Origin of the sequence: Rufibacter sp. LB8 (assembly GCF_014876185.1) — a bacterium.
GTDB lineage: Bacteria > Bacteroidota > Bacteroidia > Cytophagales > Hymenobacteraceae > Nibribacter.
The window spans coordinates 634,179-691,849 of record NZ_JADALJ010000001.1 but is presented as its reverse complement, the minus strand read 5'-3'; the positions used below and the strand labels follow the sequence as shown (position 1 = coordinate 691,849).

Sequence of the window (57,671 nt, the reverse complement as noted above, 5' to 3'; positions counted from 1 at the left end):
CTTTTTTCTATTTGGCCTGTGGGTTGTTGGCCCTGCTTGCGTCCTGTGATATTTTAGGCTCCAGCCCTTGTCTGAAAGGCTCAGGCGGCCAAAAAAAGGAAAGACGTGACCTGACCACTTTCACTTCGGTGGACATGCGCATACCGGGTACCGTCAACATCACCTCTGGCTCCCAGCAAGAAGTGAGCATTGAAACTTTCGGCAACATTCATCCAGAGATTAAAACCGAGGTAGTGGGAAGCACCTTGGTGATTCGGGCTGAGAACTGCCTGGAGTATTTCAATGAGGAAGCGACCATCAGCATCACCATGCCTGCCTTGGCCTCCGTGGACTTGAAAGGCTCAGGTGATATCAATGTAGACACAGAAGCCCTTACGCCAGCCTTACAAGTAAATGTATCGGGCAGCGGACGGCTCACCTTCCGGGGCACGGCGCAGAAGCTGCACGTCTCCCATTCCGGCTCCGGCGATGTCTTTTTGTGGGGCTATGCCAAAATTCTCACCAGTCAACATTCGGGCTCTGGCAAAATCAAAGGCTTTACGCTCCTGGCAGATTCGGTGAATTCCACCCTCACCGGTTCTGGCTTCCAGCAGCTTTGGGTGAATTCTTATTTAGAGGTGGATATCTCTGGTTCAGGGAATATATTATACAGGGGCACCCCCACTACCACGTTAAGCACTTACACTGGTTCCGGGAGGCTTATCAACAATAATTAACGCATTGACAATTACCTATATACATTATCTAACTCAATCCTTTACTCTACCAACTACATTTAAAATTCGCCCTATAAAATCTGGTTTAAGCTTCATTTGGAAAATAGAGGCCAAAAACGGAAAATCTTGCACAGCTACAGTCTCTCTAAGCCACCTTGGCTGTAGCCTACCTTAAGAAGACCTTTAGAATTTAATTTCCTTCTTATTCCTTAAATATTGATATTAGCGTAATAAATCAGCCTTGGCTCCAGGCAGAATTTCAAGTAAAATGGCTTTGCCACCGTTCATAAAAGCATTTCTTGTTGCCTTTCTTCTGGTGGCTGTTCAGGTCCGGGGCTTTTCTCAAGCGTACGCATCAGAACCAACGGTCTCCTTTACTTACCACCAACAACCGCTTCAGAAAATCCTGCTTGACCTGGAGAAGCGGTATTCCCTTAATTTCTCATACAGCAACAGCCAGCTTTCTCTAACTGCCTTGGTCACTTGCCGAGCACAGGATTTGCCACTTTCCAGGGCCTTGGAGGTTCTGAGCAAATGTGCCCGCCTTACCCACCAGAAAATCGGGGACCAGATTGTCTTGAAACCCGCGCCTCCCACTGAAGCCAGGCCTATCAGAATTCCTTACACCCAGACAATGCGCGGATTGGTGGTAGATGGGTCTTTGAGAACTCCTTTGGTGGGTGCCACCGTGCTATTGCTCTCTGAAGAGCCGGTGCGGGCAGTGAGCACCGGTCCAGACGGTTCCTTCATGTTCCAACATTTGGCCATAGGCAGGCATACCGTGCGGGTGACCTATTTGGGCTACCAAGACACGGAACTGAGCAACATTCTGGTGGTTTCTGGGAAGGAAGCGGTGGTGGCGGTAACCTTGGAGCAGACTTTTATTCAGGAGAACGAAGTGTTGGTAGTGTCAGAGCCAGATAAGTCGTTGCCCTTGAACATGTTGATTAGCTCCAGCGTGCACACCTTGCGCACTGAGGAGATCAACCGGTTTGCCGGTTCCAGGCAAGATCCCAGCCGCATGGCCGCCAATTATGCCGGGGTGTCCAGCGCCTCTGACCAACGAAATGACTTGATTGTGCGCGGAAATTCGCCTTTGGGGGTTTTGTGGCGGCTGGAAGGCGTGGAAATTCCCAACCCCAACCATTTCACCTTCGCGCCTAACACCGGCGGAGCCTTCAGCCTATTGAACAACAACCTTTTAGGCAATTCAGATTTTCTCACGGGCGCTTTCCCCGCGGAGTACGGAAACCGAATTGGTGCCGTCATGGACGTAAAACTCCGGAAAGGCAATAGCAAAAAGCTGGAGAACACGCTACAATTAGGCCTCAACGGCTTGGAAGCAGTCACCGAAGGACCTTTGGTGAAGAAATGGGGCGGCTCTTTCATTGGCAGCATGCGTTTGTTCACCTTTCAGCCATTCAAGAAAATTGGGGTAGACATTGGGTATGACGGCATTCCCCAATACCAGGATGCGGCTTTTAAGATTGAACTTCCCACACCCAAGGCCGGCAAATTCTCTGCCTGGGGTATTGGCGGCACCAGCAATATCACCCTGTTCCAACGAAACGAAGACACTCTTTCCTGGGGCAACCTCAAGTATGTACTGGAGCCTACGCTAGATAACCGGATGTACGCCTTCGGGTTTACCCATACGTTTACCGTGTCGCCTAAGACGGTCTCTGAGCTCATTGTCTCCACCTCGGGCAGCCAGGTACTGGCCAACACAGAAGCCCTCTACCGCGACAAAATCAAACGCCTGTATTATTACCTTCGCAACTATGAACAGCAGGTGATCACCAAATGGAACATCACACACAAATACAGCAACCGACTTTTATTTAAGGGAGGCGCCACCTGGCAGAAAATGTATTTCAACAACCAGGAAACCATGTTCAGGGACCCGCCAGGCGTTTATGAAACCAACCTGGACGCCCAGGGCAGCGCCGCCTTGTTCCAAGGGTTTGCACTGGGAAGGTTTTACCTCACCCCGCGGCTTGACATACAGGGAGGCTTGTATTACCAACAGTTCTCCATTGGTCTGCGGCATGCCCTGGAGCCCAGGGTTTCGGTGAATTATTACCTCACAGATGCGCAACGGCTTTACTTTTCGGCGGGCTTGCACAGCCAGACCCAGCCGCTGGTTTATTATGAATACCGCTTCCATTCTACGCAACTGCCAGAATACAACCAGCCCTACAACAAACTTGATTTCACCCGTAGCCGTCAATTGGTGGCCGGTTACAACTACAACATAAACGCCCAGTGGCGCGTGAAAGCCGAGGCCTATTACCAATACCACTACCAGGTACCCGTGAGTGAGCACGATGACGAAGAGGCTTTTTCCATGCTCAACCTGGGCACAGATTACAGCTTTGTCACCGTGGACAGCGTGGTCAACAAAGGCACCGGCCAGAACTATGGGCTTGAACTGACGGCGGAAAGGTTTCTGAAAAACGGTTTTTATGCCTTGACCAACTTGTCTTTGCTGAAATCTACCTACACCGGCGCAGATGGTAAAACCAGGCCTACCACCTTTAGTGTGGGGTTTATCTCCAACTTGTTGCTGGGGAAAGAAATTGAGTTGGACGAGGAACAACGGCATTTAATTTCCCTGGACCTGCGGTTGAATTACTCCGGCGGCAGGCGCATCATCCCTATTGACGAAGTCCGGACGCGGGCAGATGTAACGGGCAAGGTGTACTATGACAACCAGAACGCCTACCAGTCACAGCTCAAAAACTATTTCAGGACAGACATCAGGTTTTCTTACCAGTTGAACACCCGCAAGACCACGCACTGGATTTACGCCGCGGCAGACAATTTCCTGAACACGCGAAATGAGCTTTACTACGGTTGGGACCCAGATGAGAACCGAGCCAAAAAGTATTACCAATTGGGCATTTACCCGTATCTGGGCTACCGGATTCAGTTTTAAACTATTCTCCTTTCTAAATCATCACATAAACACAAATCCTGTTTTTGGGCTCATTTCTGAAAATGAGCCCGAAAACAGGATTTGCTTTTTTAGCTTCGGTCTGGTTTTGCCTCCATTTCCAAAACAGAGCCTAAAAACGGAAAAATCAGCTTACAGAACTGTCTGATGCTTACAATTTCTGCAGGTGTTTGAGCATGTATTCCCAGAGGTGTTCATACGGAATGATCTCAATTTCTGCATAAGCATCACCAGGTGGGTTAATGCGTTGCAGTTTCTGGTACAGATAATTTCCTTTTTTCTGGGTGGCGCCCGGGTCAAACCCTGAACTCACCATAATGGTGAGCAACTTGAAGAAAGCCCGGCTGCGCTCACTGAAACTATCTTTGAAGTGCTTGTGCGCGTATTTTTTGAGCGCCTCAATCCGGTATTCCAGGGCCTCTAAATCCTCCGCCTCTAAATAATACATCACCTGCAGAATAAGGATGGCCACGTTGAAACCTTCTTTGTCACGGCTGTAGCTAGGCAAGTTCTGCACCAGAGCCTGCCACTTGAACGGCTGCCCTGTCACCGGCGACACAAAATGCAGGTACGCCTCATACAACACCCACCGTTCCTGGCCCATTTTATTGATCTTCGTTAAAAACGGGTTTACCAGCACTTTGTGCAGCACTGAGTGCGCCACTTCATACTTGCGGGCATGCATGGCTAACAGGAAGTAGTTTTCCATGTACGCAAACCAGTTTTTGCCTTTAGGGTTGAAGGCACCTTCATTAGCACTGGCCAACGCCAGGCCCTGGTCCAGGTTTTTAGCCCGAAGATGCGCGTAAATCTGTATGTATTTGTTGTATCGTTGGTCAAACTGCTCCGTGTTGATCTGATACTCCGCCATGAGCCGTTCAGAATTGGAAGTCAGTTCCACAATCTGGTCGAAATTACCCTTTAGCTCCTGCGCCCAGTTAGACAGAATGTAAAAGTAATTGAAGGCACTGAAGGATTTAGCCTCGCGCCATAGCTGGCCCATTTCCTCTAAGATAGAATCCACTTTGTCCAGGTAGGCTTTTCTGGCGGTGATGGTATGGTTTAACTCCACCTTAGACTCCAGAAACAACTGCTCCACCAGCTGGTCAGCTGAGAAGGCTGAACCAAAATCTCTGCTCTGCTGGAGAAGCTTGAAAAAAAGCGCCCTCTCTCCCAAATGGGAATAGACATACAGCAATGAGCGCTGCGCAAGCGAGATGACATCATAAAAGCTGTATTTCTGTCCTGTGGAAATAACTTCGCGCAACAGGGGCGCAGCCAGGTCATAGGCGCCGGCATTCACCAGCACCCGTGATTGGTACAGTTTCGCGAAGCAGTCATTTTCAGCCAACTGGGCCACATTCTGCCGGGTGTCATGGTTCTCCAGGAAGAACAGTTGGTTCATGAGCCGCTTCCGTAGTCGGCTTTTCAGCATTTTAAAACCAGACTTTGCGGCATCTTTCTCATAAAGTAGCGCCAAAGCTTCCGCTTCTGAGGTTACTTCGCCTTTGCTAATTCCTTGGAAGAGAAGCCATTCTTTGTTTTCCTTTTTGGTTTTGAAATCCAGCAAGGAGGCATCTGCCACTCCTCCCCTCTGAATAATTTGGATTAACTTTATTAACTCTTCCATAAACTAGGCTACCTTTCGCTACTATTGTTTATTATTATAAAGCTCTTTTCAACAAGTCTTTCCTTTTATCGCAAACCTGAAAGCAAAGTAATTCATTTATTAAGAACTATCTGGTTACAATTTTTCATTTTTGTGATTTTTTTTATCAAAAATTTCCTGCATACATTCAATCCAAGTTCAGTATCATATATATTTTCATATTTTCACTTAAATAAACCATAGTTAATTTTTCCTATTACATTTCCTTTGGCATGAACTTACGGGTAGGCATCTTTGTATAAACAATAAAGAAATTAAAGCCATGGTAGAATTAATCCTCGCTCTCCTTTTGCAACTGGCCACTCTTAACGGTGGCACTAATGCTCAGAAAAATTCAGGTGCAGCTTCTAATAGCAGCATGCAAACCACAAACACAACTTCTACCACTACTGGTACAGGTGAAACCGTTGGTGATGGTACATCTACTGATGATGGTACAGGTACCGGCTCTGGTAGTGGTGAAACAGGTTACGGTGGCTCAGGCAACTGGGACACCAAAGACTAACAAAATCAATTGAGTAGCGGGAGACTCCCCCATTGACTGCTTCTTAATTTTTTGATTGTAGAGACAGGGCCAGTTAACTATGTGTTAGCTGGCCCTGTCTCTTTTTTGTCTGGGAAACCAACGCCATTTCACTCAAGTTTTGTAATATTGAGCGAAGCGCCCGCCTGATTTGCTCAACATGAACCGAATTCCCTTTCTGGCTTTATTCTCCCTGCTCTTATGGGCCATTTCCTGCTCTCCAAAGAAAGCTGATGATAGCATTAGAATACGGCTGGCTCAAGACCCTGAATCACTGCACCCCCTAAGCTACGGAAATCCTTACGCCCTGCAGGTGCTCAACCTTATGTACCAAAGCCTATTGTCGGTGGACCTGAAAGACCGGTCTATTCAACCGGCGTTGGCAGTTTCCCTCCCAACAGTGACCATACAGGGAGATTCTTCCTACTTTACTTATACACTAAGGCCGGAAGCCCGTTGGGACGATGGCCAACCGGTGACGGCGCAAGATGTTTCTTTTTCCATAAAGGTCATGCACAGCCCTATGGTGGAGAATGAGCGCTGGCGCGTACAGTATGCTTTTATAGAAGACATCAGATTTTCAAAAGACAATCCCCGGGAGTTCACCTTGGCTTGTGCCGGCTATTCCCCGGAAATGCGCCACCTTACCGGTGATTTCTTTATTTTACCTGCCCACAAACTAGACCCAGACAATATCTTGAAAGGTCATTCCCTGCGTTTGTTGAAGGCGGAACAAGATTCTCTTTCCAACACTCCCGCTATCAAAAAACTAGCCGGCCAGATTAACACCCAAATGTTGGCAAGAGACACCGCCTGGGTTAAAGGAAGCGGCCCCTATAGACTTATGGCCTGGAACACAGGGCAGCAGTTACGCCTGGAGAAAAAAAGCAACTGGTGGGGCGACAAGGCAAATAACCCATCATCGGCACTTATCAGCAAACCCCAAAAACTGGTTTACCAAATTATCACAGACAATGCGGCAGCCCTTCTGGCCCTTAAGGCCAACCAAATAGATGTAATGGACAATATTCCGTTGGTGCCGTTTCTTGAAATGCGCAAGGGAACAGATTACAAAGAGAACTTTGCCTTTTTTACCACCCCTACCTATGACGCCGTCTTTATGGGGGTGAATGGCAGCAAACCTATTTTACAAGACAAGAGAACCAGACAGGCGTTGGGGCACCTATTACCTGTGGCACAAATCATTAACACTTTGCATGGCGGGTACGCCTCCCCAACCGCAGGGTTTATTCCTCCTCAGGATTCGCTATTCTATAATTCCAACTTGAAGCCGCTTGCCTATGACATCATAGCGGTAAAACAGCTGCTACAAAGTGCCGGCTGGTTTAAAAGCCCGCAAGGGTGGCGCAAAAAAATAAATGGCCAACAGGCTTTTCTGCAATTGGAACTGCTGCACCGGGCGGGCAATTCAGACTTTGAGAACATGGCCTTGATGTTCCAGCAAAATGCGAAGCGCGTAGGCATTCCCATCATTCTCAAACCTATGGAAGGAAGCCAAATCTCAGAGCGCTTGCGTACCCGTGACTATGATCTTTATTTCAGGACACTCACCGGCAACCCGTTTTCTTATAACCTACTTTCTTTGTTGCATTCCCAAAGTGCCGCCAACGAAGGTGCCAACGTGACCCATTTTGGAACAAGTGAAAGTGACCAACTTCTAGAGCAGATAGCCAGAGAGGAAAACCTGAACACCAAAGCCATTTTGCTCAAAGCGCTTCAAAAAATCATGCGGGAAGAAGCCAACCTCATGTTCTTGTATTTCCCCAAAAACAAACTAGCCGTCTCTAAACGGATAGACTCTGTAGTAGTTTCCAGCCTGGAACCTGGGTATGATGTAACTCGGCTGGTCTTGAAAAAGTGACCGGCATGAAACCAAACAATGCCTGGGGTATATTCCTAAAAGCTCCCTTGACCCTTTGGGTGGCCGCCTCACTCATTTTTTTCTTAAGCCGACTTCTGCCTGCCACGTTCGCACCCAAAGGCATGGAAGAAGTTGACACCAACACCTTCGGCGGTGCCCGGGCAGAGGCTGTAGAGGATGCAAAGCAGTCTTTTATCCGGAAACAGGGACTACACCTTCCGCTTTTTTATGTCAGCCTAACTCATCAATCATTAGAAGATGACTTGCTACAGTCGGTGCCGGAACCAGACCGGTACTGGCTGAAAAAGGCGGCCTATTGGCACGGGACATCTAATGCCTTCACGTTTTATAGGCAATGGGAAAGCCACGTGCGGACAATGCCTTTAAAAGAAAAACAAAAACTTCTCACCACCCTTTCTTATTGGGCGAAAAGCCCCAACCAGGAACAACGAACCAAAGCATTACAAGAGGTGAATCATGCAATTACAAACTCAGGTTCAACCTTGAATAAGTCTTCTTTGCAATCTGCCTGGGCAATTTTAATCCAGCAGCAAGGTCCTTTGGGAAACTTTTTACCGGCCTTCCGTTGGCATGGCACGTCAAACCAATATCATTTGTGGGCCTCTCAAGTTTTGCGGGGAGACTTGGGGTTTTCTACCAGAGATTACCAACCCGTGGGACAGAAAATCGCCATGGCGCTTCCCGTTACACTTTTCATTGGGGTTGGTGGCTTTGTCTTGGCTACAGCCTTGTCCTTTTTGCTGGCAACAGTACTCTCCCTCTCTGCTAAGGCCATGTTGAAGGCAAGCCTTAGAAAATTCCTGTATCTGCTAGACAGCTTTCCAGCTTTCTTATTGGCTTTGGGTTTATTGGCTCTATTTCTCAAATGGGGCGGAAACTGGGATCCTATTTCCGCGGGCCAAACTCCAACCATAATTTCCTTCATGGAAAACCTATTTTCCAGTGCACTGGGGGCAGCCTTGGTCTGTACGCTGTTATTATTGGTTCCGTACCTCACGTTGCAGTTTCACCAGAGCCTGGAAGAAGAGAAAAACAAACTGTACTTCAGGACCGCCTTAGCCAAGGGACTTTCTGCCAGGCAATCACTGGTCAGGCATCTTTTACCAAACGCATTCCCACCCATGCTCACCTTGATGAGCGAAGTATTCTTAGCCCTCATAGCCGGAATTCTTGTGGTGGAGATTACTTTTTCGTTGCCTGGCTTGGGTAACCTGCTTACCCAATCTATACTCACGGCAGATTACCCTGTGGTCATTGGCCTCATTTTGCTTTTGCTGGTTATCCGGATGGTGGTGGTTTGGTTGGCAGAGGCTTGTATAATATTTCTGGACCCCAGAGCCAGGCAGATATGAGCAGTAGATCCATGCGCCTATCTTGGAAAGGACTTCCCATTGCCAGGAATTGGAACCTGACGCTGGCCCTGGCCCTGGCGTGGCTATTGGCTATAACCGTAGTGGCACTTACCTATCATTGGTGGCCCTTAGCATTTAAAAGCACTGACCTTCAACCTGCTTCTGCGTATGTAGCTCCATTCCAATCTGCGCACCTGTTGGGCACAGACCATCTGGGCCGAGATGTGTGGTATTACTCCATGCATGCCACCCAAACCGCCTGGCTTCTGGCATTCCCGCCGTTGTTAGTTTCTACATTGTTGGGCGTGACCCTTGGGTGTATGGCAGGTTGGTTTGGCAATTATAAACTCACCATTTCCTTAAAGACCATTATTGCCATGGCCTTACCGCTGCTCACCTGGTTTTTTTTGAAAGAGTTTTACCTTTGGCGCGTGTTTCCTTTATTTTCCTCTATTGGCTTTAAGCATACATTTTCCTGGATGCTTGCCGGTGGGTTACTGGTATTGGAGTGGGCAGTACTGTCATTTCTCTTTAAACCGGTTTCTTTCTTTAAAAGAAAAGTGACGGTCCCACTAGACAGCATTTTCAAAAGCCTGGTGGAAATATGGTCCACACTTCCCAAGCTGTTGCTTTTGTTGTTACTCTCAGCATTCACAGAGCCTTCATTGGAAAATTTGGCCTTTTGGATCGCCATCACCTACTGGGTTATTCCCGCCCGTCTGAGCAGAACCAAGGTGAGATTAGTGCAGAAGCAACCGTTTATAGAAGCCGCTTTGGCCACAGGCATGGGAACCTCCAGAATCTTGCTTTACCATATTTGGCCAACTTTGCGAGGGGCAGTGTTGACCAATTTTTGCTTTGCCGCCTCCGGCCTGTTAGGCATAGGCTCTACCTTGGCCTTTCTGGGAATTGGCATTCCACCGGAAATTCCTTCGTGGGGTAAAATGCTGTCTGCCGCCAGGTTCTCAGTGGATGCCTGGTGGCTTCTAATGGCCCCCGCACTTTTTCTGCTGCTAAGTATTTTCAGTTTACAAGCCTTGTGGTATCACCTTTCTTCCAAAAAAGAGCAGCAGTAGCGTTACGTTAACTTAAAAACATGCCTTTCCTTTTAGCTTAGTACCTTAACTATACAACTTAAGGCTACGCTTAATTAATAAATCACAGATTTATAATGGTTTTGTCCAAGTTACGTTTATCCTATTCTTTCCTTTTGTCAGCAAACAGTTCCCCCTATTATTGTATCATCAATCAAGCAGATATACAAGATGCTACCTGACCAACGCTTCCTAACGCCCCCGAGTAAGAAGCAACTGAGTGTGGTTCATTTAGATAGAAGCCGAAAAAGCTTTGACTCTACTACCAAATGCACACCCGTTGACTTGGATGACATGACCGCTTATTGGGTGGTGACCATGTCAGAAACCAAAGTGAGCCCTTCAGCTGAAGGCATTGTAGTGGAAGGTTATTTATTAGGCGCGTTTGAATTTGATTCATTGACCGGCCATCCAGGAATAAGATATTAATTATTTATAGTACCCTTGCGGGTCCCCCAACCGCCGGGTGTTTTTTAGTTTTTTTGTTGTTTGTCTGTTTGCCTGCCGGCTTGTCACCGGCAGGCTTCTTTTTGTGCCTACCCAAAGGTAATCTGCTTGGAATTCATTTTGGACTCCCTGCAATAATCAAGTTTTGCCTTTGTCAAAAAACAAAAGCCTCTAATACCCAGTTTCCTCTAGTAATATTGTTTTATATTCAGGAAATCATTCGTAAACAAGAGGTACTTTGCGTTTTCGGGCTCGTTTCCAGAAATGAGCCCGAAAACGGAAGTAATAATTGGAGCGCTAAACTTTAGGTGACTTACGAATGTGGTTTTTAAACCTCAACTCATAAACCTTGGAGGTTTTGTACCTACAAAGTTATCAAAACGAAACCGCGGAGAGACAAAGGTTATACAGAAACTTCCTAAAGTTGAAAATCATCTTTAGTAACCGCTTGTAAAACTCTAAATTCGGTTCTTTCCGATTAAAAAAACTCCCTTACTTCCTCCTAAACCCTATTACAGGTTTTAAAAACACTTCACGCTTAAGCGGGCAATGGAATGCATACCAAAATTCCTGCCTTTCAAAACATTACGGGCCTACTTGGTAACTAACCAATATGCCTTTTTCAAACTAATTCTTCTTTCTAATCCAGCCGGCTATTTTTACTGTTTAAAAACCTTAGAATGCCCTCTGCCTGGCATTTTCTATAGGGTAAATCCTTGTGTAACCTAAGTCACTGAACATTCTACACTGGTACCCTACCTTTGTACTATCCTCTACATTAAAAAACAAAGCACTATGAAAATACAGCAGTTTGAAGACAAAGGATTGGCGCATTATTCTTACGCCATTTTAAGCGAATGCCAAAAAGAAATCGTCTTGGTAGACCCAGCCCGCAACCCCCAGCAATATTATGACTACGCCCAGGAACACGGCGCCAAAATTGTGGGCGTGATTGAAACCCACCCGCACGCTGATTTTGTGAGCTCGCACCTGGAAATTCATCAAAAAACCGGGGCTACTATTTACGCGCATAGCCTGGTGGGCGCTGACTATCCGCACAATTCCTTTGACGAAGGCGCGGTGCTGGAGATTGGCAATATAAAACTGAAGTCCCTGCATACGCCCGGCCACTCGCCAGACAGCATTAGCATCGTGCTGGAGCACGAGGGCAAGGACAAAGCCGTCTTCACCGGAGATACCTTGTTCATTGGTGATGTGGGCCGTCCTGACTTGCGCGAGAATGCCGGCAACCTCACCGCCAAGCGCGAGGAGCTGGCCAAACAAATGTATCACAGCACCCGCGAGAAACTGATGAAACTAGCGGATGACGTAGTGGTTTATCCAGCACACGGTGCCGGCACGCTCTGCGGAAAAGGCCTGAGCGAGGCCAACAGCAGCACCATTGGCGACGAGAAGTTCAGCAACCAAGCCCTGCAGGAAATGACCGAAGACCAGTTTGTAGCCTACCTCACCGCCGACCAGCCCTTCATTCCCAAGTACTTCGGGTATGACGTGGGCTTGAACAAACAAGGCGCGCCCAACTACCAGGAAAGCGTGCAAGCCGTAAAGCGTCTGGAGAAGAACTTTACGCCCGAGGAAGGTGCGTTGGTCATTGACGCACGTCCACAGCAAGACTTTAAAAATGGCCATTTGGCAGGAGCATACAACATCCAGAACGGCGGTAAGTTTGAGACCTGGCTGGGAAGCATCGTGGATCCTAAGGAGACCTTCTACCTGGTAGCCCAGGATGACAAGACCCTGGACGAGTTGATTGACAAAGCCTCCCGGGTTGGCTATGAAATCAAGATCAAAGGCGCTTTTGTGCTGGAAGAGGAAGCTTCGGTTTCATCGCCTAAGATGGACGTGGACCAGTTCAAGGAAAATCAAGGGCAGTACACCATCGTGGACATCAGGAACGCCTCTGAGGTGAAGGACAAGAAATACTTTGCTAACGCCCTAAACATCCCATTGCCTGAACTAAGATACCGCGCCCAGGAAATCCCTACGGATAAACCAGTAGTTATTCACTGCGCCGGCGGGTACCGCTCGGCGGCCGGAAGCAGTATTGTAGAGGCAGAACTGCCTAAGGCCAAAGTGCTGGATTTAAGCGAGGCTATCAGCCAGTTCCAACCTTTGTAAGTCATTTTGATTTTAACTGTTAAAAAGCCGATGCCCTCTTCACAAAAGGGCATCGGCTTTTAATTTCACCCTTTGTCTAAAAGCTTTTAAGTTGCTAATAGACATTTACCGAAGAAGTATTCTATACTTGCAGGTCATCCGTTTTTAGCCTGTTTCATGAGAAATAAGCCAAAAACGGAGGATAGCAGTATACTACATGTAGTGCTAAATCAGGAGAACGTTACCCTTCAACCACCCACATCACTGATGCTAGACCAAGAAAAAATCAGCCTTATTCAAGAGAAGTTTCCGCAATTAGAACCGGCCTTGCTCCAAGAGATTGCCCAGGCGGGCGTCATCAAATACCTGGAGCCCGAGGACGAAGCCCTGCGTACCGGCCAGTTCCTGAAGTCCAACGTGTTGGTGCTGGACGGCCTGGTGAAAGTCTACCGCGAGGACGAGGAAGGCGACGAGTTCCTGATGTATTACCTGGAGGGCGGCAACGCCTGCGCCCTATCCATGATGTGCACCGCCCGCAACGAGCAGAGCCAGGTGATGGCCAAAGCCGTCACCCCCGCCGAGGTGCTCCTGATTCCGGCCCATGTCTCTGAGCTATGGCTGGCCAAATACCCTAGTTGGCACACGTTCATCATTGCCTCCTACCGCGCCCGCTTCGACGAACTCCTCCAGACCCTGGACAGCATCGTGTTCAAAAGCCTGGACGAACGCCTGGTCTTCTACCTGAAGCGCCACCAGAAAGTAATGGGAAACGAAGTGCGCCTGTCCCACCAGCAGATTGCCGAAGAGCTCAACAGCTCCCGCGAGGTCATTTCCCGGCTTCTTAAAAAACTGGAGCAGACGGGGGCCGTAATCCTGCACCGCAATTATTTAGAAATTATAAATCTAGACCTTTTTTAGGTGTGTGACTATAGTCACTGTACCCGGCTAGCCCCTACTTTACCTTTGTAGTACAAAATCAAAAAACACTACAAGAAATGGAAATACTAGGATACATAGCGGCCTTGCTCATTGGTCTCTCACTTGGATTAATTGGCGGTGGAGGCTCCATTTTGACTGTGCCGGCCTTGGTGTATTTACTGGGCCTCAACCCCGTCATTTCCACGGCCTACTCGCTCTTTATTGTGGGCTTAACCAGCCTGGTGGGCAGTTACCGCTTTTACAAACAAGGACTGGTGAGCATGAAAACGGCCCTAGTCTTCGGGTTGCCGTCCATCGTGGCCGTGTACGCCACCCGGCGCTACATAGTACCCGCCATCCCAGACAGCATCTTCACCGTGGGTGGGTTTGAAGTCACCAAGGTCATTTTGTTAATGCTTCTGTTTGCGGGCTTGATGGTGTTCGCCTCCATCAGCATGATCAGGCAGAATAGAAAAGTGAACGGGGACGTGACCGTGGACGAAAACGTGGACCATGACATTCTGGAGGAAAACGGCAAAACAGAGGCCCATCCAGAACCAAAGTTCAACTACGCCGGCATCTTAGCCGAGGGCGCCATTGTAGGTACCCTGACCGGTCTAGTGGGCGCGGGTGGCGGTTTCCTGATCATCCCGGCACTGGTGTTGTTCTCCAAGCTGGACATGAAGATGGCGGTTGGTACGTCCCTGCTCATCATCGCGGCCAAGTCCCTCTTCGGGTTCATGGGCGACGTGGCCAACTATGAGATTGACTGGGCCTTCCTGAGCGTCTTCTCCTCCCTTTCCATTGTGGGAATCTTCATCGGGTCCTACTTCTCTGCTAAGATTCACGCCAATAAACTGAAGACCTCTTTTGGTTGGTTTGTGCTGGTGATGGGCGTGTACATCATCGCCAAAGAACTCTTTTTCTAATTTATCTTAAGAAACTGGCCCTGTGTAACCTAAGTCACTGACCAGGCCTTTCTTACCCTGTACTTTTGTAGAGTAAAATTCAAAACGCAAAAACAAAACAACATGTTAGTAGAACAAATATATACCGGATGTCTGGCACAAGGTGCCTACTATGTTGAAAGCAACGGTGAAGCTGTCATCATTGACCCGCTTAGAGAAATCCAGCCGTACCTGGCCAAAGCCGAAAGCCGGAACGCTAAAATCAAGTACGTGCTGGAGACGCACTTTCACGCCGATTTTGTGAGCGGACACGTGGATCTGGCTAAGGCCACCGGCGCAGAGATCGTGTTCGGTCCCAACGCGGTGACCACCTATGACGCGTACATTGCCAAAGACGGCGAGGCGCTGAAAGTAGGCGACGTGACCATCAAAGTCCTGCACACGCCGGGCCATACCATGGAGTCTACCACTTATCTCTTGCAAGACGAGAACGGCAAAGACTACGCGCTGTTCAGCGGTGACACCCTGTTCATTGGCGACGTGGGACGCCCGGACTTGGCCGCTAAGTCTGACCTGACCCAGGACCAACTGGCCGGCCATCTGTTCGATTCGCTTAGAAACAAGATAATGCCCCTTTCTGATGACGTGTTGGTGTACCCGGCGCACGGGGCGGGCTCTTCCTGCGGTAAGAACATGAGCAAGGAAACCTTTGACACCCTGGGCCACCAGAAAGAGACCAACTACGCCCTGCGCTCAGACATGACCCGCGAGGAATTCATTAAAGAAGTGACTGATGGCCTTACCCCTCCGCCAAGCTACTTCCCGCTCAACGTGCAGATGAACAAGCAGGGCTATGACAACATAGCAGATGTTTTGGAGAAAGGCCTGCAGGCCCTGACCCCGGAGGCGTTTGAGTTAGTCGCCAACGATTCTGGCGCTTTGGTGCTGGACACCAGAAAGCCTGAGGACTTCGCCAAGGGCTTCATTCCTAACGCTATTAACATTGGCATTGACGGAAACTTCGCGCCATGGGTGGGTACGCTTATCCCGGACATTAAACAGCAGATTTTGCTGGTAACAGTAGAAGGCCGTGAGGAAGCGGTAGTGACCCGTCTGGCACGCGTAGGCTATGACTATACCATCGGGTATTTGCAAGGCGGTTTTAATGCCTGGCAAGCCGCGGGCAAAGAGACAGACACCATCACGTCTATTTCACCAACTGAGTTTGAACAGCGCTACCAGCAGGACAGCTCTATAAGAGTGATTGATGTGCGCAAGCCTAGCGAGTACCAGTCTGAGCATGTAGAGACGGCCAGCAACGCGCCTTTGGACTACCTAAATGATTACCTGGCGGAAATTCCGAAGGAAGAGCCAGGATACGTGCACTGCGCCGGTGGCTACCGCTCCATGATTGCGGTCTCCATTTTGAAAGCGCGGGGCTATGACAACTTAGTGAACGTGCAGGAAGGCTTCAAAGGCATCTCAGGGACCAGCGTTCCCAGAACCGCCTTCGTGTGTCCTTCTACCTTGAAATAAGAAAAGGCCAGCGCCTGGATGCCCCCAGATCTTGGGTGCTGGCTAAAATTTTCTACATTTTTTGCCAGCGTGACATAAGTCACTGAACCACTCCTACAAAAGCTAGACCTTTGTAGAGTAATTGAGAATCAGCTGAAAAGTGGCTGATAGTAACAGTCATAAAAACCGTTTTTGGGCTATTTTCTGTAAAACAGGCCAAAAACGACAAAGACAGACAAAACAAAAAATGGCCAGCCTGACCGCTGGCCCACCCCAACCCACAAAAGACTAATAGCCATGTTTAATTTATTTAAATCCACTCCTAAGAATTACCAAGACTTGGACGGGCAATCGTTTAAAACGGCCTATTCCAAAGCCGGCAAAGCCGAGCTGTTGGACTTTCGCACTCCCGGCGAGTTTGCCTCTGGTACCATTCCGGGCGCTAAAAACTTGGACGTGACGTCCTCTGAATTCAAAACGGCCATTGAAAAACTGGACAAGGACAAAGAATACTTTGTCTTCTGCCGGAGTGGTAACAGAAGCGGCTCTGCATGTCAGATGTTGGCAGAAAAAGGCCTTAAGGCTTATAACCTGCAGGGTGGCGTAGGTGCCTGGCCCAGGTAATTCAAAACAGTTTAACCATAGTAGCGAAACAGCTTTCTAGAAAGATTTATAATTATGTTAGAAACACTTAGTCAGCCTTGGCCTTGGTACGTGTCTGGGGCGGTGATTGCCCTGATCATGGTCATCATGCTCTTCTTCGGGAAGTCATTCGGTTTCTCGTCTAACCTACGGGTCATCTGCGCGGCCTGCGGGGCCGGTAAAAAGGTGCCGTTCTTTGACTTCAACTGGAAAAACCAGCTTTGGAACCTCCTCTTCCTGGTAGGTGCCATCCTGGGCGGTTGGATTTCTTCTACCTTCCTCTCCACTGGTGAAGCGGTGCAGATCTCTCAGGCCACCATTCAGGACCTTCAACAACTCGGCTTCTCCGCTCCGCAGGGGATGCAACCCGAGGAGCTGTTTGGGATGGATTCCCTCCTCAGCTTTAAGACCATTGCGCTCTTGCTAGGAGGCGGATTATTGATTGGGTTTGGGTCACGGTACGCCGGTGGTTGTACGTCTGGGCACGCCATCAGTGGCTTGTCCAACCTGCAATGGCCGTCGCTGGTGGCGGTGATCGGCTTCTTCATCGGGGGCCTTATCATGACGTTCCTGATGTTCCCGCTTATTTTCTAAAGAATTTTTCATCAAAGACATAAAGAAATAGCCCTATGAAAGGACTGAAATTTATATTGACGGGGATCCTCTTCGGGATTGTGATGAGCAAGTCCGAGGCTATCTCCTGGTACCGCATCCAAGAGATGTTCCGGTTCCTATCGTTCCACATGTACGGCATCATCGGGACGGCCGTGGTACTTGGCGTCATTGCCGTGTATCTGATTAAGAAATACAAGATGCGTGACTACCAGGGCAACCCCATCACCTTCACGCCTAAAGAAAAGTCCGTTCCAAGATACCTGTTTGGGGGTATTATCTTCGGGTTGGGTTGGGCGCTGGTAGGCGCCTGTCCGGGTCCGCTGTTCGTGAACCTGGGCTACGCTTACTGGCCTATCCTGATTGCCATCTTCGGGGGCGTGGCAGGAACGTATCTGTACGGCGTGGTGAAAGACCGACTACCTCACTAATCTCTTTTCCGTTTTTGGCCTGTTTTCTAGAAAATAAGCCAAAAACGGTTTAATTTACCATCCAATCTGACCCATCTATAACAATGAATGCCCTCCCTGAAATCAAACTTGGCTTAAAAGAAAACGGGCTACAGTTTTGGCTTTTAGTGTTGGTGAACGGTTTTGTGGGGGCCATGGTGGGCTTGGAGCGGTCGGTGATTCCAGAGTTCGCCGAGACGGTTTTCAATCTGAGCGGGCATACGGCCCTGCTGTCGTTTATTGTGGCCTTTGGGCTAGCCAAATCATTTGCCAACCTGATGATGGGACGCCTGGCCAAGCAATACAGCCGTAACCAATTGTTGACCTTCGGTTGGCTTTTTGCCTTGCCCGTGCCGTGGCTGTTGCTCTACGCCGAAAGTTGGAGCTGGGTCATTTTTGCCAATGTGCTCTTGGGCTTGAACCAAGGGTTGGCCTGGTCTTCTACCGTGGTCATGAAGATTGATTTGGTGGGTGAGAAGAACCGTGGTCTGGCCATGGGCATCAATGAGTTTGCCGGCTACCTGGCCGTGGGACTGGTGGCTTTTCTGGCGGGCTACATTGCCTCTGAATCTGGCCACGTGACCTACGCCTTCATTCCAGGCATCGGGTTTTCCATCATAGGCCTGTTACTCACCATTTTCCTAGTAAAAGACACCCAATCCCATGCCAGCACCGAAGCCAAGCAGACTACCATTCCGCTTCTATCTAACATCTGGAAAGACACTACTTGGCGCCATGGCAACCTGGGATCGGTGACTTTGAACGGCTTTGTCAATAACCTAAACGATGGTATTCTCTGGGGACTGCTCCCAGTGTTACTAGCCACAAAAGGCTATTCTCTGGCACAGACCGGACTGCTGGCGGGTATTTACCCGGTGGTCTGGGGATTAGGGCAATTGGTGACGGGCAAGCTAGGCGATGTATACTGTAAGAAGCAGTTGCTCACTTTGGGGATGATTTTTCAAGGAATGGCCATCGGCCTTTTACTTTTTGCAGGGGCTATTCCAGTGCTGATAACTGCCTTAGTGTTGTTAGGTGCAGGAACGGCGCTGGTATATCCTAATTTTCTTAGTGTGGTGGCAGAGAATACGCATCCCTCGCAGAGGCCGCAAAGCTTGGGCATCTTCCGGTTCTGGCGCGACTTCGGGTATGTGGCCGGCGCAGTGGCGGCGGGCGTGTTCAGTGACTTGTTTGAGTTGGATGCGGTATTGCTGGGAACGGCAGTGCTGACCGTTGGGGCCGGCGTTCTGTCTGAACTACGTATGTGCTGTACCAAGAAAGTGCTGTGGCCTAGCCAAACCTCTCTCAGCGTTCAATAAAAAGTAGAAAAACGAGTTTATATAGAATTACTATTGTACAGATAAAGAGAAAATGAAGAGTTACTTGCTTTTAGGCATCAGCGTTCTGCTACTGCTATTCACCCTTCCCCAACCGCACCAAGCGGTCAACCGGTGGGTGAGCCCAGACACATCTGTGCTCAAAAAAGTATGTGACACCCAGAAACACACGGCCAAGCGCACCTGTAAAAAGAAATGCCTGCGCCATCAAACCCACACCTCTCAAGAAAACAACACGGGTACCGTCTCTGATTGTCCTTCACCTATATATGCAATGATGGGCAACACCTTGGCAACGCCAGTCTTTTACTTTTTCCCAAGGGTGAAAGTGAAAGGCAACCTGCTAGCGGTGTCCTACCTTCCTCCGCCTTTGGAGCGGGAGCTCAACCCTCCCCGAGTTTCTTAATCTGCTGGTTTCGCGGTGGCCGTACCTGGTGGGCATATCATGTCTGCAGGAGGCTTTCACTGCGCTTTTTATTCCTTTCACAAAAGGAAAAGGGGCTTGGACTAACCATGCCCTTCGTACCTCATTTTAAGAACATCAACGCCATGGAAACTACTCCTTTGCAAAGAATATCATATCTGGTACTGCGCGTACTAGGAAGCCTTATTTTCATCGTGGCCGGCTTTAACCACCTATTCCAGACACCGGATGCGGTGGCTAAATTGCAGAAAGCACCATTCATGCACCTTTCGGCTGGCTTGGCCTCGCCTGAGACTCTTATCATATTGTCTGGCGTTGGCCTGCTCCTGGGCGGTTTATTTTTGCTTTTAGGGCTTCAGACCAAATGGACGGCATTGATGCTGGCCTTGATTTTGATTCCCATCACCCTCACCGTGCAGGTTAACAGCCCGGCGGGCAATGGTCCCTTGTTTAAGAACATTGCCTTGTTGGGAATGCTGTTTTTCTTTTTTGCCAACGGTACTCGCTATTACAGCCTGGATCAATTCTTCCAACCTAAACTTTCCCCTAATATGAACATATCTAAAGCAGGTAAACTGCTGGCCTTTTTTGCCATCGCCCTACTGCCATTTCTTTCTTCTTGCGCTACTGTTGAATCTGGCACTCAAGCATCCTCAAAAGCTGCAACTAAAAACTATGCGGTGCTCATCAGTCAGCCCAACCACGTGAAGGCCGCCGTGCACACTGCCCAGACCATTACGGCTACCAGTGATTATAAGCGAGATACTTTTGTGGTGATGGCCTGCGGAAAGTCTGTAGAAGCCTTTGTGAAAGGAAGTTACATGGCCTCTGAAGTTGAGAAAGGCAGAGCGGCGGGATTGCAGTACAAAGTCTGCGGCATGTCCCTGAAACAGTTCAACATTGACCCGGCCACGCTGGTAGAAGGCGTGACTATTATCCCCAACGGCCTCACATACATGTTTGACTTGCAATCCCAAGGCTATACCACGGTAGAGTTGTAACCTTTTTTGGTCTATTTTCCAGAAAACACCCTAAAATCGAATAGAATGAACAAAGATAAATTTTCCTTCAAGAGCATCCCAGGCTGGTTGTACACCTTGGCCATTTTTGGCGTGTTGTACGCCACCGGCCTGCACACCGAGGTCTTGGGCGGAGTGCAGCGCCTGATGCTAGCCACGGGCCTTAAGAACGCCGATGTGCCCACCGCCATTGAACCGCCTACGCCCGCTACGCTGACGGCCACCACAGAACCCATGGCAGGCGCTGGTTTCCAGATGACCGATTTGGAGGGCAAAGTAGTCGCGTTTGAGTCACTCAAGGGCAAGGTCATCTTTATGAACGTATGGGCCACCTGGTGCCCGCCGTGTATTGCTGAGATGCCCAACATCCAAAGCCTATATGAGAAGGTTGGTTCTGACAAGATCGCGTTTGTGATGCTGTCCGTGGACCAGAAGGGCATGGACAAGGTCAAGAAGTTCATTGACAAGAAGGGCTTCACGTTCCCGGTGTACATGCCGGCCAGCCAGATGCCCGAGGAGTTCCAGAGCCAGGCCATTCCTACCACGTATATCATCTCCCCGGAAGGCAAGATAGTGGCCCAGCAGAACGGCATGGCCGAGTATGACACGCCTGAGGTAATTGAGTTTCTGCAGAAGTTGGCTGGTAAGTAATTGTTACGCTCAAGCTTGTTTAAGTCGTTCAACAAGCTTGAGCTTTTCTATTACCCTCTAATAACACCAGAATCATTTATTAACTTTAAACTCACAATTATGAAATCGAAATTAGTCCTAATGGCTTTGCTAGCCATGTTTCTAGCTCCACTTTCTTCTGTTCAGGCAAAGGGCAAGTCTACTGCTAAAAAGACTGAAAAAACCAAGCAACACAAGATTGTGTATGACCTATCAGTGGCAGATACCGCCATGCACGCTGGCTTGATCAGGCAACAAAACAACATCAAACGGGGTTGGCCAGATTCTCAGGTGGAAGTGGTGGTACATGGCAAAGCCATCAACCTGCTTGTAGCCGCAAAGTCGACCCAAGCCGCCCAAATTAAAGAGCTACAGGCCAAAGGAGTAGTGTTTGTTGCCTGTGAGAATACCATGAAAAGAGCCCAAATTGATAAAAGCCAGCTGTTGCCCAATACCCCAACCGTGCCCATGGGCATTGGTGAAATCGTTACAAAGCAGGAAGAAGGTTGGAGCTATATTAAGTTTTAAGCGGATTGTTGCGGCAAGGCAGCCCTAGTTGGAGACTTGCCAGTTCCCAAGGATGAAAGGTGTTTCGTATTTGGCCTGTTTTCCTGAAATCAGGCCAAAAACGATTTACTTACAACAGCTTACTTCTTCCATGATTCTTGTCTGACCGAAGCTGATGCAATAATCTAGACTAAATAGTAAACTGCCAGCAGTGAGCTGGTTGCCACAATTACCCAAAGAATAATCCCTTGCAGAAACGGCCTGATGCTAATGGTTTTTAGTAGTGATAGACTAATGCCTGCACCCGTTAAGAACAAGCTGATGATCAATCCTTTCTTGGCCAGTATAGTCAGCCAGCCATATACCTCACTCAGTCCACTTAGGAAAGTGTTGAACAAGGATGCTACCAAGAAGAATAAAATGAACTTGGGGAAGCTAGCCTTGCCCTCAGACTTAAACAGAAAGCCTGTCACCAAAACCATGGGCAGTATCCATAGCACGCGCGTGAGTTTAAGCGTAGTGGCAATCTCAAGGGCCTTTTCGCCAAACTCTGTGGCCGCCCCTACCACCGAACTGGTGTCATGAATGGCAATGGCCGCCCAAACCCCAAACTGTTCCTGTGACAATTGCAGCTTATTTCCTATAAACGGAAATACAAGGAGCGCCAAGGCGTTCAAGATGAACACTATGCCCAAAGCCACCGAAATTTCTTTGTCTGACGCTTTGATGGCCGGCGCCACCGCCGCGATGGCACTCCCCCCGCAAATGGCCGTCCCCGCCGAGATAAGGTGGTTAAGCTTTTTCTCAACGCCTAGTAGCTTGGCTAGTAATAACCCAACTACCATGGTGGCTATTAGTGAGATGGCGGTATAGAAGAATCCTCTCACCCCGGTTTCAGCCACCTGATACAGGTTAATCCCAAAACCTAACCCTACCACCGAAGCCTGCAAAGCGTATTTCGTGAACTTGCTCAGCTTTGCCGGATATGGATTCCCGAAAATCAGCCCTACCACTATCCCTGAGAACAATGCTATTGGGGCACTAATAAGGTTTGTTGCTACAATCAGTACTAATATGAGCCAGAAAATGCCCAGTTGGATATATCTTTTGCTTGTAATTTCCACTAGTTATTTTGTTTGTATCCCTGCCGATTTGAGCGCGTCAAACCCTACAGTTGCGTTGTATAGATTGTTAAAATTGTTATTCATCATAACTGAAGTTGCTCTATCACTTCTATTTCCAGACTTGCAATAAACAAGGTAAGTGGCGGCAGTATCCAGTTTAGCTATTTCCTGCTCAAAATCGGGGGAGGTGTAGTCTATATTAACCGCACCGTCTAAATGTCCTTCCTGAAACTCACCTGGGGTGCGGACATCCAGCACAACAATGTCCTGATTGGAGTCAAGGACTTGCTTTACTTCTATAGCGTTGAGGTTTACGTTCGCACTACCTGTCTCCTGCTGGCAACTGCTAAATCCAAACAGTAGCAGAAAAGATATCACATTGATTAGATTGCTCATGGGTATAGTTCAATTTAAAGGTTTAAAAAATTTACTGCATGCAAGTACACTCTTTACCTCCTAAACCTATGTGACAAAAGTCACTGTGAGGTAGAAGCCATCTTACTTGTTTTGTAAAACTTTAGAATAGAAAAAATCATTCTTAAAACTATAACCATTATTTGAAACGCTACCTTCCCATATGGTCCTTGATGATGTTAATCTTACATCTTGCGGTGCTGACAATCATCAGCGTCGTACCAGGTGAGCGTGCGGGGGTATCAATAAAAAAGGTTTGTTTGAGAAAAGAAGCCCAGATGCGAGTAATGACAGCAGGTGATAAAAATGCCTTTGTAAAGCATCTTTTAAAACAAGCCCCTGACACAGAGAATGGACAAGAAGACGGGGTTATTGAATCCCAATGTTCCGTTCAACTGATTAGCACGGCACCCCCTGAAGAATTAGTGTTTGTACCCTTAGCACTAGACTTTCAAGAGTACAGATACAAGCAATCTGTTTATTTCTGCCTAAGCAAGTTTTTAGAACCTGACCCACCCCGGCTTGGCAACCCATTCACAGTTTAATAGACAGCACTCGTCTACGCAAACTGTGGTATGTGCCACGCACAATACCCTACCAGTTCTTGTAAGTACCCTACTTGCAGGTTTTGAGCTGAAAGACAGGGTGTATTTGTAAAATGCAACAGCCAAGATGCAGGTAAGCTTGTCATTTTCAGGCTTATCCTTCCTTCCTATTTAACTTTAATAACATGATGCTCAACATCAAAAGATTTATACTTTCTACTCTACCGGTCATTGGCTTAGTGGCTTTTAGCTCTTGCCAAGCATTAGAAAAGAATAAAACCAACAATGCCGATTCAAACGGCATTGAAACCATCACCATCCTACAGACGGCAGACATCCATGGGCAATTGATGCCCCACAAAGAGATGTTTGTAGAGAACGGAAAGTTTGTGTTTAAAGAACGTGGTGGCATGGCCCATATTCAGACGCTCTTTAAGCAGGTGAAAAAAGAAAACCCTGAAGGCACTGTAATTGTGGATGGTGGCGACCTGATCCAGGGCAGTGCCGTTGCCGCTATGTCTGAAGGAGATGCCATTGCCCCAGTGATCAAGGCCATGGACTATGACTTCCTGATTCCGGGGAACTGGGAGGTCATCTTTGGAAGCAAGAAAATGCGCAGTATCATGGAGTCCTATGGCAAGCCGGTAGTGTGCGCCAACATCTATGATGAGTCTACCTCCGCCATGGTGTACCCTCCTTACATCATCAAAGAAATGAAAGGTGTAAAACTAGGCTTCATCTCTTACAATGACCCAGAGGTGCCTATCCGCCAAAATCCAGTTTTCAGCAAAGGACTAATTTTCAAGGGCTTGGATGACAACCTTAAACCGCTTATCAAAGAGTTGAAAGAGGAAAAAGGCGTTGACATCTTGTTCCTGGTGACGCACCTGGGCATTTCCAAACAAATCTACCTAGCGGATCAGCCAGAAATTGAAGGCGTGGACTTTGTACTAGGCAACGATACGCATGAAAGAATCAGAAAACCCCTTAAGCGCAAGTATGCCCAGGTGGTGGAGCCGGGTGGTTTCGGATCTTTTGTTGGCCGCCTGGATCTACAGGTGAAAGACGGAAAAATAGTTGGCCAGACCTATGAATTGATCGATGTGGACCCAAAGAAATACCCGGCAGATCCTATTGTTCAGAAAATAGTAGACTAGCAAATAGCTCCCTACAAAAAACAGATGGACCGGGTTTTAGGCTATACTACGCAACCCTTGTACCGTTACCTGGTGGTGGAGAATGCTTTGGATAACATGATCACTGACGCGGTACGCTGGAAGACCGGTGCAGACATTGCCATTTCAAACGGCTTCCGTTTTGGCACCCCCATCGTGCCAGATGCCTCTGGTAAGGCGCCCATCACCTACAGCGACATCTGGAACATGCTACCCGTGAATGAAAATGTAAAAACAGGACAGGTAACCGGCCAGCAGATACATAACTGGATGGAACAGGAGCTACACAATGTATTTGCAGAGAAGCCACTGGAGCGTTTCGGGGGTTGGGTTATTAGATTCTCTGGAATGGAGCTCACCTTCAAAGCAAATGCACCAAAAGGAGAGCGTGTACAGTCTATCACAGTGGGCGGCAAACCCCTTGATTTGAAGCGTGAATACACCATGGCTGCCTGTCGCAGAACCGGTGAGCCAGACCATGTATTATGTCGCCTGCCCAATGCCAAAAATCCGAAGGTTCTGGATTATACCGTTCATGATGTCATGGAAGAATACTTGAAGAAAAACGTCACTGTATCACCTAAGATTGACGGAAGGGCCAAGGTTCTGGACCTGCCATCACCGGTGTTATCACAGTTGCCAAATGTGGACTATGTGTTTAGGTAAGCCAAAAAAGCGGGGAGTATTGATCCCCGCTTTTTTTTCACTCATGCTGCCAGTAAGTAAATTACTTGCGCAAGGCCCATTCATAACAAGTAACATATCATTAATAGATTACAATCATAATACATGCTCTCTTCCCCTTCCTTCCTTCCTTGAAAAAGAAGCACCTGATTCTGATGGCCTCTTACAGGAGTATCAATAAATTTTTCCACTTCTTCCCTTGCGTGACTTATGTCACAAAGCGTGTTAAGATGATTGGGTAATCCTTGGTGGCTTCTACCTATCCAAAAGTGCGCGCGCTCTGGGCAGAGCGAAAGCATTGAAAAGCGCGTGAACGATTGCTTTGAGCGCAGCTTGAATGGCAAACCGCTACAAACCGACTCTAAGGAAATGTAGGCCATTGTGGCCTACATCAAATGGGTAAGGAAAGACGTGAAAAAAGGAGACGATGTTAAAGGTTCTGGACTCCTTCCGTTGGATGCAATGGACCGGCCAGTCCTGAGCTGGGCAATACCGTGTACGTGCAAAAGTGCCAGACATGCCACGGCCCTGAGGGACAGGGCATGAAAACGCCCGATAGCCCTGAGTACCAGTATCCGCTCCTGTGGGGTAAAAACAGTTATAATGATGGGGCTGGGCTTTACCGGGTCTCTAACTTTGCGCGCTACGTGAAAGCAAACATGCCCTTAGGAGCCAGTCACCGCAAGCCGCAGTTAACTGATGATGAGGCATGGGACTTGGATGCTTACGTGAACAGTATGCCACGGCCAAAGAAAGACATACGCAAGGACTGGCCAGATATTTCTAAGAAGCACTTTGATCATCCGTTTGGTCCTTATAAAGACGGTTATAGTGAACACAAGTTCCACACCGACCACTGGAGAGCATTCGCCAATGTGCTGCCTGCCGACAGGCATACCGTCGGCAAAGCTTACACCAAGAACATTGAGGGCGTAAATACCTGCCTCAGGTCAAGGAAAAGAAGATTGGCCAGGAAAAAGACCTGCTTCTCCAAAAAGAAAGAATACCACTTAGCTGCCCTGAATATCATGTTCACCTACCGAAACAAACAGAAAAAGTAACCATCATACTTTTTTTACAACAGCCAAAATTTGTATACATGGATGGAAGTGAAATCAGATGAGGCAGGTTTCGAATACACTATCCGGTTGAACATATATACTTATGACAAGGAAGGTATCAGAGAGGATTTATATGTTTTCGAATTTATGTTTTGGGAAGAGCTTCACTTCACTGTGGAAAGTAAAATGAATGGTTATGAGGAGACGGATGGCTTGACTCTTTTTGAGAGCTTAAAAGGGAGGGCTGGTAGACACAGAGTGGGAAAAGCCCGTGGCTGCAAAATAATCCTTGACCCTATGGGCTTATTCTAGGTATTGCAATACAACACGACATCTCAAATGAGTATAATACCAATATTTCAAAATGACTTTTGAAAATTGTAATCAATTTGTAACTTGACAAATAAAAAATCCCTTAAATAGCTTATAATCAGCTATTTAAGGGATTCAGTGCGGAGAGGGAGGGATTCGAACCCTCGATACCGTTACCAGTATACACACTTTCCAGGCGTGCTCGTTCGACCACTCTGACACCTCTCCGGGTCTTAAAATGGGAATGCAAAGTAAGCCAGAAGCAGCGGCATTTGCAAGCGCGTTCCCATCATTTTTCGTTGGGCATCCGGAGCGTCATTTCGCCCCGTAAATCATGCGCCAAGAGGTGGGCAATTTCTTCCTTGTTCTTTTTCTGTGCCAGCACAAACATGAGTTTGGTCACCGCGGCCTCGGTACTGATGTCAGAACCACCCACCACGCCCATTTCTTTCAGGTACAGACTGGTTTCATATTGGCCTTGCCGCACTTCGCCTTCCTCGCACTGAGACACATTGAGAATTGTCATGCCCTTGTCAACGGCCTGTTCCAGCAATTTCAAAAACCACGGGTAGGTAGGAGCATTTCCAGACCCGAAGGTTTCCAACACCAGACCCTGCAGACCTTTAGCTTTCAAAATGGCTTCCACCACAGATTTATTGATCCCCGGGAAGAGTTTCAACACCGCTACCTGGCTTTCTAATTGCTGATACACCTGCAAGGGCTGCACAGGCGGCGGCAGAATAACAGAATGGTTGTATTCAATGTCAATGCCAGCCTTGGCCAACTGCGGATATTTACCGGAGTGGAACGCATTGAAATGGCGGCTTTCTACCTTGGTAGACCGGTTTCCGCGCAACAAAAGGGTATTGAAGAAAATGGAAACCTCTGGTACCAAGGGTTTGCCCATGCGGTAGGCAGAGGCAATTTCTAAAGCTGTGATGAGGTTACGACGAGCATCGGTGCGCATTCGGCCAATAGGTACCTGGGCACCCGTGAAAATAACTGGTTTGCCAAGATTCTCCAGCAGGAAACTAAGCGCTGAGGCGCTGTAGGCCATGGTGTCTGTGCCGTGCAGAATCACAAAGCCGTCATATTCCTGGTAATTCACCTGAATGATCTGCGCCAATTTGATCCAATGCTCCACCTCAATATTGGAAGAGTCAATGGGTGGATCCAAACTGAGTACGGTGAGCATTACTTTGAATTGCCGCATCTCAGGCACGCGGTGGATCACCTCAGAGAAGTCAAACGGCACCAGGTGCTCGTCTTGCTTCTCTGAGACCATGCCTATGGTACCGCCTGTGTAAATAAGCAAAATGGAAGCCTCTGGGTCTCGCGGGGCCGCCGTATTGATATTTACCTTTAAAAATTTCATAGGCTAGGCAAAGAGGTTTAAGGCAGTAGCGGTAGTGACGGCGGCCACTTCCTCTACCGGTATAGATTTTATTTCGGCAATACGCTGCGCCACCATGGGCAAATACGCGGGTTCATTGCGTTTGCCGCGCCAGGGCACCGGTGCAAGGTACGGACTGTCGGTTTCCAGGACCAGGTGGTGCAGGTCAATTTCTTCCAGCACCGGGGTTAACCCTCCGTTTTTAAAGGTGGCCACCCCTCCTATTCCTAAAAGAAACCCAGCGTCAATTACGGCCTGGGCCTCTGCCACCGTACCGGAAAAACAATGGAAAATCCCTTTCAGCTTACCGTCTTGTTGCGCTTGTATGATTTCCAAGGTCTCCCCGAAAGCATTGCGGGTGTGGAGAATGATGGGAATTTGCAGGATTTTCGCCCAGCCGCACTGAATTTTTAGCGCTTCTTTCTGGAGTTCTATCAAACTTTTGTCCCAGTACAGATCCAGGCCAGCTTCCCCTATGCCTTTGAAGGGTCTTTTGGCCAACCAGCTTTCCATGAGAGACAACACCTCCCGGAAATCTTCTTTCACGCTGCACGGGTGCAACCCCAGCATGGAGTGGCACCAGGCGTGTTTCTCCTCCAGGGCCAACATGGGCTCAATGGAAGCCGCGTCAATGTTGGGCATGTAAATCTGACTGATGCCGGCAGCCTTGGCCCGTTGCACCATCTCCTCACGGTCCTGGTCAAACTCAGGGGAGAAAATATGCGCGTGGGTGTCTATATAGGTCATGTGGAGAGCGACGGTTCTGTTTTCGGGCTCATTTCAGGAATGGAGCCCGAAAACGCAAAGATACAGGTTTACCAACATGCGTGGCTAATAATATCTGCCCTTCCACTTTATTTTAAAAGGCAGGAAAAAACCCAGAATCAAAATCAAGGACGTGAAAAGCAGGTACGGCTCCAGCAGCAGAATATCCCAGACAGACGTTTTCCAGTTCACCCGGCGGGCACAGATATAAACAAAACAGCTTTGCAGCAGGAGTTTCGCCAGGAAAATTGCGCCCATAAAAGCCAAAGAGGAATGCAAGAAGAAAGGCAGCCACACCGGGTAATAGGACGCATGCACTACAAACAGCAGCAGCATGTACCAGGGCAGTTTGACAGAACCGCGCATCCAACGGCGGCGCTGGTGCAACAGGGCGAAAAAGTTGGGTGCCGGCAAGGAGAGCGCGAGTGCCTCGGCTGCATATACGTGGCTGGTGCCAAACCCCTTCACTATAACTTCCCTGAACAGCTGCACATCCTCGGTCACAGAAAACGGAATGTTCTCAAATCCACCCGCCGCCTGGTAAGCCTCACGGGTAACCAGCATGTTATTGCCCATGGTGGAGACGGGCACACCCCTGTCTGCCACCACCTGCATGAGGCCCAGGTTGTACAGCCAGTCAAGTGCCTGCAGGCGGTCAAACAAGCGGTGACCTTTGGTAGTGGTGATGCCTGTGACTATGCCGGTATGGGGCTGCACCTGTTGCAATAAGGCAGTAACCCAGGTAGGCGGCACTTCAATATCAGCGTCGGTGATGAAAAAGAATTCTCCGGTGGCGTGGTGGGCCAGTTGCGCCAGTACATTGGCCTTGCCTTTGGTGCCCGGCAAATCATGGGTAACAGAAATGCAGGTCACGTAAGAATGATCTTTTTGCCAGGCTTTTACTTTTTGAGCCGTGGCATCCGTGGACCGGTCGTCGCCTACCAATACCTGGAGTTGGTCTTTGGGGTAGTTCAACCGGTCAATGGCGGCCAGACACGTTAGAATATGCTCCTCCTCGTTGCGCGCGGCAATGAGAATTGAAATCTTAGGGAAGGTTAATGGTGCCGGGGAAATCTGTTTTTTCCGGAAGGCCCACAACCAAAGCAAGGCCAGAAAAAGCGGGAAGTAGAGCGCGAAAAATCCAATGGAAAACAGCATGGCTCAGGCTACCGCTTGCAATGAGTAACCCAGTTTTTGGCAATGAGCCAGCAGCCGGGGCAAGACATAGCGCAGGTTCTTTTCGGCTTTGAGGCTGTCATGCAAGACCACAATGGCACCCGGTTTAATGGCGGCTAGCGTTTTTTGCAGGCAGATTTCCGGAGGTAACGTCGCGTCAAAATCATAGCTCAGCGCACTCCACAGCACAACCTGAAAATCTTTCTCCAGCATGCGCAGGTTCTTAAAGGTCAGTTGACCATGCGGAGGCCTGAACAATTTTTGGCTTCCAACCGTGGGAGAAATTTTATCAATGGCCACCTGACAGGCAAGCACTTCCTGTTGGTACGCTGCCATTGTGTTTTGCCAGGCTTTTACGTGGTGGTAGGTGTGGTTCCCCAACGTGTGGCCCTGGGCCACTACCTTTTGAGCGATGTGCGGGTATTTGTCCAGGTTTTCGCCCACGCAGAAGAAAGTGGCTTTGGCCTTAAACAGCTCCAATTGTTCTAATACGAATTCAGTGACCTCCGGAATGGGACCGTCATCAAAGGTAAGGAAGACCACTTTCCCGGTGACAGGCCTTTTCCACCAGATCTTTGGGAACACCCAGGGCAAGAAAAAGGGAGTCTGGTGAAAACGCACAGAAGAGTAGTTTGTAAGATTTTGAACGTTTAAACGAAGGGAACCGGCAGTGGTTTTCAAATTTCCGTTTTCGGGCTCATTTCCGGAAATGAGCCCGAAAACGGAAATAGTTGCCAGCACCTCATGTCACTGTGACCTTATTTAAACCGACAGGACAGCAGGGTGATGTCATCACTAAAACTGGTGCTGCTGTTGTAGCTGTTGATTTCCTGCAGCAACTGCGTATGGATGTTGCGCGAACTCACAAAGCGGCAGCACTGCAGAAACTTGATGGTGTTCTCCAGGCCAAACTCATCGTCTTCTTTGTTGAACACCTCGGTGAGGCCGTCTGTGTAAGAAAAGACAAAGGAATTGGGCGGCACCTGCACTTTGGTGACAGTTAAAAACGGCAGTTGGTCAAAAATACCCAGCATGGTGCAGCCATCTTCCAGCAGTTTGTAAGACGTGTTTTCATACAGCAGAATAGAGGCGTTGTGGCCCGCGTTCACGTAACTCATCTCGCGGGTTTTCCGGTTGTAAATGCCCAGAAAACAGGTGATGAATTTTTCCGCGATCGCGTTTCTATAGATAAGGTCGTTCAACTCACTCACAATGGTGTGCAGGTCATTGGTCTGCCGCAGAATGGTGCGCAGGCCCGCCTGAAAATTAGACATGAGCAAGGAGGCCGGCACGCCTTTGCCCGACACGTCTGCCACGCAAAACAGGAACTGGTCCTGGTCTATGGGAATGAAATCATAGTAATCGCCGCCAATGGAGGAGTGCGGAATATAGGTGGCATGAATGGCCACGTCAAGGTTGTTAGGCAAAGATTTGGGGAAGAGCATGTTCTGCACCTCGCGGGCAATCTCTATCTCCTTGCGCATAGCCTCCTGGGTTAAGCGGTGCCGCTCCAGCCGTCGGTTTTCCATGGCCACCAGAATGATGTTGCTCAAGGTCTGCACAAAACTAAGCGCGCCCAAAGTGGTGTAATAGGCATGCACGTTGCCAATCATGACAAAGGCCAGAATGCGGCCGTTGTGGATGATGGGAATGACCGTCTCAAAATCAAGCCAGCGTTTGTCAATGTTCAGGTCGGCCAGTGAGGTGATTTCGCGGAGCTCGGCTATTTCTTCGGGCAGGCCAATCTCCCGGAAGTTATGCTCCGTCCCGAAACACAGTTTGCACTCCCATTCCTCGTCAATGAGAAAAAGCGAGAGGGTTCTGATGTTCAGTTGGGCCAGAAGCGTGAAGTGGAAGATTTTGTACAGCGCTTCCTCCGGAAGGTTGTTGTTGATGGCTTTGGTAATCTCCAGCAGTGCCGCCAGTTCCAACTTCTTCAGGTTCAACTCTTGCTCAATGGTGGGGAACTTCAGGTCTGACATGTCTGCTGCCTATTTGATCTTTTCTTGAGTTGCCGAACGGTGAATGGGAATGCCAGCAACAAAGCAAATTAACTAAAAATTACGCGCCATCACGCATAAATAAGAAAACAGCCGAAATTTATGGGATTTATACGGATACCTCCTTCCTCAGGAATGGGCCCCAAATTATAGTCTCTGGAAGCGAAAACCATTTGTATTTACCGGGAATTATGGTTGAGCAGGCCGGCTTTGGTGGCCAGAAAAAAGTACCCCTGTTTTTCTGTTTCAAAGTGCACAGGATCAAAAGGCACCTCGGTGTCCTGGTCTGGGAAGAGGCATTTAATGTAATTGGCCCCAATGAGCGCAAGCAAAGCCACTTGCAAATCAGGTTCTGGCAGGCCCAGTTTTTCCTGCAGGTCTGGGTACGAAGTCACAAAATACAGTTCGTCTAAAATATCAAATTCGTGGTCTGTCACAGCCTTAGGTTATGGTTCGTCCTTTCCATTGGTACTTTCCTTTTAGTCCTAGCAGTGCCGTAAAAAGCAGGTAGGGCACATACACCACTTGCAGTAGACCTAATAAAAGAATCAACCGCCGCTGCTGGAAGAAACAAAGTACCGGAAACAAAAGAAAGGCATCTGCGGCTAACTTCAAAACCAGCGCCGCCCAGAAAATGCCCCAGTGGTCATTACCAAACAAGGCACTGAAAAACAAAACCCACAAAATTACATTGGCCGCTGCCACCACCAACGCCAAAAGTTTTGAGGCACCTGCCGGGTAGTGTTTCCATTTACTGGCCCATCGCACACGCTGCCGAACCAAAGTTCCTAACGTTGGCATAGGCGCCGTGCGCACCACCGCTGCCGTATCTTTCAGGAATGCCACCTTACCCGGAAAAGCGCGGTGTAGTTTGTGCATCAGAAATTCATCGTCCCCAGAAGCGATGTGCTCGTTGCCGGCAAAGCCGTTTACGGCAAAAAAGGCGCTTTTCTCATAGCCAAGGTTGGCACCGTTGCACATGGTGGGTTGCTGGAGTTGAATAGTGGCCGCACCCGTGCTAATCAAGGCGGCAAATTCCAACGCCTGCAGTTTCTCAAAAACTGTGTTGGCAGGTTGCAGCAGTACCGGGCCGGAAACAAACTTGGGTTGCTGCGTTTGAATAAGATTTTGGTACGCCATTAACCAATCTGGGGAAAGCCTGCAATCGCCGTCAGTGCAGAGAACCCAGGAACCTTTGGCCTGGGAAATGCCTATTTGCAGGGCGGCCTTTTTCCGGCTCATTTCTGGAAATGAGGCCAAAAACAGATGCGACAAATTTAAAGACGTTTGTTTTGCAAAGGCGGCAACTACTTCTGCGGTGTTATCTTCAGAATGGTCGTCAATTACAATCACTTCAAACTGGTTTTTCGGAAACCGTTGGGCTTCTAAGTCTTCCAGCAAGAGCACAATAGATTCGCTTTCATTCCTGACCGGGATAAGTATGGAGAAGAAGATAGGTGCAGCTTGCTTCTGGGGAATTGGCTCAGGTATTTTCCGCCAGGCCAAACCGGCCCTGAAAAGAAACCAGGCATACGGCACCAGGCAAACCAGAACCAGAAACCAGGCGAAAATCAACGGGCGCGGGATAGTTTGAGTGGCAAGACAAAAACCAACCCCAGCACGCTGGGCAGGGCAATGTTAATCGCCCACAAAGAAAGGCTGGCTCCTAACACCAGCAACGGATCTTGCCCCAGCAACCCAAAGAAATGAATAGCTGAGAGTTCGCGCATGCCAATATCGGCCAGGGCATTGATGGAAGGCGCCAGCGACTTCAGGAGAAACGTGGCCGACACGCCCCACACATATTGCTCCAGCGGCAAACTAATACCGAACGCCCAGAGCAGCGCCATGAACTGCACCAGAAACACCAGATACCGCCAGCCTGACACCGCCAGCACGTACCGCAGTTCCTGGGCATTGTACTGGCCAATGACTTCTACAAAATGCACCCAGCGGCGCAAATACGGGATTCGTTTTAAAAGCTCCACTGCCCAATGAAAACTAAACAACAGAGACAAGGCCCAACCATTCAATAAGATAAATGCCACCGCCACGGAAATGCCCACCGGCGAGGCCAAGGGCACATAAAACCGATACATAAAATACGCCAGGCCCGCCGAGCCCACCAACACCGTGGCATACAACTGGCACAAACGGCCCAGGAAAATAGCCCCCACGGCATCTGTACGGTTAGGCTGGCGCATGGTGAGAATACGCCCGGCATAGTCCCCTACCCTGTTGGGAGTCACAAAACCAAAGGTAAGGCCCACCAACACCGCTTTAAAAGCCTGCGCAAAAGAAACTTTTTCAATTTTCTGGGAGAGAAACTGCCATTTGAGCGCCTCCAGGCCCCAATTGACGGGCAACAGCAGCACCGCTAAACTAATACCAAGCCAACCGGAACTCCACACAGACCGCACGTTGTCTAAGGAGAGCGCTTGATGGGAATTGGCATCTAGCAAGGCGGCGCGCAGGTAATACAAGGTCAACCCGAGCACCGCCAGCTTGCCCAGCCACACCAAGGGGCGGCGGTATGACCAGATGTTCCCAGATAGTTTGTATTTTTGTATTTTATGATCCATTCAAACGCGGCCCTTCCGGCCAATAAATTAATTCTAGGGGTTGACCCCGGCACCAACGTGATGGGCTACGGCCTGATTGAGGTGACCGGCTCCAAAATACAGGTGTTGCAGTACGGGGTACTCCAGCTCAAAAGCTACGCCAACCACGCCATCAAGTTAAAGAAAATTTTTGACGCCACGCTTCGGCTCATCACAGAATACCTGCCAGATGAGATGGCCATTGAAGCCCCGTTCTTCGGCACTAACGTACAGTCAATGCTAAAGTTAGGCCGAGCGCAGGGCGTGGCCATCGCCGCCGCCTTGTCCCGTGACATTCCCTACGTGGAGTACGCGCCCAAGAAAATAAAGCAGTCGGTGACTGGTAACGGAAACGCGTCTAAAGAACAGGTGGCCGCCATGCTGCTGCAAATCCTGAAAATAAAGGAAGCGCCAAAATTTCTGGATGCCACCGATGCCCTTGCCGTAGCCCTCTGCCACCATTATTCACAGGGTGCCAACGAAAAAGCCGGTGGAAAATCCTGGAAAGCGTTCCTTACTGAAAACCCGGAAAGGCTTAAATAGACCTAAAAACCAAGTCTGTTAAGTCAAGCTTTCCTTTCGGCTCCACAAAAAACAATTTCCTGTTTTCGGGCCCATTTCTGAAAATGAGCCCGAAAACAGGAAAGAAACAATCAGCAATTAACAATAAGCAATTACAATGCTTGCCTGATCTTGGTGGCGATTTCTTCCATCACGCTTGGTTCCAGTTGGAGCTTTGGGTTGCTGAAATTCATGTCGGCCATTTGGTTGATGGGCACCAGGTGAATGTGCGCGTGCGGCACTTCCAGGCCAATCACGGCCACGCCCACGCGCTTGCAACCAGTGGCGGTTTTGATGGCCGCCGCTACTTTCTGCGAGAAAACGTGCAGGTCAGCCAACAGCGAAGGCTCTAGGTCAAAGATGTAATCTACCGGCTCTTTGGGAATGACCAGCGTGTGGCCGGGCACCAGCGGGTACACATCAAGAAAAGCCAGAAAACGCTTGTCTTCCAGAATTTTATACGCCGAAACTTCTCCCCTAACAATCTTAGAAAAAATAGTTTCCATAGGCCTTAGCGTGAAATGTCCAGAATCTCGAAACGGAGTTTGCCGGCGGGCACGGTGATTTCGGCCACATCTCCTACAGAAAGGCCTAACAGACCTTTGCCAATGGGTGACTTCACAGAGATTCTGCCAGAGGCCAGGTTGGCTTCTTCCTCGGCCACCAGCGTGTACACCATCTCCATGTTGTTGTTGAGGTTCTTGAGCTTCACTTTAGAGAGAATAAGCGCTTTAGACAAATCCAGGTTAGACTCGTCAATGAGGCGGGCGTTGCCCAACACTTCTTCCAGCTTAGATATTTTCAGTTCCAAATGGCCCTGGGCGTCTTTGGCGGCGTCATATTCAGCGTTCTCGCTCAGGTCACCTTTGTCACGGGCTTCGGCTAGTTGGTCAGCAACTTTGGCGCGGCCTTTGGTCTTGAGTTCGTGCAGTTCTTCCTTGAGCTTCTGTAATCCTTCTGGGGTGTAATAAGATACTGATGCCATATTCTTTATGGGTTAGTACAATGATTAAAAAAAGAAGAACGGCCTTCCGTTTGGAGACCGTTCTTATGCTAAGGTAGCACATTTTTCTGAACATCAAGCCCCGCAGGCACTAATTTTAGCAGCAAACCCCACCGCCTGCACCTTAACACCGCCTACCTGCGCATCTAATAAGTTACTACCAAACCCAACGTTCTGTTAGCAAGGTCATAAAATGGGCGGCATTTGTTTAGCGCATTTAAATTTTCAAGTATATTTGTTTGCTTTCTATGTCAGAATCTACCGAACCCTATATAAGACTAGCCGCCATTGACATTGGGTCTAACGCGGTAAGGTGCCAGATCTCCAACGTTTTCAGGTATGAGGACCACACCCTGTTCAAGCGGGTGGAGTACATACGCTACCCCATGCGCCTTGGCGAGGACGTGTTCGCCACCGGCATCATCTCCCAGGCCAAAGCCGAAAAGTTCATCAAGTTCCTGCACGCGCTCAAGCTCCTCATGGAAGTGCACGGCGTGCATGATTACATGATCTGCGCCACCTCGGCCATGCGGTCAGCGCACAACGCCCAGGAGATTTTACACGAAGTGCAGAAACGCCTGGGCCTCCACATTCAGGTCATTGACGGCACCACCGAAGCGGACCTCATTAACATGGTCATTAAGCAGCAGCTAGACGACAGGAATTACCTGCACATAGACGTGGGCGGCGGCAGCACTGAGTTCAACATCTTTGTGAACCGCTTAAAGGTGGCTTCCATCTCGTTTGAGCAAGGCTCCATTAGGCACATGCAGGGCGATGAATCTGAGGAAATCTGGAACACCATGCAAAAATGGGTGACCGAGAACGCCCGCCATTACCACGTGACCCGCGCCATTGGCACCGGCGGCAACATCAACAAGATTTATGACATGGCCAAGAAGGCGGCCGGCAAACCCATCTTCCGGAAGCAGATTGAGGAAGTGGTGGACCACATCTCCAGCATGTCTATGGAAGAGCGCGTGAAAGTGCTTTTACTGAACGCTGACCGCGCCGACGTGATTGTACCCGCCGCTGAAATCTACCTTTCTGCCATGAAATGGGCGCACGTTGAGAGTATGCTGGTGCCGCAGATTGGCCTCAAAGACGGCATTCTGCAATCACTCTATGAACGCCACCAAGGCGCCACCCAACACCACTTTAAGCTCGATTTCTAGTTTAGAGCCGGAAAACGGAAATCTGGTTTTGTAGAAATTCCCGTTTTCGGGCTCAATTCTGGAAATGAGCCCTAAAACAGAAAAGCCTAGCTTATTTAGTTAGGCGGTTGTGGTCTACAATGTATGATGGTTTCGGTAATAGAACACTAGCTTCATGGCATTGTAGTGGTTTCGCTCTTTTTTAGAGAAGCACGCTGTCTTTCTGACGATTCTTCGGTTCCTGGTCCTCAGCCATAGGTTCACTCCTTCAATATGCCTGGTGAAGGCTTTGCCGACAAGGTGCCTTTCCCTGGGCGGCACTTTGGTGAAAGCCGGCCAGTCATCGGTGCAGAAGCAGTCTATTTTAAGCTGTCCCAGCTGCCTATAGAGCCTGCTGACCGTGTGCTGGCTGCGGTTTCCCCAGCTCCAGGCCAGCACTTCGCCCGTTTCGGGCGCATAGGCATAGAAAAGCCACCTTTTGCGCCTTTTACGCTCTCCGACAAACGTCCATACCTCGTCTATCTGCACCGAGGCGTAGCTTTGCCGCCGGGGCCGGAACTCACAGGCCTCGGCTTGCTTGTTGAGCCACCGGAGCACCGTTTGCCGGTGTACGCCCGTCACTGTCGCTATATCCCGGATGCCGGAGTTGCGCACCAGCATAGCCAGCGCCAACCGCCTTGACTGGGGCCTGCAACCAGCTTTCGCGTATTCGAACTGAAACTGCTTGCCGCAGCCCCTGCACAGGAAATTCTGCCTGCCCGTGCGCTTAACGCCATTTTTCACTACTTTCACTCCGTGGCAGTAGGGGCAGTTTACCTGGATAGTTATCTCGCACATAACTTCCTGTAAACACCTCTGCTGCCATACTTATTCCAACATCATACATTGTAGACCACTACCTAGCAATGAATTATACACGTTGTTATGTGCATACTGGATTCAATAGTAATGCTTTTCAGAAAATCGTCCATGCCATAGTAATAAATATCCATTCCACAGTCCTTTGTTTCACCCCAAATTTGCATTGTAACAAAAAAACAAGAAAAAATGAAAACTACAGTTCCATTAAAATTAGTGCTCCTAGTTTTTTACTAGGATTTACAACTCAAACATTTTCAAAAACTAAAAACACAAACATTATGAACAGTACAAAAAATGAAACAATCGGATTATTAGTAATTATGAAAGCAAAGCCAGGAAAAGAGCAAGACGTTAAAAACTTTTTGCTTGGTGGATTAGCACTAGTCAATCAAGAACCCCAAACAGTATCTTGGTTTGCCTTTCAGATAGACAGTAAAACTTTTGGTATCTATGATACCTTTGAAGTAGAAGAAGGTAGGCAAGCTCATTTAACAGGCGAAGTTGCAAAGGCATTATTAGCAAAGGCAGGTGATTTGTTAGAAGATTTTGATCCTAGTACAGATATTCAACCAACAGATGTATTGGCATCTAATCATAAGTCCGGATTGCAAAACAATGGCTTACTTGTTATTATGAAATCTAAAGAAGCAAAGACAGCAGATGTCGAAAATTTTCTTAATGTTGGAAAACAATTAGTAAGTGATGAGCCAAAGACTTTATCTTGGTATGCTATAAAAATAGATGCAACTACTTATGCAATCTTTGATACCTTTGCAGATGATTCAGGTAGAGATGCTCATTTAACAGGTAAAGTTGCTGCAGCACTTATGGAAAATGCTCCTGTTCTTTTAGAAGGTTTCCAAGCAACTGCAATTCAAAAAATAGATATTATAGCTTCCAAATAATTTATATCTTTAGAAAGGAGTGTTTTACACTCCTTTCTTTTTATATGTAATATTAAATAAAGAAATATATTCTTATGGCTCAAATTATTATAGATAAACAAAATGGTGAATTAGCCTTTAGACTAGAAAGGTTTGAAAATCTTAATCAATTTGATCATTTACAAAGAAAAAATTATTATTCTATTATTTTACTTAACGCAAGCAACTATAAGTTAAGTGTAGACCTTTCTAATTATGAACTGCAAGGTTATCAAATGATTTGCTTGTCGCCTTATCAACCATTTATGATTTCTTCTGAAGAACGGTGTCAAGGCTGGTTATTAAATTTTCACCCTGACTTTTTTTGTACATATCGTCATCAAAATGAAATTGAAACAGAAGGCGTTCTTTTTAACAACTTTCATGGATTACCACATTTTCAAATTTCTGAAGAAGGGCTGTTTTTTAATCTCATAGACCAAATTTCTAAAGAGATGGATAGAGATTCTATTGCTCAACATGAAGTTCTTGTGGCTTTTTTAAAGGTATTTTTAATAGAAGCAGTGAGACAGAAAAAACAATTCGATAAAGAGATAGTTCCAAAATTTTCTGATGGTCAATCAGAAATCCTACAAAATTTAGTAGATTCTATTGAGAAAAATTATTGTGAATTACATTCTCCGAAAGATTATGCAGATGTTTTGTGTGTTAGTACAAAAACATTGGCAGGGATTGTAAAAAAATATTTACAGCAAACACCTAGCGATTTAATTTCTAATAGAATTGTTATAGCGGCTAAACGAGAGCTATATTTAACATCAAAACCTTTGAAACAGATTGCAGCTGGACTTGGTTATTATGATGAATTTTATTTTAGTCGATTTTTTACGAAAAAAGTAGGTGTTTCTCCAGATAATTACAGAAAGACAGTAGGTTTCGCCAAACTAGAAAGGCTATAATTATCAGGTGGTCTTAAGTTGCACATAACGGTCTCGTATAAACAACGTGCTAGGCCGTCGGCCGTAGCATGATGTTTATACAATGTTAGCGGCTGGCATTTTATAGTTTTGTAACAGAGCCATACAAATTAGACAATGCACCAATTTCTTGCATCCATCTAATTTCATTAAATCCACTATATGCTCCGTCCCCTGTATTGTTTTTAACATAAAACGCGATATAGCTTTTTTTATAATCATTAGTGAAATTAGAACCTCTTTGACCTTCTTTCCATGCGTTCTTAGTAGTGAATATTAGTATATTTGCCTTGTCTACATTATTGCCAGCAATCTGATTTATTAATATTAAAATATTTTCTTTTGTCGCGTCTTTTTTATCAATCAGAATATCCAATCCAATCGCATCGTTGTCGTTGTTAGGATTCCATTGCCGCAATACTTCATACGATATATTTAAATCCTCTTTAACAGTATTATTATACTCAGTATCTGTGTCTGTTATCTCCTCGCTGTCTTGAACTTTAGCTGCATTTTCAGTCACGTTCTCTATACTTATTTCTTCATCCTTATTAGGATTCGGACTGAATATGCCAAATCCGAAAAATGCTATTATAGCTCCAAGCCCATAAAACTTTAAAACAGCTTTTCTGCTTCTATTCTTTTTTAACCAAAAAAGTCCTTTATTCGGTGAAATAAGGCCAATAATTAAAAAAATAACAAATACTACGAAAAGAACCCCAAATAAATCTTCCATTATCTTTTAACCCTTAAAATCACTTTTTCTTTTTTTTGCTTGCCGCTAACTAGAGTATAAACTTAACCACCTGCACTTATTGGCACTATAATTACACTTAAACATACGCTTTATTGTCGTTTTATACCAATAACCGTAACTGCCCTGGCGAATCTACTATAGAGCCTTAAAGTTATTCTTTTCTATACCCGTTTTAGGGCTCATTTCCAGAAATGAGCCCCAAAACAGAAAAGCCCAGCAATTCTAGCCAGGCTTTTCTGTTTAACATATTTTTACCACTTAAAACAAGCTGGCGTCTTCTGCTTTGCCCAAGTCCACTTTGTAGAATTCTTGGTGCACGTTGAAGGGCTTTTCGTTCTCCTCCGGTTGGCGTTTGAGGTAGGTGCCGTCTTCACGCATAATGTAGGCGTTCTGGTTGTCCATGAGGTTGTAACGCAGAATGTTGATAGCCTGCTTTTTCAGGTCTTCGTTCACAATGTGGAACAGGGCCTCAATACGGCGCTCAAAGCTGCGCACCATGAAATCAGCGGAGCCGCCCAGCACCGTGGGGTTGCCATTGTTGTGGAAGTAGAACAGGCGCGCATGTTCCAGGTATTCGCCCACAATGGAACTGACCTGTACATTTTCACTCAGCCCCTCGCGGCCCGGCCGCAGACAGCAGATGCCGCGCACAATTAGTTTTATCTTCACGCCCGCCTGGGAGGCCTGGTAGAATTCGTCAATAACTTCCTTGTCTTCCAGGGAGTTAATCTTGATGACAATGCCGGCAGGCAGGCCATTTTCAGCGTTTTTGGTTTCTGTTCTAATGAGTTCAATGAGCTGCTGCCGCATGTCTTTGGGCGCGGTGATCAGGTATTCATAGTTCTCAGGGTAGGAATGGCCGGTGATCACGTTGAAGAACTCAGACACGTCGTGCCCATACACGTCATCGGTGGTAAGCAGGCTGATGTCGGTGTACTGGCGGCTGGTCTGCTCATTGTAGTTCCCGCTGCCCAAATGCACGTAGCGCGTCACTTTCTCACCTTCCTTTCTAATGATCATGAGCATTTTGGTGTGCGTCTTGTACTTACTTATGCCGTAGATCACAAAACAGCCTGCTTTCTCCAGGCGCTCACCTTCTTTGATGTTGCGTTCCTCGTCAAAGCGGGCTTTCACCTCAAAAAGGGCGCTCACGTGCTTGCCGTTTTCGGCAGCTTTCAAAAGCGCGGCGGTCACGCGGGAATTATCTGCTAACCGGTAAATGGTCTGCTTGATGCCCAGCACATACGGGTCTTCGGCGGCCTTCTCCAACAAATTCACCACGGGGTCAATGCTGTTGTACGGGTGGTGCAGCAGCACGTCATGCTCTTTGAGGTACTCAAACAGATTCTCTGAGGCGCTTTCGGGTAAACTGGCGGGCGTGACCGGGGCCGGGGACTTTTTGATTTTAGATGAGAACTGCGGATGCCGAATGATTTGCCACAAGGCCCGAAGGTCCAGCAGGTGCTCCATCTGGAACAGGTTGGCGTTGTCAATGGTCCAGCGCTCTTTGAGCACCTTCATCATGTAATTAGAGGGCGCCCGTTCAATCTCCACCCGCACCACGCGGCCTTTCTTGCGGGTTTTGAGCTTGAGCTTGACCTCCTGCACAAAGTCCTGATCCATGTCATCACTTTCCTCCAGCGTGAAATCACCGTTGCGCGTAATCCGGAACAGGTTCACCGACTCAATCTCCACATTGCGGAAGAGTTTGTCCATGTTGCTCCTGATAATTTCCTCCAGTGGCACAAAAACAACTTTGTTCTTGCGCTGAATCTCTAGAAAACGGGTAAGGTTGCTTGGCACCTGCACAAACGTGATGCGGCTTTGCTGCTTTACGTCTTCAGAGGTTTTGGTCACCACGCCAAAGATGAGCAGCTGGTTCATCATGAGCGGAAACCCATGGTAGCTGTCATACACCATGGGCGTAAGCAGCGGGTAAATGGTGTTCTTGAAGTACGAATTGGCTTTCTGCTGCTCGCCCTCAGTGAGGTCTTTCATGCGGCAGATGTTGAAACCGTTGCCGTCAAATTCTTTTTTCAGGTCTTCAAAGGCCTGGTATTGGTCAGCTACAAAGCGGTGGGCAAAATCCATGAGTTTCTTCCGGAAGGGAATCTCCCGAAGGCCGCTGTAGTCAATGCGCTCTTTGCCGTAGTCTATGTAATTGTACAAGCTCCCCACCCTGATCATGAAGAACTCATCTAGGTTGGAGGCGGTAATGGCCAAAAACTTAAGGCGCTGAAACAGGGAAGTGTCTGGGTTGCGCACCAAGTCCAGCACGCGGTAATTGAACCGCAGCCAACTCAAATCCCGACTGATGTAATTACTTCTCCTTACCTGCTCACTCGCCTTTATTGCATTCATAGTCTATTAGTAAAGAAACGGGGTGCTCCTGAAGGTCTGGACCTAGGCTTGCTAAGATAATAGCTTTTTAAACCAAGGCGCAACAGAAAACCGAAAAGCACTAAAATTCCAGTTTTGGCTTCATTTACGAAAAACAGGCTGAAAACAGAGTGTAGGAATTCTACCGCTCTGTTTCCAGCCTGCTCCTTTAACTCTATTACTTCTTAAACGTCTACTTTGGCATATTTCGCGTTGCGTTCAATAAAATCTCTACGCGGGGCCACTTCATCGCCCATTAACATAGAGAACAAATGGTCAGCCTCGGCGGCAGATTCCACAGAAACGCGCTTCAAGCTGCGGGTATCTGGGCGCATGGTGGTTTCCCACAACTGCTCTGGGTTCATCTCCCCCAGACCTTTGTAACGCTGCACGCCCACGCTGTCATCTTTTCCTTTGCCTAGTTCAGCAATGGCGTCAATGCGGTCTTGCTCGGTCCAGCAGTAGCGCTCTTCTTTGCCTTTTTTCACTAAGTATAAAGGAGGAAGTGCAATGTATACATAGCCCGAGTCAATCAAATCCCGCATGTACCGGAAGAAGAAGGTCAAAATCAAGGTTCTGATGTGAGAACCGTCCACGTCCGCATCTGTCATGATGATGACTTTGTGGTAACGCAGTTTGACCATGTTCAAAGCCTTGTCGTCTTCAGGTGTCCCGAAAGAAACACCCAGCGCGGTGATCATGTTCTTGATCTCTTCGTTCTCGTAGATGCGGTGCTCCTGGGCTTTCTCCACGTTCAGGATTTTACCTCTGAGCGGCAGAATAGCCTGAAACTTACGGTCGCGGCCCTGCTTGGCAGAACCACCCGCGGAGTCACCCTCCACCAGGTACAGTTCGCAAACGGCGGGGTCAGAGTCAGAGCAGTCGGCTAGTTTACCAGGCAAGCCCGAGCCGCCCATCACGTTCTTGCGCTGCACCATTTCACGGGCCTTGCGGGCTGCCAAACGGGCCTGCGCCGCCAGAATCACTTTCTGGATGATGATGCGCGCCTCTTTCGGGTTTTCTTCCAGGAACTGGTTCAGGATCTCTCCCACCACCGTGTCCACGGCGCCCATCACGTCTGAGTTGCCCAGCTTGGTTTTGGTCTGGCCTTCAAACTGCGGTTCCTGCACTTTCACAGAAATCACGGCGGTCAAGCCTTCCCGGAAGTCATCGCCCTGAATCTCCACCTTGGCTTTCTCCAGCATGCCAGATTTCTCGGCGTAGCTTTTCAAGGTACGAGTCAAGGCACGTCTGAAACCGGCCACGTGGGTACCGCCTTCATGGGTGTTGATGTTGTTGACGTAAGAGAAAATGTTCTCTGTGTACGAAGTGTTGTAATTCAAGGCAATCTCTACCGGAATCCCGCCTTTTTCGCTTTCCACGTAAATGGGAACAGGAATCAGGTTCACGCGGGTTTCTTCCAGGTAGGCCACAAATTCCTGCAGACCGCCTTCAGAATAGAAAGAATCAGAAAGGAATTCGCCGGGAGTGGTTTCCTCGCGCTCATCCGTCAGGTTGATTCTAATGCCTTTGTTCAGGAAAGAGAGTTCGCGCAGGCGGCTGGCCACCGTTTCATACTTGTACTCGGTGGTGGTGAAGATGCTGGCGTCTGGCTGAAAATGCACGATGGTACCAGTTCTATCCGTAGTGCCAATCTCGCGCACTGGATATTGGGGGGCGCCAATGTTGTAGTGCTGTTCGTAGATTTTGCCGTTTTTATGAACAGTCACGTGCAGGTCCGTGGAAAGCGCGTTCACGCAGGAAACCCCCACGCCGTGCAAACCGCCAGATACTTTATAGGAGTCTTTGTCAAACTTACCGCCGGCGTGCAGCACGGTCATGACCACTTCCAGGGCCGAGCGGCCTTCTTTCTGGTGGAAATCTACCGGAATACCGCGGCCATTGTCTGAGACAGAGACAGAATTGTCAGGATGGATGGTGACGTTGATTTCGTCACAGTGGCCGGCCAGGGCCTCATCAATGGAGTTGTCAACCACCTCCCACACCAGGTGATGGAGACCTTTCACGCCAATATCGCCGATGTACATGGCGGGCCGTTTCCGAACTGCCTCCAAGCCTTCAAGCACCTGGATACTGTCTGCGGAATAGGCGTTCATGTTATTTTGTTCAGTGTCACTCATTGAGTTTCTCGGTGGGTTATTAACATACAAAAATACCAAAATTAATCGGTTTTTGCCAGTAGAAACCGCATAAATATAGGCTTTCCTTAATAATTTCTGCAGAAGCCTGCAATGCCTCGAAATTAAAGAGCCAATATAAATCAAGCCAGGGTTTTCAGGCCGACCATCATAGTAAAGCCACCTGTTTTTGCTTTCATTTTAAATCCAGGGCCCGAAAACGGAAACGCGCCGACTCCTTTAGAGAATCTGCCTCCTTTGCCTCTGACATTTGGCAGAATGGCGCATTCTTCTTAAGTTTCCACTTCAAATATCCATTTCCAGAGCTGATGGGAAGCTTATTCCTTTCGGCTTGCCGCACCAATCTCACAAACACACATGAAGGACGTAATTTTAGGCATTGACATTGGGGGCACGAACACCAAGTTCGGCTTCCTGGACCGTGACGGCATCAGCCTGGCCCACGGTGAACTTTCCACCACTGAAGGCGACACCGTGCATGATTTCCTGCGTTTTCTGCACCAGGAAGTCAGTGCCAAGTTCCGTAAAATTGAGGACGAGGCCCGCCTGATTGGCGTGGGCGTGGGCGCCCCCAACGGCAACTTCTACACCGGCACCATTGAGAACGCCCCCAACCTGAAATGGCACGGCTCTGTGGCCATCGCAGATTTGCTGCAGGCCTACTTCAAAGTTCCGGTCTTTTTGACCAATGATGCCAACGCCGCCGCCATTGGCGAAATGATTTACGGCGGCGCCAAAAACATGACCAACTTTGTGGTGGTGACCCTGGGCACGGGTTTGGGGAGCGGCATTGTGGTGAACGGCAACCTGGTGTATGGCCATGACGGCAACGCCGGCGAGCTGGGCCATACCCTGGTGAACGTGAAAGGCTCTGGCCGCGTGTGCGGCTGCGGAAGACGCGGCTGCCTGGAAACCTACGTGTCGGCCACGGGTATTAAGCGTACCGTGTACAAGTTTCTAGCCGATTATACAGATTACAGCGAATTGCGCGGTGTAAGTTTCAATGACCTCACCGCTGAAATGATCACCCAGGCCGCCAAACGCGGCGACAAAATTGCCATTGACTGCTTTGAGTACACCGGCAAAGTGCTGGGCATGAAATTGGCCGACACCGTGGCGCACCTGAGCCCAGAGGCAATCTTTTTATTTGGTGGTTTGGTACGCGCCGAGGAATTTTTGTTTGACCCGGTACGCTATCATTTAGAGAAAAACCTGTTGCCTATCTTCAAAGGGAAAGTGAAAGTCTTGCCATCTGGTTTAGGATTGCACAACACCGCCGTGATGGGCGCCGCCGCCCTGGCCTGGAAAGAACTGGAGCGCAGATAAGCATTGCATAAAAACCGCATCAGCAGAAAAGCCACTGGGTTCACCGGTGGCTTTTCTGTTTTTGGGCTCCAGATTCCAAACGGAGCAAAAAAACAGAATCACTTTTTAACCTGTTGCTTTGAGAAAGGCGGCTGGGGAATAAAAACTAGATTTGAATTAACAATTGGTAAATTTTTATTGTTTTTCAATAATTAATTATTGATGTTTGCAGAACCATTATTAAAACAACTGTCATGGAAACCAACTCCAAAACCATTCTTACGCTGGTGCATGTCCTGTTCTGGATTATCTTCATTGGCCTGTGCATTAAAACCGGCGCGTTGATTTTCTCTTCTTTTGTGAGCCTGTTTGTGAACCCCGCCGGGGCGAAGGACTTGTATGAACAGTTAGACCTGTCTGAGCTGCTTGCCTTCAATAAGTCTTATTACATTTCCATGATGTCTTTGGTCATTGTCATGGGCGCGGTGAAAGCGTATCTGGCCTATCTGGTCATCAAGATTTTCAAAGTGTTCAGTTATGAAAAACCGTTCAACTACCATGTGGCGCAGCTGATCATGACCATTAGCCATGTGGCCCTGGGCGCAGGCATTTTGGGGATTATCTCTAACAGCTACGGCCGCTGGCTTATGAAAAAAGGATTAAGCCTGCCGCTTGAATGGGAAAGCTCAGAGTTTTTGTTTCTGGCCGCCATCATCTTTGTCATTGCCCAGGTATTCAAGAAAGGAACCGAGTTGCAAACCGAAAGCGAACTGACCGTTTAGCCCATGCCCATAGTCGTAAACCTGGACGTGATGATGGCCAAACGCAAGATGTCTCTGAACGAACTTTCTGAGAAAGTAGGCCTCACGCTGTCCAATCTCTCCATCTTAAAAACCGGAAAAGCCAAGGCCATCAGGTTCAGCACCCTGGAAGCCATCTGCAAAACGTTAGACTGCCAACCCGGAGACATTCTGGAATTTGCGCCAGACTAGAAATAGCGGTTTCTCACTTTGTTTTTATGGCTGATTTCGTCACTTATTTTGATTGTTAAAAACTACACGCCACCACTCTAAATAATGGCTGTTAGTCCGCCATAAACAAGCTATTGTTTCTTCCAGCCAAAAAGCCAGTTGACTACGGCAGGGAACTCACGCTTCCAATAAGCTTCTGTGTGAGTGCCGTCTGCGTGCAGCTCGTAAGATATTTGGGTGGGTTTCACTTCTTTCTTCAAAAGCAATGCGTGCATACGCGTTATGTCAGATACCATCTGCGGTCCTTCCATGGCGCCAGCCATCAAGAAAATCCTGGCTTTCTTACCAAGCGCAGCCTGCTCCGCAAAAGAATAGAGCTCCGGCGACACCCAAAAAGCCGGCGACAACACACCTGCGTTCCCAAACACGTTGGGGTGTTTTAAAATGGCATAAAGAGAAATCAACCCGCCCATGGAACTGCCGGCAATAGCCGTGTCTTTTCTCCCTTTCTTGGTTCTATAGTTAGCGTCTATGTAAGGTTTCAACGTTTGGGCCAGGAAATCAATGTAGGCCTCTCCCAGACCGCCACCGTATTTTTCGTTTTTCCAGGGTGTGTATTCATTCATGCGCTCCGAGCCGCCGTTGTCAATGCCCACCACAATCACTTCGTGGCCCGTGGCTTTGTACAATGAATCCAGGGTTTCGTCAATGCCCCATTCGCCGCTGAAACTGTAATAAGCATCAAACAGATTCTGGCCGTCATGCATGTACAGCACGGGGTACTTTTTGTTGGAAGTTGCATACGAAGGCGGCAGATACAACCATACCCGGCGCGACCGTTTGAGTTGGGGCATGTAAAACGCAGAATCCATGACAATCACCTGAGCAGTGGCCGTGTGCTTTTTGGCGGGGACCTGATGAAAATCCTGCCAGCTCTCCACTTCCAACCTGATCGTGTCTACACTTACTGCCGCATTAAGTTTCCGGTTTGGCCGATTGGCGCCATCTTCCAGCACTTCCCCCGTTTCCCAGCTGCCTCTGGTGATTTTAAACTCGGCAGCGGTGGGCAAGTTGGGCAGGGTTAGATAATACTTGCCGTTCGCGGCCTTCTTGAATTGATGGGCCTCGTTTTTGGGGTGCCAGTTATTCATGGAACCTGCCAGATATAATACCGCATTGACAGGCGTTTTCTCGGGCACCCGCGCCACTTCTACCGTGACTTGGCTAAACCCAGCAATAGGCAAGAACATCCACAATAGAAGGACAAGGACTCTCATAAGCACCAGATATTTTTAAAAATCACATTATAAATTTAGGGAAATCGATTTCGTAATCAATTTTATCCTTATTTTAGCATGTGTTTTTACAATATTACTAATAAAAATGGAGTACCAACTGGGTATTTCACTTGATGGACAGGGTTGGCGCCCTCTCAAAACAGAGCATCATTAAAAATTTGGTTCACCAGTAAGAGCTTGACTGTTAAGTTATTGATTCTATTGATTCAGTTTTATACCTTTTATTTAACCCAAACCACAGAATACGCTGAGCAAAAGGTAAGGACCGTTAAAAAAGAGTAGTACTTGAAGCGCTGTGCTTGAAAACGATTTCCTGAAGGGCACACCTTTATATAGTAGGGCGCAACGGAAATTCAATGCCTGTGCTATAAACTAAAAATTCCGTTTTCGGGCTCATTTTCAGAAATGAAGCCGAAAACGCCCTGCCACCAATATGCCACCCCATGAAAAAAGGGTCGGACTAACATGAAACTATGAACCACATCACCGCTTGCCTTTTTGATTTAGATGGCGTTTTGGTGGACACCGCCGTGTACCATTACAAAGCCTGGCGACAAACCGCTGAAAGCCTGGGTATTGACTTTACCGAGCAGCATAATGAGCGGCTGAAAGGCGTGAGCCGGCGCCGGTCCCTGGAAATCATTCTGGAAATTGGCGGACAAACCATGCCTCAGGAACAGATGCTGGCCTTGTGTGAGCAAAAAAACACCGAATACCTGCTGGATGTGGCCAAAATGACGCCCTCCGAGATTCTACCCGGTGTAGTCAATTTCCTGAAAGAACTTAAAGCCGAAGGCCTGAAAATAGCGCTGGGCTCTGCCAGCAAAAACGCCCAACTGATCCTGGAACGCACCGCCCTGCTCCCCTATTTTGACGCTATCATTGACGGCCGCCACGTGGAGAAAGGCAAACCCAACCCAGAAGTATTTTTGAAAGGCGCTCAGGCTCTGGGCGTTACCCACACTGCCTGCGTGGTGTTTGAAGATGCCGTGGCCGGCGTGGAAGCCGCCAAAAACGCCGGCATGCTGTGCGTGGGCGTGGGCGAGCCTCACGTTCTGCACCAGGCAGACCTTGTGGTCAAAGACTTATCTGAATTGTCGGTGGAAAGGCTGCGCAGTTTGGAGCGGAAGAATTAGGCTGTTTTGGCGCTCATTTCCAGAATGGAGGCCAAAAACGGAACGCAATACTTGAATGACTTTTGATACCTGTGCCCCGGCACCTGATACCAATTTATGAAACAATACCTCACCGTAGATGAATGGTCCATTATAGAAGAAGGCTTTCATCCGGACTATAACAAGATATCAGAAAGCGTTTTTTCTCTGGGCAACGGCCGCATGGGCCAGCGCGCCAATTTTGAGGAAGCGTTCACCGGCGAAACCCTGCAGGGCAATTACGTGGCGGGCGTGTACTACCCAGACAAAACCCGCGTGGGCTGGTGGAAAAATGGCTACCCAGAATACTTCGCCAAGGTCTTGAACGCCGCCAACTGGATTGGCATTGACGTGCAGGTAAACGGCGAAACCTTGGATTTGAATCTTTGCCAGGTATCTAATTTCCGGCGGGAACTGAACATGCGCGAGGGCTGGCTGGAGCGCCAATGCACCGCCACCCTGCCCAGCGGCAAGCAGGTCCGCGTGGTCTCCAAACGGTTCACCAGCATTGTGCAAGACGAAGTGGGCGCCATTAAATACAGCGTGACCCCATTGAACTTCAGCGGCACGCTCACTTTCACGCCCTACGTAGACGCCGACATCATCAACGCCGACTCCAACTACGATGAAAAATTCTGGAACGAAGTGCAGCAGCAGGCCTCACCCCAGGAAGGCTACGTGACCGTTGAAACCAAGAAAACGGCCTTCCAGGTTTGTACCGGCCAGAAAATAAAGGTGACCCAAAACGGGCAGGAAATAGCTATCACGTCTACTCCAATTGAACGTCCCAAATACATTGCCTCCACGTTTGAAGTAACCGCTGCCCAAGGCCAGGAAACGGTTGTCTATAAATACGCCGCCAACCTTTCTTCAGAGAACTACGCCAAGTCAGACTTACTCGCTAACACCCAGAAAGTAGTGGCGGCCGCGGCCGAAAAAGGCTTTGAGCAACTTTTGCAGGAACAAGCCGCCGCCTGGGCCGCCAAATGGGAAGAAAGTGACATTGTGATTGAAGGCGATGCCGCTGCCCAACAAGGCATTCGTTTCAATATTTTCCAGCTTAACCAAACCTATACCGGCGAAGACGAGCGCCTCAACATCGGCCCCAAAGGCTTCACCGGCGAGAAATACGGCGGCACCACCTACTGGGACACCGAGGCCTATTGCCTGCCCTTCTACCTGGCCACCGCCGACCCGCAAGTAGCCCGTAATCTGTTAATTTACCGCTACAAACACCTGCCTAAAGCCATTGAAAATGCTGAGAAACTGGGCTTTACCGGCGGTGCGGCGCTTTACCCCATGGTCACCATCAACGGCGAGGAATGCCACAACGAGTGGGAAATCACCTTTGAGGAAATTCACCGCAACGGCGCCATCGCGCACGCCATTCATGACTACATTAGGTACACCGGAGATGACGCTTATTTAGCCGAGTTTGGGCTGGAGGTTTTGGTAGCTATTTCCCGGTTCTGGGCGCAGCGCGTGAATTGGTCCGCCGCCAAAAACCAATACGTGATGCTGGGCGTGACCGGCCCCAATGAATACGAAAACAACGTCAACAACAACTGGTACACCTCCACCATTGCCACTTGGACCCTGGAATATACCCTTCACGCCTTGCAACACGTGCAGGAAAACGCCCCGTCCCGTTACGCAGAATTGCTGGCGAAGATGAACCTGAACGTGGCGCAGGAAACCGAGCAGTGGCAGCATGTGATTGACCACATGTATTACCCCGAGGACGAAGAATTGGGTATTTTCCTGCAGCAAGACGGTTTCCTGGACAAAGAACAGACACTGGTGAAAGAATTGCCAGCCTCTGAGCGGCCCCTGAACCAGAAGTGGTCCTGGGACAGAATTCTGCGCTCCGTGTTTATCAAGCAGGCCGATGTGCTGCAAGGCATCTACCTGTTTGAGGACCGCTATGACCTGGACACCATCCGGCGCAACTATGATTTTTACGAGCCGCGCACCGTGCATGAATCGTCGCTTTCGCCGTGCGTACACGCTATTTTAGCCGCTAAATTAGGTGACGAGCAGCGCGCCTATGACTTCTACCTGCGCACCGCCCGTTTGGACCTGGACGACTACAACAATGACACCGAAGACGGCTGCCACATCACTTCCATGGCCGGCACCTGGATGGCCGTGGTGCAGGGTTTCGGGGGGATGCGGGTAAGGGAAAACCAGCTGCATTTCAATCCGTTCATTCCGGCTGGTTGGTCTTCGTATTCCTTTAAAATAAGGTTCAGAGGTTCACTGTTGCAGGTGAAAGTGACCAAGGAAGCCGTGGAGATTGAGAACCAATCGGCCACTCCGTTGACCTTGCAGGTCTTTGACCAACCGCAGGCCATTGATGCCTACCGTAAAACCGAGATTGCGCACCAATTGGCCTAAGGACCTTCCGTTTTCGGGCTCATTTCTGGAAATGAGCCCGAAAACGGAAAATTTGGATTTCATGTACACACCGCATTATCTGTCTCTATTGAAACTAACTATTGCATGATTTACTCCAAGCGTTCGTTTCTGTCTTTGTTGTTAATGACTTGCCTGGCAGTTGGTTGTAAAACTGCCTCTATTCCTGCCAAAACGTCTCAGGAGACGAATGCCCAGGCTCCCGTTGCACCAGTGCCAGCCCCACAGGCAGAAGTGAACACGACCAATGAAGAAATCACCGACCAGAAGCTGGTGATTTACCAGGTCATGACGAGGCTGTTCGGGAATAGGAAAAGCGTGAACAAAACCTATGGCACGGCGCAGGAAAACGGCGTGGGCAAGTTCAATGACATCAGCCAGAAAGCCCTGCAGGAAATCAAGAAACTGGGCGTGACGCACGTCTGGTACACCGGCGTGCTGGAGCACGCCACCATGACCGACTTCACGCCATTTGGCATTCCGGTAGATGACGCAGATGTGGTGAAAGGCCGCGCCGGGTCGCCGTACGCCATTAAAGATTATTATGACGTGGCCCCAGATTTGGCCGTGAATGTAAAGCAGCGCATGGCCGAGTTTGAAGCCTTGGTCGCGCGCACCCACAGCAACGGTTTGAAGGTGCTTATTGACTTCGTGCCCAACCACGTGGCCCGCCACTACCACTCAGATGCCAAACCGGCGGGCGTGCAGGATTTTGGAGATAAAGATGACGTGACCGCTGGTTTTAAACCGAACAACAATTTCTATTACCTGCCCGGTCAGGCGTTGCAAGTCCCGGCTAGTTATAATCCGTTGGGCGCGGCATTCAAAGGTCCTCAGGAAGACAACAAATTCGCAGAAAACCCCGCCAAAGTCTCCGGCAATGACGTATTCAGCGCCACGCCCTCTGAGAACGATTGGTTTGAGACCGTGAAGCTGAACTACGGCGTAGACCTTCAGAACAACCGCACACAACACTTCACTCCAACTCCAGACACCTGGCTCAAGATGCGCGACATTCTGCAGTTTTGGGCAGGCAAAGGGGTAGACGGGTTCCGGTGTGATATGGCCGAGATGGTCCCCGTGGAATTCTGGGCCTGGGTGATTCCGCAAGTCAAAGCCAGGCACCCCGGTATCACCTTCATCGCTGAAATCTACAACCCCAAAGAATACCGCAATTATATTAAAACCGGCGGCTTTGACTATCTCTATGACAAGGTGGGTTTATATGATGGTTTGCGCCGCTTGATGGAAAACAAAGGCCAGGGCAAAACCCAAGATATCACCAAGGTGTGGCGCGAAGAAAGCAACGGCATCTCCAGTCACATGCTCCGGTTTTTGGAAAACCATGATGAGCACCGCATTGCCTCGCCAGAATTTGCAGGTACGCCCTGGGCCGCCGTGCCCGCCATGACCGTGAGCGCCACCCTAGGCTCAGGCCCCGTCATGCTGTATTTTGGGCAGGAAGTAGGCGAACCTGGCAGAGGGCTGGAAGGTTTTCAGGGCGAAGACGGCCGCACCACCATTTTTGACTACTGGGGCGTTCCGGCGCACCAGGCCTGGATGAACAACGGCCAATTTGACGGCGGCAAACTCACCGAAGACCAACAAAAATTACGGGCTTTCTACGCCAAACTGCTGCAGGTGAGCACCACCCGTGAGGCCATCAGAAAAGGGAAGTTCTATGCCCTCACGGCCAACCCAGGAAGCGCGCCCGCCGGCACTTATGCCTATGTGCGCCATACTTCAACCGAGCGGCTCCTGGTGCTGGTGAATTTTAACCGCACGGCCACCAACTTTTCCCTGGCTTTGTCAGCGGAAGCATTGGCGGCCTTAGGTTTGACTTTGAACAGCACGCTCACACTCCAGGATTTGCTCACCGACATGCCTTTGTTGCCCCTACAGCCTACGGTGAAAACCGGCATCAATCTGGCCCCCATGAGCGCGCATGTGTTTTTACTACAGCAGAAATAAAACCCGTTTTTGGCTTCATTTTCAGTTTGGAGCCCGAAAACGGAAAACAAAACCAACTACCACTAACAGACACAACCCATGGCACCAACTTTACAAGCGCAAGCCAAGCCCCGCCTCAGCTTCTGGCAAATCTGGAACATGAGTTTCGGGTTTTTGGGTATTCAGTTTGGATTTGCGCTGCAGAACGCCAACGTGAGCCGCATTTTTGAAACCCTGGGCGGAACGGAAATTGCGCTTTACTGGCTGGCCGCGCCCGTTACGGGATTGTTGGTGCAACCCGTGATTGGTTACTTAAGTGACCGCACTTGGAGCCCCAGGTTTGGCCGAAGAAAACCGTTTTTTCTGGTGGGTGCCATCCTGGCGTCTATCTCGCTGGTGATCATGCCCAATTCGCATGCGCTCTGGATGGCGGTGGGCATGCTCTGGATTCTGGATTCGTCCATCAACATCTCCATGGAGCCGTTCCGGGCGCTGGTGGGTGATCTGTTGCCTTCTGACCAACGCACGGCTGGTTTCGCGACGCAGACGTTTTTCATTGGGGTGGGCGCGGTGGTGGCCTCTTCCCTTCCCTGGATTTTCAACAACTGGATTGGCCTTCCCAACACGGCACCGGCCGGCGAAATTCCGCCCTCGGTGAAATGGGCTTTTTATTCCGGCGGCGTAGTCTTCTTTCTGGCCGTGCTCTGGACAGTGCTTAAAACCAACGAATATCCACCCGAGGACCTGGACGAGTTCAAGCGGGAAAATAGCGAAACCACCTTTTGGCAGGGCGTAGCAGAAACGTTCTCGGGCATCTTCAAAATGCCGAAGACCATGTTTCAGTTGGCTTTTGTGCAGTTCTTTACCTGGTTCGCGCTTTTTGCCATGTGGATTTTCACCACGCCCGCCGTCACCAGTCACGTGTACGGCACCTCAGACACCACCTCTAAACTCTACAATGAAGGCGCCGACTGGGTAGGCATCTGCTTTGCGGTCTATAACGGCATCTCGGCTTTGTTCGCGTTTGTGTTGCCGGTGATCGCCAAAAAAACCAATAGAAGAATGACCCATTTGATTTGTCTGGTCATTGGCGGTTTGGGCTTGATTTCCATGTACTTTGTGTCTGACCCAAACCTGTTGCTAGTTTCTATGGTAGGCGTGGGAATTGCCTGGGCCAGTATTCTCACCATGCCCTACGCTATTCTGGCGGGTTCTTTGCCGGCGAAACGCATGGGCTATTACATGGGCGTGTTCAATTTTTTCATTGTGATTCCGCAGATTGTGGCCGGCACCATGCTGGATTTCATCAACAAAAATTTCTTTGAAGGCCAATCAATTTACGTGCTGGTGCTGGGCGGCTGCTCCATGATTTTTGCCGGCTTGCTTACCTTGCGCGTGCAGGATGTAGACGAACACCTGGCGTAATTTTTCACTTCTACTCTTCCCTACCTTTTATACCTATGAAACACTTTATCTTTCTTCTGGTTTCGCTCTTTCTACTTGGGGGAGCCCATGCCCAGACCATCACGTCGCCAGATAAAAATCTTATTTTAAAGTTTGAATTGACTTCCGCTGGAAGGCCTTCGTACCAGCTCACGTACAAAAACAAGCCGGTGGTCAAGCCAAGTCTGCTGGGGATTGAAGTAGCTAACGGACCGTCTTTTGTGGAAGGTTTTACTATTTCTAATTCTGAGACCACCACGGTGAATGATTCCTGGGAACCGGTGTACGGCGAGCAGAAAACCATCAAAAACAATTACACTGAGCTGGTGGTCACGCTTACCCAGAAAGCGCAGAAAGACCGGTTCATCAAAATCAGATTCCGGTTGTTTAATGACGGGTTGGGCTTCAGGTATGAATTCCCTACGCAGAACGGACTGACCTACTTTATCATCAAAGAAGAACAAACTGAGGTAAACCTGGCCGGAGACCACAAAATCTTCTGGATGCCCGGCGATTATGATACCAACGAATACCCGTACACCACCTCTAAGTTCTCTGAGATCCCCAGCCTGCAGAAGAAAGCCACCATTCAGATCACCGCGCAGCAACCCATAGCCGCGCCTTCTGTGCAGACGCCGGCCATGCTGAAATCTGCCGATGGTTTGTACATTAACCTGCACGAGGCGGCGCTGATCAATTACCCTGCGCTGCAGTATGAGGTAGATGCTAAAAACCTGAAGTTGAAATCGCATTTGGTGCCTGACGCCATCGGTAACAAAGGCTACATGCAGACGCCGGCGCAGTCACCGTGGCGCACCATTATTGTGAGCGACAAAGCCACTGATATTCTGGCCTCCAAGACTATCCTTAATTTAAATACACCCACGGAATACAAAGACGTTTCCTGGATTAAACCCATGAAATACATGGGCGTGTGGTGGGAATACTTTGTGGGCAAGAGTTCCTGGGCCTACAGCACCGCCACAAACGTAAAATTGACGGATGATTTCAGCACGTTCAAGCCCAACGGACGGCACGGCGCCACCACTGAGAATGTGAAACGCTACATTGACTTCGCGTCTGAACACGGCATTGAAGGCTTGCTGGTGGAAGGCTGGAACATTGGCTGGGAAGACTGGATTGGCAACTGGAAAGAAGACGTATTTGACTTTGTAACGCCTTACCCAGATTTCAACGTGAAAGGCTTGTACGCCTATGCCAAAGCCAAAAACGTGAAGCTGATTATGCACCATGAAACGTCGGGCGCGGCCACAAACTATGAGCGCCACCTGGACCGCGCCTTTGAATTCATGAATGAAAACGGTTACCCCGCCGTGAAAACCGGTTACGTAGGCAGCATCATTCCGCGCGGC

At 48.8% G+C, this 57,671-nt stretch carries 54 protein-coding genes and 1 tRNA gene (2 of these 55 cut by a window edge); 36 read left to right on the top strand and 19 right to left on the bottom strand.

The genetic code is table 11. The features are described 5' to 3' along the window. On the top strand, positions 1-716 hold the 3' portion of the coding sequence (locus tag IMY23_RS02905) for a head GIN domain-containing protein (protein ID WP_192820651.1). 19 nt of this gene lie to the left of the window's left edge; 716 of the gene's 735 nt are visible here — the last part of the coding sequence; the start codon falls outside the window, past its left edge; it ends in the stop codon at positions 714-716. 316 nt (positions 717-1,032) lie between these two features. Continuing rightward, positions 1,033-3,654, top strand: coding sequence for a carboxypeptidase regulatory-like domain-containing protein (locus IMY23_RS02900; RefSeq protein WP_192820650.1), 2,622 nt, complete (start codon positions 1,033-1,035; stop codon positions 3,652-3,654). Between the two features lie 169 nt (positions 3,655-3,823). On the opposite strand, the gene IMY23_RS02895 is transcribed toward IMY23_RS02900, so the two are convergent. After that, entirely contained in the window at positions 3,824-5,302 is a 1,479-nt protein-coding gene (locus tag IMY23_RS02895; protein WP_192820649.1) for a hypothetical protein, read from the bottom strand. A 301-nt stretch (positions 5,303-5,603) separates the two neighbouring features. Between IMY23_RS02895 and IMY23_RS02890 the strand changes: the two genes are divergently transcribed. The 17 genes from IMY23_RS02890 to IMY23_RS02810 all read left to right on the top strand — a co-directional run bounded on the left by IMY23_RS02890 (position 5,604) and on the right by IMY23_RS02810 (position 21,799). Continuing rightward, on the top strand, positions 5,604-5,846 hold the full coding sequence (locus tag IMY23_RS02890; RefSeq protein WP_192820648.1) for a hypothetical protein: 243 nt from the start codon (positions 5,604-5,606) through the stop codon (positions 5,844-5,846). A gap of 178 nt (positions 5,847-6,024) precedes the next feature. After that, entirely contained in the window at positions 6,025-7,746 is a 1,722-nt protein-coding gene (locus tag IMY23_RS02885) for an ABC transporter substrate-binding protein (RefSeq protein ID WP_192820647.1), read from the top strand. A gap of 5 nt (positions 7,747-7,751) precedes the next feature. Beyond that, positions 7,752-9,119 (top strand): ABC transporter permease subunit, encoded by a 1,368-nt coding sequence (locus IMY23_RS20260; protein WP_370589801.1) that lies wholly within the window; start codon positions 7,752-7,754, stop codon positions 9,117-9,119. Then, the gene (locus IMY23_RS02875) at positions 9,116-10,195 is read left to right on the top strand and encodes an ABC transporter permease (RefSeq protein ID WP_192820645.1); all 1,080 of its coding nucleotides are present in this window, start codon (positions 9,116-9,118) and stop codon (positions 10,193-10,195) included. The genes IMY23_RS20260 and IMY23_RS02875 overlap by 4 nt, the downstream gene beginning before the upstream one ends. 240 nt (positions 10,196-10,435) lie before the next feature. After that, positions 10,436-10,642: a hypothetical protein gene (locus IMY23_RS02870; protein ID WP_192820644.1), complete on the top strand. Its 207-nt coding sequence runs from the start codon at positions 10,436-10,438 to the stop codon at positions 10,640-10,642. Positions 10,643-11,455: 813 nt separating this feature from the next. Then, positions 11,456-12,799 (top strand): rhodanese-like domain-containing protein, encoded by a 1,344-nt coding sequence (locus IMY23_RS02865; RefSeq protein ID WP_192820643.1) that lies wholly within the window; start codon positions 11,456-11,458, stop codon positions 12,797-12,799. A 246-nt stretch (positions 12,800-13,045) separates the two neighbouring features. Next, positions 13,046-13,696, top strand: a complete 651-nt coding sequence (locus tag IMY23_RS02860) for a Crp/Fnr family transcriptional regulator (RefSeq protein ID WP_192820642.1) — start codon at positions 13,046-13,048, stop codon at positions 13,694-13,696. A gap of 77 nt (positions 13,697-13,773) precedes the next feature. Then, the gene (locus tag IMY23_RS02855) at positions 13,774-14,625 is read left to right on the top strand and encodes a sulfite exporter TauE/SafE family protein (protein WP_192820641.1); all 852 of its coding nucleotides are present in this window, start codon (positions 13,774-13,776) and stop codon (positions 14,623-14,625) included. Between the two features lie 102 nt (positions 14,626-14,727). Then, complete coding sequence (locus IMY23_RS02850) at positions 14,728-16,140, top strand: rhodanese-like domain-containing protein (RefSeq protein ID WP_192820640.1); 1,413 nt, start codon at positions 14,728-14,730, stop codon at positions 16,138-16,140. Positions 16,141-16,416: 276 nt separating this feature from the next. Further along, positions 16,417-16,743 carry a rhodanese-like domain-containing protein gene (locus IMY23_RS02845; protein ID WP_192820639.1) on the top strand — a complete coding sequence of 109 codons (327 nt, stop codon included), beginning with the start codon at positions 16,417-16,419 and terminating at the stop codon, positions 16,741-16,743. 54 nt (positions 16,744-16,797) lie between these two features. Continuing rightward, the gene (locus IMY23_RS02840) at positions 16,798-17,355 is read left to right on the top strand and encodes a YeeE/YedE family protein (protein WP_192820638.1); all 558 of its coding nucleotides are present in this window, start codon (positions 16,798-16,800) and stop codon (positions 17,353-17,355) included. A gap of 35 nt (positions 17,356-17,390) precedes the next feature. After that, a complete protein-coding gene (locus tag IMY23_RS02835; RefSeq protein WP_192820637.1) occupies positions 17,391-17,804 on the top strand; it encodes a YeeE/YedE family protein in 414 nt (137 codons plus the stop codon). A gap of 83 nt (positions 17,805-17,887) precedes the next feature. Beyond that, entirely contained in the window at positions 17,888-19,141 is a 1,254-nt protein-coding gene (locus IMY23_RS02830; protein ID WP_192820636.1) for an MFS transporter, read from the top strand. Between the two features lie 52 nt (positions 19,142-19,193). Next, entirely contained in the window at positions 19,194-19,565 is a 372-nt protein-coding gene (locus IMY23_RS02825; protein ID WP_192820635.1) for a hypothetical protein, read from the top strand. A gap of 107 nt (positions 19,566-19,672) precedes the next feature. Continuing rightward, complete coding sequence (locus IMY23_RS02820; protein ID WP_225986394.1) at positions 19,673-20,584, top strand: DoxX family membrane protein; 912 nt, start codon at positions 19,673-19,675, stop codon at positions 20,582-20,584. A gap of 45 nt (positions 20,585-20,629) precedes the next feature. Continuing rightward, the gene (locus IMY23_RS02815) at positions 20,630-21,253 is read left to right on the top strand and encodes a TlpA disulfide reductase family protein (protein WP_192820634.1); all 624 of its coding nucleotides are present in this window, start codon (positions 20,630-20,632) and stop codon (positions 21,251-21,253) included. Positions 21,254-21,268: 15 nt separating this feature from the next. Continuing rightward, entirely contained in the window at positions 21,269-21,799 is a 531-nt protein-coding gene (locus tag IMY23_RS02810; protein ID WP_225986393.1) for a DsrE family protein, read from the top strand. Positions 21,800-21,963: 164 nt separating this feature from the next. Here IMY23_RS02810 and IMY23_RS02805 read toward each other — a convergent pair whose 3' ends face one another. Both IMY23_RS02805 and IMY23_RS02800 read right to left on the bottom strand, forming a co-directional pair. Beyond that, positions 21,964-22,902 carry a putative sulfate exporter family transporter gene (locus tag IMY23_RS02805; RefSeq protein ID WP_192820633.1) on the bottom strand — a complete coding sequence of 313 codons (939 nt, stop codon included), beginning with the start codon at positions 22,900-22,902 and terminating at the stop codon, positions 21,964-21,966. Between the two features lie 3 nt (positions 22,903-22,905). Further along, a complete protein-coding gene (locus IMY23_RS02800; RefSeq protein ID WP_192820632.1) occupies positions 22,906-23,298 on the bottom strand; it encodes a rhodanese-like domain-containing protein in 393 nt (130 codons plus the stop codon). 191 nt (positions 23,299-23,489) lie between these two features. Here IMY23_RS02800 and IMY23_RS02795 point away from each other — a divergent pair, with 191 nt between their 5' ends. From IMY23_RS02795 to IMY23_RS02780, 5 genes are all read left to right on the top strand, one after another. Continuing rightward, positions 23,490-23,861 carry a hypothetical protein gene (locus IMY23_RS02795; protein ID WP_192820631.1) on the top strand — a complete coding sequence of 124 codons (372 nt, stop codon included), beginning with the start codon at positions 23,490-23,492 and terminating at the stop codon, positions 23,859-23,861. Positions 23,862-24,046: 185 nt separating this feature from the next. After that, positions 24,047-25,018 carry a metallophosphoesterase gene (locus tag IMY23_RS19900; RefSeq protein WP_225986392.1) on the top strand — a complete coding sequence of 324 codons (972 nt, stop codon included), beginning with the start codon at positions 24,047-24,049 and terminating at the stop codon, positions 25,016-25,018. A gap of 24 nt (positions 25,019-25,042) precedes the next feature. Continuing rightward, on the top strand, positions 25,043-25,702 hold the full coding sequence (locus IMY23_RS19895; RefSeq protein WP_225986391.1) for a 5'-nucleotidase C-terminal domain-containing protein: 660 nt from the start codon (positions 25,043-25,045) through the stop codon (positions 25,700-25,702). A gap of 500 nt (positions 25,703-26,202) precedes the next feature. Beyond that, a complete protein-coding gene (locus tag IMY23_RS02785; RefSeq protein WP_225986571.1) occupies positions 26,203-26,781 on the top strand; it encodes an IS1 family transposase in 579 nt (192 codons plus the stop codon). A 48-nt stretch (positions 26,782-26,829) separates the two neighbouring features. Continuing rightward, positions 26,830-27,093, top strand: a complete 264-nt coding sequence (locus IMY23_RS02780; protein WP_192820630.1) for a hypothetical protein — start codon at positions 26,830-26,832, stop codon at positions 27,091-27,093. Positions 27,094-27,234: 141 nt separating this feature from the next. Here IMY23_RS02780 and IMY23_RS02775 read toward each other — a convergent pair. The 9 genes from IMY23_RS02775 to IMY23_RS02735 all read right to left on the bottom strand — a co-directional run bounded on the left by IMY23_RS02775 (position 27,235) and on the right by IMY23_RS02735 (position 35,009). Then, positions 27,235-27,321, bottom strand: a tRNA-Ser gene (locus tag IMY23_RS02775). A 61-nt stretch (positions 27,322-27,382) separates the two neighbouring features. After that, positions 27,383-28,468 carry an asparaginase gene (locus tag IMY23_RS02770; protein ID WP_192820629.1) on the bottom strand — a complete coding sequence of 362 codons (1,086 nt, stop codon included), beginning with the start codon at positions 28,466-28,468 and terminating at the stop codon, positions 27,383-27,385. A 3-nt stretch (positions 28,469-28,471) separates the two neighbouring features. Continuing rightward, a complete protein-coding gene (locus IMY23_RS02765) occupies positions 28,472-29,233 on the bottom strand; it encodes a TatD family hydrolase (RefSeq protein ID WP_192820628.1) in 762 nt (253 codons plus the stop codon). 84 nt (positions 29,234-29,317) lie between these two features. Continuing rightward, entirely contained in the window at positions 29,318-30,409 is a 1,092-nt protein-coding gene (locus IMY23_RS02760) for a glycosyltransferase (protein ID WP_192820627.1), read from the bottom strand. Between the two features lie 3 nt (positions 30,410-30,412). Further along, positions 30,413-31,012: a polysaccharide deacetylase family protein gene (locus IMY23_RS02755; protein ID WP_370589898.1), complete on the bottom strand. Its 600-nt coding sequence runs from the start codon at positions 31,010-31,012 to the stop codon at positions 30,413-30,415. Between the two features lie 173 nt (positions 31,013-31,185). Further along, positions 31,186-32,409, bottom strand: coding sequence for a PP2C family protein-serine/threonine phosphatase (locus IMY23_RS02750; protein WP_192820625.1), 1,224 nt, complete (start codon positions 32,407-32,409; stop codon positions 31,186-31,188). Positions 32,410-32,606: 197 nt separating this feature from the next. Further along, positions 32,607-32,864: a hypothetical protein gene (locus IMY23_RS02745; protein ID WP_192820624.1), complete on the bottom strand. Its 258-nt coding sequence runs from the start codon at positions 32,862-32,864 to the stop codon at positions 32,607-32,609. Between the two features lie 4 nt (positions 32,865-32,868). Next, a complete protein-coding gene (locus IMY23_RS02740; RefSeq protein ID WP_192820623.1) occupies positions 32,869-34,002 on the bottom strand; it encodes a glycosyltransferase in 1,134 nt (377 codons plus the stop codon). After that, positions 33,999-35,009, bottom strand: a complete 1,011-nt coding sequence (locus tag IMY23_RS02735; RefSeq protein WP_192820622.1) for a lysylphosphatidylglycerol synthase domain-containing protein — start codon at positions 35,007-35,009, stop codon at positions 33,999-34,001. The genes IMY23_RS02740 and IMY23_RS02735 overlap by 4 nt, the downstream gene beginning before the upstream one ends. Here IMY23_RS02735 and ruvC point away from each other — a divergent pair. Continuing rightward, a complete protein-coding gene (gene ruvC, locus IMY23_RS02730; RefSeq protein WP_192820621.1) occupies positions 35,001-35,570 on the top strand; it encodes a crossover junction endodeoxyribonuclease RuvC in 570 nt (189 codons plus the stop codon). The genes IMY23_RS02735 and ruvC overlap by 9 nt on opposite strands. A gap of 131 nt (positions 35,571-35,701) precedes the next feature. Here the strand turns inward: ruvC and IMY23_RS02725 are convergent, their stop codons facing one another. Then, entirely contained in the window at positions 35,702-36,094 is a 393-nt protein-coding gene (locus IMY23_RS02725; RefSeq protein ID WP_192820620.1) for an HIT family protein, read from the bottom strand. A gap of 5 nt (positions 36,095-36,099) precedes the next feature. Continuing rightward, entirely contained in the window at positions 36,100-36,573 is a 474-nt protein-coding gene (gene greA / locus IMY23_RS02720; protein ID WP_192820619.1) for a transcription elongation factor GreA, read from the bottom strand. Positions 36,574-36,863: 290 nt separating this feature from the next. Between greA and IMY23_RS02715 the strand changes: the two genes are divergently transcribed. Beyond that, positions 36,864-37,766 carry a phosphatase gene (locus IMY23_RS02715; protein WP_192823663.1) on the top strand — a complete coding sequence of 301 codons (903 nt, stop codon included), beginning with the start codon at positions 36,864-36,866 and terminating at the stop codon, positions 37,764-37,766. A 114-nt stretch (positions 37,767-37,880) separates the two neighbouring features. Here the strand turns inward: IMY23_RS02715 and IMY23_RS02710 are convergent, their stop codons facing one another. Next, positions 37,881-38,582, bottom strand: coding sequence for an IS1 family transposase (locus tag IMY23_RS02710; RefSeq protein ID WP_192820618.1), 702 nt, complete (start codon positions 38,580-38,582; stop codon positions 37,881-37,883). A 302-nt stretch (positions 38,583-38,884) separates the two neighbouring features. On the opposite strand from IMY23_RS02710, the gene IMY23_RS02705 reads away from it, so the two are divergent. Together IMY23_RS02705 and IMY23_RS02700 are read left to right on the top strand one after the other, a co-directional pair. Next, the gene (locus IMY23_RS02705) at positions 38,885-39,511 is read left to right on the top strand and encodes a putative quinol monooxygenase (RefSeq protein WP_192820617.1); all 627 of its coding nucleotides are present in this window, start codon (positions 38,885-38,887) and stop codon (positions 39,509-39,511) included. Positions 39,512-39,585: 74 nt separating this feature from the next. Beyond that, positions 39,586-40,449, top strand: coding sequence for a helix-turn-helix domain-containing protein (locus IMY23_RS02700; protein ID WP_192820616.1), 864 nt, complete (start codon positions 39,586-39,588; stop codon positions 40,447-40,449). Positions 40,450-40,549: 100 nt separating this feature from the next. Here IMY23_RS02700 and IMY23_RS02695 read toward each other — a convergent pair whose 3' ends face one another. From IMY23_RS02695 to gyrB, 3 genes are all read right to left on the bottom strand, one after another. Continuing rightward, the gene (locus tag IMY23_RS02695; RefSeq protein ID WP_192820615.1) at positions 40,550-41,203 is read right to left on the bottom strand and encodes a hypothetical protein; all 654 of its coding nucleotides are present in this window, start codon (positions 41,201-41,203) and stop codon (positions 40,550-40,552) included. Positions 41,204-41,482: 279 nt separating this feature from the next. Beyond that, entirely contained in the window at positions 41,483-43,585 is a 2,103-nt protein-coding gene (ppk1, locus tag IMY23_RS02690) for a polyphosphate kinase 1 (protein ID WP_192820614.1), read from the bottom strand. 203 nt (positions 43,586-43,788) lie between these two features. Further along, on the bottom strand, positions 43,789-45,744 hold the full coding sequence (gyrB, locus tag IMY23_RS02685) for a DNA topoisomerase (ATP-hydrolyzing) subunit B (protein WP_192820613.1): 1,956 nt from the start codon (positions 45,742-45,744) through the stop codon (positions 43,789-43,791). 375 nt (positions 45,745-46,119) lie between these two features. Here gyrB and IMY23_RS02680 point away from each other — a divergent pair, with 375 nt between their 5' ends. The 3 genes from IMY23_RS02680 (at position 46,120) to IMY23_RS02670 (ending at position 48,059) form a co-directional block, all read left to right on the top strand. Next, positions 46,120-47,088, top strand: coding sequence for an ROK family protein (locus IMY23_RS02680; RefSeq protein WP_192820612.1), 969 nt, complete (start codon positions 46,120-46,122; stop codon positions 47,086-47,088). A 233-nt stretch (positions 47,089-47,321) separates the two neighbouring features. Then, the gene (locus IMY23_RS02675; protein ID WP_192820611.1) at positions 47,322-47,849 is read left to right on the top strand and encodes a DUF2975 domain-containing protein; all 528 of its coding nucleotides are present in this window, start codon (positions 47,322-47,324) and stop codon (positions 47,847-47,849) included. A 3-nt stretch (positions 47,850-47,852) separates the two neighbouring features. Further along, positions 47,853-48,059, top strand: a complete 207-nt coding sequence (locus IMY23_RS02670) for a helix-turn-helix transcriptional regulator (protein ID WP_192820610.1) — start codon at positions 47,853-47,855, stop codon at positions 48,057-48,059. A gap of 110 nt (positions 48,060-48,169) precedes the next feature. On the opposite strand, the gene IMY23_RS02665 is transcribed toward IMY23_RS02670, so the two are convergent. Further along, the gene (locus tag IMY23_RS02665) at positions 48,170-49,315 is read right to left on the bottom strand and encodes an alpha/beta hydrolase (protein ID WP_192820609.1); all 1,146 of its coding nucleotides are present in this window, start codon (positions 49,313-49,315) and stop codon (positions 48,170-48,172) included. 494 nt (positions 49,316-49,809) lie between these two features. On the opposite strand from IMY23_RS02665, the gene pgmB reads away from it, so the two are divergent. From pgmB to IMY23_RS02640, 5 genes are all read left to right on the top strand, one after another. Further along, the gene (gene pgmB / locus IMY23_RS02660) at positions 49,810-50,472 is read left to right on the top strand and encodes a beta-phosphoglucomutase (protein WP_192820608.1); all 663 of its coding nucleotides are present in this window, start codon (positions 49,810-49,812) and stop codon (positions 50,470-50,472) included. A 96-nt stretch (positions 50,473-50,568) separates the two neighbouring features. Beyond that, complete coding sequence (locus tag IMY23_RS02655; protein WP_192820607.1) at positions 50,569-52,887, top strand: glycoside hydrolase family 65 protein; 2,319 nt, start codon at positions 50,569-50,571, stop codon at positions 52,885-52,887. A 306-nt stretch (positions 52,888-53,193) separates the two neighbouring features. Next, positions 53,194-54,876, top strand: a complete 1,683-nt coding sequence (locus IMY23_RS02650; RefSeq protein ID WP_225986568.1) for an alpha-amylase family protein — start codon at positions 53,194-53,196, stop codon at positions 54,874-54,876. A 78-nt stretch (positions 54,877-54,954) separates the two neighbouring features. Further along, positions 54,955-56,280, top strand: a complete 1,326-nt coding sequence (locus IMY23_RS02645) for an MFS transporter (RefSeq protein WP_225986389.1) — start codon at positions 54,955-54,957, stop codon at positions 56,278-56,280. Positions 56,281-56,315: 35 nt separating this feature from the next. After that, positions 56,316-57,671: the 5' portion of a glycoside hydrolase family 97 protein gene (locus IMY23_RS02640; RefSeq protein WP_192820606.1), read on the top strand. It continues 780 nt past the right edge of the window; the window shows 1,356 of its 2,136 coding nt (coding positions 1-1,356); it begins with the start codon at positions 56,316-56,318; its stop codon lies off the right edge, out of view.

Excerpts from the sequence above, each read along its gene's own strand:
- IMY23_RS02895 (WP_192820649.1), bottom strand. The coding sequence starts at position 5,302 with ATGGAAGAGTTAATAAAGTTAATCCAAATTATTCAGAGGGGAGGAGTG.
- IMY23_RS02890 (WP_192820648.1), top strand. The coding sequence starts at position 5,604 with ATGGTAGAATTAATCCTCGCTCTCCTTTTGCAACTGGCCACTCTTAAC.
- IMY23_RS02885 (WP_192820647.1), top strand. The coding sequence starts at position 6,025 with ATGAACCGAATTCCCTTTCTGGCTTTATTCTCCCTGCTCTTATGGGCC.
- IMY23_RS20260 (WP_370589801.1), top strand. The coding sequence starts at position 7,752 with ATGAAACCAAACAATGCCTGGGGTATATTCCTAAAAGCTCCCTTGACC.
- IMY23_RS02875 (WP_192820645.1), top strand. The coding sequence starts at position 9,116 with ATGAGCAGTAGATCCATGCGCCTATCTTGGAAAGGACTTCCCATTGCC.
- IMY23_RS02865 (WP_192820643.1), top strand. The coding sequence starts at position 11,456 with ATGAAAATACAGCAGTTTGAAGACAAAGGATTGGCGCATTATTCTTAC.
- IMY23_RS02860 (WP_192820642.1), top strand. The coding sequence starts at position 13,046 with ATGCTAGACCAAGAAAAAATCAGCCTTATTCAAGAGAAGTTTCCGCAA.
- IMY23_RS02855 (WP_192820641.1), top strand. The coding sequence starts at position 13,774 with ATGGAAATACTAGGATACATAGCGGCCTTGCTCATTGGTCTCTCACTT.
- IMY23_RS02850 (WP_192820640.1), top strand. The coding sequence starts at position 14,728 with ATGTTAGTAGAACAAATATATACCGGATGTCTGGCACAAGGTGCCTAC.
- IMY23_RS02845 (WP_192820639.1), top strand. The coding sequence starts at position 16,417 with ATGTTTAATTTATTTAAATCCACTCCTAAGAATTACCAAGACTTGGAC.
- IMY23_RS02840 (WP_192820638.1), top strand. The coding sequence starts at position 16,798 with ATGTTAGAAACACTTAGTCAGCCTTGGCCTTGGTACGTGTCTGGGGCG.
- IMY23_RS02835 (WP_192820637.1), top strand. The coding sequence starts at position 17,391 with ATGAAAGGACTGAAATTTATATTGACGGGGATCCTCTTCGGGATTGTG.
- IMY23_RS02830 (WP_192820636.1), top strand. The coding sequence starts at position 17,888 with ATGAATGCCCTCCCTGAAATCAAACTTGGCTTAAAAGAAAACGGGCTA.
- IMY23_RS02825 (WP_192820635.1), top strand. The coding sequence starts at position 19,194 with ATGAAGAGTTACTTGCTTTTAGGCATCAGCGTTCTGCTACTGCTATTC.
- IMY23_RS02820 (WP_225986394.1), top strand. The coding sequence starts at position 19,673 with ATGCCCTTCGTACCTCATTTTAAGAACATCAACGCCATGGAAACTACT.
- IMY23_RS02815 (WP_192820634.1), top strand. The coding sequence starts at position 20,630 with ATGAACAAAGATAAATTTTCCTTCAAGAGCATCCCAGGCTGGTTGTAC.
- IMY23_RS02800 (WP_192820632.1), bottom strand. The coding sequence starts at position 23,298 with ATGAGCAATCTAATCAATGTGATATCTTTTCTGCTACTGTTTGGATTT.
- IMY23_RS02795 (WP_192820631.1), top strand. The coding sequence starts at position 23,490 with ATGATGTTAATCTTACATCTTGCGGTGCTGACAATCATCAGCGTCGTA.
- IMY23_RS19900 (WP_225986392.1), top strand. The coding sequence starts at position 24,047 with ATGATGCTCAACATCAAAAGATTTATACTTTCTACTCTACCGGTCATT.
- IMY23_RS19895 (WP_225986391.1), top strand. The coding sequence starts at position 25,043 with ATGGACCGGGTTTTAGGCTATACTACGCAACCCTTGTACCGTTACCTG.
- IMY23_RS02770 (WP_192820629.1), bottom strand. The coding sequence starts at position 28,468 with ATGAAATTTTTAAAGGTAAATATCAATACGGCGGCCCCGCGAGACCCA.
- IMY23_RS02765 (WP_192820628.1), bottom strand. The coding sequence starts at position 29,233 with ATGACCTATATAGACACCCACGCGCATATTTTCTCCCCTGAGTTTGAC.
- IMY23_RS02760 (WP_192820627.1), bottom strand. The coding sequence starts at position 30,409 with ATGCTGTTTTCCATTGGATTTTTCGCGCTCTACTTCCCGCTTTTTCTG.
- IMY23_RS02750 (WP_192820625.1), bottom strand. The coding sequence starts at position 32,409 with ATGTCAGACCTGAAGTTCCCCACCATTGAGCAAGAGTTGAACCTGAAG.
- ruvC (WP_192820621.1), top strand. The coding sequence starts at position 35,001 with ATGATCCATTCAAACGCGGCCCTTCCGGCCAATAAATTAATTCTAGGG.
- IMY23_RS02735 (WP_192820622.1), bottom strand. The coding sequence starts at position 35,009 with ATGGATCATAAAATACAAAAATACAAACTATCTGGGAACATCTGGTCA.
- IMY23_RS02725 (WP_192820620.1), bottom strand. The coding sequence starts at position 36,094 with ATGGAAACTATTTTTTCTAAGATTGTTAGGGGAGAAGTTTCGGCGTAT.
- greA (WP_192820619.1), bottom strand. The coding sequence starts at position 36,573 with ATGGCATCAGTATCTTATTACACCCCAGAAGGATTACAGAAGCTCAAG.
- IMY23_RS02710 (WP_192820618.1), bottom strand. The coding sequence starts at position 38,582 with ATGTGCGAGATAACTATCCAGGTAAACTGCCCCTACTGCCACGGAGTG.
- IMY23_RS02705 (WP_192820617.1), top strand. The coding sequence starts at position 38,885 with ATGAACAGTACAAAAAATGAAACAATCGGATTATTAGTAATTATGAAA.
- IMY23_RS02700 (WP_192820616.1), top strand. The coding sequence starts at position 39,586 with ATGGCTCAAATTATTATAGATAAACAAAATGGTGAATTAGCCTTTAGA.
- IMY23_RS02695 (WP_192820615.1), bottom strand. The coding sequence starts at position 41,203 with ATGGAAGATTTATTTGGGGTTCTTTTCGTAGTATTTGTTATTTTTTTA.
- ppk1 (WP_192820614.1), bottom strand. The coding sequence starts at position 43,585 with ATGAATGCAATAAAGGCGAGTGAGCAGGTAAGGAGAAGTAATTACATC.
- gyrB (WP_192820613.1), bottom strand. The coding sequence starts at position 45,744 with ATGAGTGACACTGAACAAAATAACATGAACGCCTATTCCGCAGACAGT.
- IMY23_RS02680 (WP_192820612.1), top strand. The coding sequence starts at position 46,120 with ATGAAGGACGTAATTTTAGGCATTGACATTGGGGGCACGAACACCAAG.
- IMY23_RS02675 (WP_192820611.1), top strand. The coding sequence starts at position 47,322 with ATGGAAACCAACTCCAAAACCATTCTTACGCTGGTGCATGTCCTGTTC.
- IMY23_RS02670 (WP_192820610.1), top strand. The coding sequence starts at position 47,853 with ATGCCCATAGTCGTAAACCTGGACGTGATGATGGCCAAACGCAAGATG.
- IMY23_RS02665 (WP_192820609.1), bottom strand. The coding sequence starts at position 49,315 with ATGAGAGTCCTTGTCCTTCTATTGTGGATGTTCTTGCCTATTGCTGGG.
- pgmB (WP_192820608.1), top strand. The coding sequence starts at position 49,810 with ATGAACCACATCACCGCTTGCCTTTTTGATTTAGATGGCGTTTTGGTG.
- IMY23_RS02655 (WP_192820607.1), top strand. The coding sequence starts at position 50,569 with ATGAAACAATACCTCACCGTAGATGAATGGTCCATTATAGAAGAAGGC.
- IMY23_RS02650 (WP_225986568.1), top strand. The coding sequence starts at position 53,194 with ATGACGAGGCTGTTCGGGAATAGGAAAAGCGTGAACAAAACCTATGGC.
- IMY23_RS02645 (WP_225986389.1), top strand. The coding sequence starts at position 54,955 with ATGGCACCAACTTTACAAGCGCAAGCCAAGCCCCGCCTCAGCTTCTGG.